Annotated in this window: 40 protein-coding genes and 2 pseudogenes; 24 read left to right on the forward strand and 18 right to left on the reverse strand. The window is 70.8% G+C overall.

Annotated features, from left to right (window positions below; all coding sequences use genetic code 11):
- A pseudogene (locus FPZ41_RS18955) lies at positions 1 to 1,184 on the forward strand (non-ribosomal peptide synthetase); the annotation flags it as partial.
- Between the two features lie 107 nt (positions 1,185 to 1,291).
- Here the strand turns inward: FPZ41_RS18955 and FPZ41_RS18960 are convergent.
- Positions 1,292 to 1,978 carry an SDR family oxidoreductase gene (locus tag FPZ41_RS18960; RefSeq protein WP_152864158.1) on the reverse strand — a complete coding sequence of 229 codons (687 nt, stop codon included), beginning with the start codon at positions 1,976 to 1,978 and terminating at the stop codon, positions 1,292 to 1,294.
- Positions 1,979 to 2,069: 91 nt separating this feature from the next.
- Here FPZ41_RS18960 and FPZ41_RS18965 point away from each other — a divergent pair, with 91 nt between their 5' ends.
- Complete coding sequence (locus tag FPZ41_RS18965; RefSeq protein WP_152864160.1) at positions 2,070 to 2,651, forward strand: TetR/AcrR family transcriptional regulator; 582 nt, start codon at positions 2,070 to 2,072, stop codon at positions 2,649 to 2,651.
- A gap of 17 nt (positions 2,652 to 2,668) precedes the next feature.
- On the opposite strand, the gene FPZ41_RS18970 is transcribed toward FPZ41_RS18965, so the two are convergent.
- Together FPZ41_RS18970 and FPZ41_RS18975 are read right to left on the reverse strand one after the other, a co-directional pair.
- Positions 2,669 to 3,364, reverse strand: coding sequence for a flavin reductase family protein (locus FPZ41_RS18970; RefSeq protein WP_152864162.1), 696 nt, complete (start codon positions 3,362 to 3,364; stop codon positions 2,669 to 2,671).
- Positions 3,365 to 3,467: 103 nt separating this feature from the next.
- Positions 3,468 to 3,956 carry a MarR family winged helix-turn-helix transcriptional regulator gene (locus FPZ41_RS18975; protein ID WP_152864164.1) on the reverse strand — a complete coding sequence of 163 codons (489 nt, stop codon included), beginning with the start codon at positions 3,954 to 3,956 and terminating at the stop codon, positions 3,468 to 3,470.
- A 260-nt stretch (positions 3,957 to 4,216) separates the two neighbouring features.
- Between FPZ41_RS18975 and FPZ41_RS18980 the strand changes: the two genes are divergently transcribed.
- The 5 genes from FPZ41_RS18980 to FPZ41_RS19000 all read left to right on the forward strand — a co-directional run bounded on the left by FPZ41_RS18980 (position 4,217) and on the right by FPZ41_RS19000 (position 9,619).
- Positions 4,217 to 5,440, forward strand: coding sequence for a cytochrome P450 (locus FPZ41_RS18980; protein WP_152864166.1), 1,224 nt, complete (start codon positions 4,217 to 4,219; stop codon positions 5,438 to 5,440).
- A gap of 28 nt (positions 5,441 to 5,468) precedes the next feature.
- Positions 5,469 to 5,669, forward strand: a complete 201-nt coding sequence (locus FPZ41_RS18985; protein ID WP_131567859.1) for a ferredoxin — start codon at positions 5,469 to 5,471, stop codon at positions 5,667 to 5,669.
- A 192-nt stretch (positions 5,670 to 5,861) separates the two neighbouring features.
- Positions 5,862 to 6,569: a GntR family transcriptional regulator gene (locus FPZ41_RS18990; RefSeq protein ID WP_322620419.1), complete on the forward strand. Its 708-nt coding sequence runs from the start codon at positions 5,862 to 5,864 to the stop codon at positions 6,567 to 6,569.
- Positions 6,570 to 6,812: 243 nt separating this feature from the next.
- Positions 6,813 to 8,258, forward strand: coding sequence for a cation:dicarboxylate symporter family transporter (locus FPZ41_RS18995; protein WP_152864168.1), 1,446 nt, complete (start codon positions 6,813 to 6,815; stop codon positions 8,256 to 8,258).
- Between the two features lie 8 nt (positions 8,259 to 8,266).
- Positions 8,267 to 9,619: a class-II fumarase/aspartase family protein gene (locus tag FPZ41_RS19000; protein ID WP_152864170.1), complete on the forward strand. Its 1,353-nt coding sequence runs from the start codon at positions 8,267 to 8,269 to the stop codon at positions 9,617 to 9,619.
- Between the two features lie 95 nt (positions 9,620 to 9,714).
- On the opposite strand, the gene FPZ41_RS19005 is transcribed toward FPZ41_RS19000, so the two are convergent.
- From FPZ41_RS19005 to FPZ41_RS19020, 4 genes are all read right to left on the reverse strand, one after another.
- Complete coding sequence (locus FPZ41_RS19005; protein ID WP_322620420.1) at positions 9,715 to 10,422, reverse strand: DUF4328 domain-containing protein; 708 nt, start codon at positions 10,420 to 10,422, stop codon at positions 9,715 to 9,717.
- A gap of 174 nt (positions 10,423 to 10,596) precedes the next feature.
- A complete protein-coding gene (locus FPZ41_RS19010) occupies positions 10,597 to 11,562 on the reverse strand; it encodes a CPBP family intramembrane glutamic endopeptidase (RefSeq protein ID WP_322620421.1) in 966 nt (321 codons plus the stop codon).
- Between the two features lie 117 nt (positions 11,563 to 11,679).
- Positions 11,680 to 12,339: a response regulator gene (locus tag FPZ41_RS19015; protein ID WP_194236141.1), complete on the reverse strand. Its 660-nt coding sequence runs from the start codon at positions 12,337 to 12,339 to the stop codon at positions 11,680 to 11,682.
- A gap of 1 nt (position 12,340) precedes the next feature.
- Entirely contained in the window at positions 12,341 to 13,546 is a 1,206-nt protein-coding gene (locus tag FPZ41_RS19020) for a sensor histidine kinase (RefSeq protein WP_228022829.1), read from the reverse strand.
- A 315-nt stretch (positions 13,547 to 13,861) separates the two neighbouring features.
- On the opposite strand from FPZ41_RS19020, the gene FPZ41_RS19025 reads away from it, so the two are divergent.
- From FPZ41_RS19025 to FPZ41_RS19035, 3 genes are read left to right on the forward strand one after another with little or no spacing between them, the layout of a single operon-like run.
- On the forward strand, positions 13,862 to 14,116 hold the full coding sequence (locus FPZ41_RS19025) for a hypothetical protein (RefSeq protein WP_152864180.1): 255 nt from the start codon (positions 13,862 to 13,864) through the stop codon (positions 14,114 to 14,116).
- Entirely contained in the window at positions 14,113 to 14,886 is a 774-nt protein-coding gene (locus tag FPZ41_RS19030) for an ABC transporter ATP-binding protein (RefSeq protein ID WP_152864182.1), read from the forward strand. The genes FPZ41_RS19025 and FPZ41_RS19030 overlap by 4 nt, the downstream gene beginning before the upstream one ends.
- A 3-nt stretch (positions 14,887 to 14,889) precedes the next feature.
- Positions 14,890 to 17,502 carry an FtsX-like permease family protein gene (locus FPZ41_RS19035; protein WP_152864184.1) on the forward strand — a complete coding sequence of 871 codons (2,613 nt, stop codon included), beginning with the start codon at positions 14,890 to 14,892 and terminating at the stop codon, positions 17,500 to 17,502.
- A 77-nt stretch (positions 17,503 to 17,579) separates the two neighbouring features.
- Here FPZ41_RS19035 and FPZ41_RS19040 read toward each other — a convergent pair whose 3' ends face one another.
- Positions 17,580 to 19,313, reverse strand: coding sequence for a lysyl oxidase family protein (locus FPZ41_RS19040; RefSeq protein ID WP_152864186.1), 1,734 nt, complete (start codon positions 19,311 to 19,313; stop codon positions 17,580 to 17,582).
- Positions 19,314 to 19,703: 390 nt separating this feature from the next.
- Between FPZ41_RS19040 and FPZ41_RS47135 the strand changes: the two genes are divergently transcribed.
- Complete coding sequence (locus FPZ41_RS47135) at positions 19,704 to 20,660, forward strand: SCO2400 family protein (RefSeq protein WP_456154444.1); 957 nt, start codon at positions 19,704 to 19,706, stop codon at positions 20,658 to 20,660.
- Between the two features lie 156 nt (positions 20,661 to 20,816).
- On the opposite strand, the gene FPZ41_RS19055 is transcribed toward FPZ41_RS47135, so the two are convergent.
- Positions 20,817 to 21,575 (reverse strand): dienelactone hydrolase family protein, encoded by a 759-nt coding sequence (locus tag FPZ41_RS19055; protein WP_152864192.1) that lies wholly within the window; start codon positions 21,573 to 21,575, stop codon positions 20,817 to 20,819.
- Between the two features lie 133 nt (positions 21,576 to 21,708).
- Positions 21,709 to 22,461, reverse strand: coding sequence for an NADPH-dependent F420 reductase (locus tag FPZ41_RS19060; RefSeq protein WP_322620422.1), 753 nt, complete (start codon positions 22,459 to 22,461; stop codon positions 21,709 to 21,711).
- A 156-nt stretch (positions 22,462 to 22,617) separates the two neighbouring features.
- Between FPZ41_RS19060 and FPZ41_RS19065 the strand changes: the two genes are divergently transcribed.
- Positions 22,618 to 23,220 carry an acyl-CoA-like ligand-binding transcription factor gene (locus FPZ41_RS19065; protein WP_322620423.1) on the forward strand — a complete coding sequence of 201 codons (603 nt, stop codon included), beginning with the start codon at positions 22,618 to 22,620 and terminating at the stop codon, positions 23,218 to 23,220.
- Between the two features lie 7 nt (positions 23,221 to 23,227).
- Here the strand turns inward: FPZ41_RS19065 and FPZ41_RS19070 are convergent, their stop codons facing one another.
- The 7 genes from FPZ41_RS19070 to FPZ41_RS19105 all read right to left on the reverse strand — a co-directional run bounded on the left by FPZ41_RS19070 (position 23,228) and on the right by FPZ41_RS19105 (position 29,758).
- Positions 23,228 to 23,590 carry a DUF952 domain-containing protein gene (locus tag FPZ41_RS19070; RefSeq protein WP_152864226.1) on the reverse strand — a complete coding sequence of 121 codons (363 nt, stop codon included), beginning with the start codon at positions 23,588 to 23,590 and terminating at the stop codon, positions 23,228 to 23,230.
- Positions 23,591 to 23,723: 133 nt separating this feature from the next.
- Complete coding sequence (locus tag FPZ41_RS19075) at positions 23,724 to 25,055, reverse strand: serine hydrolase domain-containing protein (RefSeq protein WP_152864228.1); 1,332 nt, start codon at positions 25,053 to 25,055, stop codon at positions 23,724 to 23,726.
- A 255-nt stretch (positions 25,056 to 25,310) separates the two neighbouring features.
- Positions 25,311 to 25,604 carry a hypothetical protein gene (locus FPZ41_RS19080; protein ID WP_152864194.1) on the reverse strand — a complete coding sequence of 98 codons (294 nt, stop codon included), beginning with the start codon at positions 25,602 to 25,604 and terminating at the stop codon, positions 25,311 to 25,313.
- A gap of 349 nt (positions 25,605 to 25,953) precedes the next feature.
- Positions 25,954 to 26,895, reverse strand: coding sequence for an NAD(P)-dependent oxidoreductase (locus FPZ41_RS19085; RefSeq protein ID WP_152864196.1), 942 nt, complete (start codon positions 26,893 to 26,895; stop codon positions 25,954 to 25,956).
- Positions 26,896 to 26,897: 2 nt separating this feature from the next.
- On the reverse strand, positions 26,898 to 28,391 hold the full coding sequence (locus FPZ41_RS19090) for an ATP-binding protein (protein ID WP_152864198.1): 1,494 nt from the start codon (positions 28,389 to 28,391) through the stop codon (positions 26,898 to 26,900).
- Positions 28,392 to 28,787: 396 nt separating this feature from the next.
- Positions 28,788 to 29,144, reverse strand: a complete 357-nt coding sequence (locus FPZ41_RS19100) for a hypothetical protein (protein WP_152864200.1) — start codon at positions 29,142 to 29,144, stop codon at positions 28,788 to 28,790.
- A 98-nt stretch (positions 29,145 to 29,242) separates the two neighbouring features.
- Positions 29,243 to 29,758, reverse strand: a complete 516-nt coding sequence (locus FPZ41_RS19105; protein WP_152864202.1) for an ATP-binding protein — start codon at positions 29,756 to 29,758, stop codon at positions 29,243 to 29,245.
- Between the two features lie 229 nt (positions 29,759 to 29,987).
- Here FPZ41_RS19105 and FPZ41_RS19110 point away from each other — a divergent pair, with 229 nt between their 5' ends.
- The 6 genes from FPZ41_RS19110 (at position 29,988) to dctA (ending at position 35,262) form a co-directional block, all read left to right on the forward strand.
- Positions 29,988 to 30,839: a helix-turn-helix domain-containing protein gene (locus FPZ41_RS19110; protein WP_152864204.1), complete on the forward strand. Its 852-nt coding sequence runs from the start codon at positions 29,988 to 29,990 to the stop codon at positions 30,837 to 30,839.
- Between the two features lie 10 nt (positions 30,840 to 30,849).
- Positions 30,850 to 31,041, forward strand: coding sequence for a DUF397 domain-containing protein (locus FPZ41_RS19115; RefSeq protein WP_152864206.1), 192 nt, complete (start codon positions 30,850 to 30,852; stop codon positions 31,039 to 31,041).
- Between the two features lie 58 nt (positions 31,042 to 31,099).
- On the forward strand, positions 31,100 to 31,555 hold the full coding sequence (locus FPZ41_RS19120) for a VOC family protein (RefSeq protein WP_152864208.1): 456 nt from the start codon (positions 31,100 to 31,102) through the stop codon (positions 31,553 to 31,555).
- Positions 31,556 to 31,633: 78 nt separating this feature from the next.
- Positions 31,634 to 32,512, forward strand: a complete 879-nt coding sequence (locus FPZ41_RS19125) for a LysR family transcriptional regulator (RefSeq protein WP_322620424.1) — start codon at positions 31,634 to 31,636, stop codon at positions 32,510 to 32,512.
- A 96-nt stretch (positions 32,513 to 32,608) separates the two neighbouring features.
- Positions 32,609 to 33,670, forward strand: a complete 1,062-nt coding sequence (locus FPZ41_RS19130) for a tartrate dehydrogenase (RefSeq protein ID WP_152864211.1) — start codon at positions 32,609 to 32,611, stop codon at positions 33,668 to 33,670.
- Positions 33,671 to 33,879: 209 nt separating this feature from the next.
- Positions 33,880 to 35,262: a C4-dicarboxylate transporter DctA gene (gene dctA, locus FPZ41_RS19135; RefSeq protein ID WP_152864213.1), complete on the forward strand. Its 1,383-nt coding sequence runs from the start codon at positions 33,880 to 33,882 to the stop codon at positions 35,260 to 35,262.
- A gap of 333 nt (positions 35,263 to 35,595) precedes the next feature.
- On the opposite strand, the gene FPZ41_RS49900 is transcribed toward dctA, so the two are convergent.
- The gene (locus FPZ41_RS49900; protein ID WP_322620425.1) at positions 35,596 to 36,132 is read right to left on the reverse strand and encodes a recombinase family protein; all 537 of its coding nucleotides are present in this window, start codon (positions 36,130 to 36,132) and stop codon (positions 35,596 to 35,598) included.
- Positions 36,133 to 36,691: 559 nt separating this feature from the next.
- On the opposite strand from FPZ41_RS49900, the gene FPZ41_RS19145 reads away from it, so the two are divergent.
- From FPZ41_RS19145 to FPZ41_RS19170, 6 genes and pseudogenes are all read left to right on the forward strand, one after another.
- A complete protein-coding gene (locus FPZ41_RS19145; protein WP_152864230.1) occupies positions 36,692 to 37,324 on the forward strand; it encodes a helix-turn-helix transcriptional regulator in 633 nt (210 codons plus the stop codon).
- A gap of 4 nt (positions 37,325 to 37,328) precedes the next feature.
- Positions 37,329 to 37,766: a RidA family protein gene (locus tag FPZ41_RS19150; protein WP_152864215.1), complete on the forward strand. Its 438-nt coding sequence runs from the start codon at positions 37,329 to 37,331 to the stop codon at positions 37,764 to 37,766.
- Positions 37,750 to 38,739 carry an ornithine cyclodeaminase family protein gene (locus tag FPZ41_RS19155; RefSeq protein ID WP_228022826.1) on the forward strand — a complete coding sequence of 330 codons (990 nt, stop codon included), beginning with the start codon at positions 37,750 to 37,752 and terminating at the stop codon, positions 38,737 to 38,739. Before FPZ41_RS19150 ends, FPZ41_RS19155 begins: the two co-directional genes overlap by 17 nt.
- Complete coding sequence (locus tag FPZ41_RS19160) at positions 38,736 to 39,905, forward strand: DSD1 family PLP-dependent enzyme (protein WP_322620426.1); 1,170 nt, start codon at positions 38,736 to 38,738, stop codon at positions 39,903 to 39,905. The genes FPZ41_RS19155 and FPZ41_RS19160 overlap by 4 nt, the downstream gene beginning before the upstream one ends.
- Before the next feature lie 70 nt (positions 39,906 to 39,975).
- Positions 39,976 to 40,197, forward strand: a pseudogene (locus FPZ41_RS19165) (pyridoxal-phosphate dependent enzyme); the annotation flags it as partial.
- Between the two features lie 118 nt (positions 40,198 to 40,315).
- Positions 40,316 to 41,320, forward strand: a complete 1,005-nt coding sequence (locus FPZ41_RS19170) for a LacI family DNA-binding transcriptional regulator (RefSeq protein WP_322620427.1) — start codon at positions 40,316 to 40,318, stop codon at positions 41,318 to 41,320.
- The last annotated feature ends 63 nt before the right edge of the window (positions 41,321 to 41,383 follow it).

A 41,383-nucleotide genomic window follows, 5' to 3' on the forward strand; every position in this document is an offset into this window, starting at 1 on the left:
CCCCCCACCTCGACGCAGCCCTGGTCGGCTACCTGCCCACCCCCCACCAGCTGGCCGCCTTCGCCGGACTGCCCCCGCAGGCGGCACCGGGGCGGGAACAGTTGCGCGCCCTGCTCTTCCCGGACGGCCGGGCCAGGCTGCTGGAGGCCGTCACCACGCCTCTCGGCAGATCGGGTTTCGTCTCCCTCCCGGTGTTCGCCGACGAACTGGCCCGCGGCGGCGACCTGGCCGCCCGGACCGCCCGCGGTGTCGAGCTCGCCGCGTCGCTCGGAGCCCGGTGCGTGTCGCTCGCCGGCATGATCCCGTCCCTGACCGGCTACGGCTACGACGTCCTGCGGGAGACCCCCGCGACGACGACGGCGCTCACCACCGGGCACGCGACGACCACCGTCTCCGTGGTCAAGACCGTGAACGCCGCGCTCGACGCGACCGGCCGCGAGCTGTCGGAACTCACCCTCGCCGTCGTCGGCTGCGGATCGATCGGTACCTCGTCGCTGCGGCTGCTGCTGGCCCGCGGTCCCCGTTCGCCGGCCCGGCTGGTCCTGTGCGACCTGCCCGGCAGCGGCCCGCGGCTCGGCCGACTGGCCGCGGAGCTGTCCGCCGAGCACCCCACGATGCACATACGGGTCGTCGAGTCCGGCCGGGAGCTGCCCGCCGAGGTGTACGAGGCGGACGTCGTCGTCACCGCGGTCAGCGGCCCGACGACGCTGCTGGACCCCGACCGGCTGCGGCCCGGCACGATCGTCGTCGACGACTCCTTCCCGCACTGCTTCGACACCGGACGAGCCCTCGACCGTATGAAGAACGAGCAGGACGTCCTCGTCGTCGGAGGCGGCCTGCTCGCGCTCGCCGCCACCGAGACGCACGTGCCGGAGGATCTCCGCAACCTCGCACTCGCATCCGGCACGGGCCCGGCAGCCACCGGCCGCCACCACCTCCCCGGCACCCTCGCCTCATGCCGCCTGGAGTCCCTGCTCCACGCCCACATGACCGACCCGGCCCGCCCGACGCCACCCCACGGAAACCGCACCGCGCCACCACTGATCCACGGCCTGGTCGACCTGCCCCGCGCCCTCGCCTACTGGAACGCCACGGACCTCACCGAAGTCCGCCCCGCCCCCCTGCACCTCCTCGACCACGTCATCCCCAGAAGCACCCTCGACGCCTTGCCTCCACCACGATGAGCGGCAGACACGGCGGACGGTTTCCCACGCGCCCGACGACCTTCGAGCCGTCGGGTGCGCGGGCTGCCGCGCCGACGGGGCTCACCGGCGGGGCTCACCGGCGGGGCTCAGCGCAAGGCGTGCGCCTGCGACAGGCCCTGCTTGACCTGCCGGGTGACGTCGTCGGCGAGGATCTCGGGGTTGCCCGCCTCGATCCCGTCCAGGGCCTGGGCCGCGATGTGGGCCGGGTCCGCCTTGTCTGCCGTGGGCCTGTTCGCGGTCATGTCGGTGTCCATGAAGCCGACGTGCAGCGCGGAGACCGTGATGCTGCGGGGTGCCAACTCCTCGCGGACGGCGTCGCTCATCGCCCACGCGGCGGCCTTGGACGCGGCATAGGAGCCGGCCTCGGCGGGATGCCACCAGGCGATCACGGAGAGGATGTTGAGGACGGCTCCGCCGCCGTTGCCCTCGATGACCGGGGCGAACGCACGCGTCAGGGCGAGCGGTCCGTAGTAGTTGGTGTCCATCTCAGCGCGCACCGCCTTCATGTCGCCGGCGATCAGCGGGGTGCCGAGGGAGATACCGGCATTGTTGATCAGCAGCGTCGCGTCGGACGCGACGCGGGCGGCCTCCTGGATCGTGGCGTCGTCCGTGACGTCGAGGCGGAGCGGCGTGACGCCGACCAGGTCCACGGTCTCCGGTCGGCGCGCTGCGGCGAACACCTTCGCACCGCGCTGCACGAGCTGCTCGGCCAGGTGACGCCCCAGTCCTCGGTTGGCGCCGGTCACGACGGCGGTCGCACCCTTGATGTCCATGATCACTCCCAATGGCGAAGTTAGATTATGTACGTAATCTAAATCTGACCCTACTATAGATGACGAGTGACATCCAACCGGGAGGCGGGCGATGAGCCGCGTATCGCAGGCGCAGGCGGAAGAGAACCGGCAACGTGTGGTCGAGACCGCGTCGCGGCTGTTCCGGGAGCAGGGGGCCCAGGTCAGCGTCGCCGAGCTGATGAAAGCGGCCGGACTGACCCACGGCGGCTTCTACAAGCAGTTCCCTTCCAAGGAGGCGCTCTTCGACGAAGCCACCGCCCACGCCTTCGCGGCCCTGGCCGACGGCACCCCGGGGAGCCCCTCGGCCGCGGACGCCCCTTCCGAGGCGGTGATCGACGCCTACCTGTCCACCGAGCACCGCGACGACGTGGCCGGTGGCTGCCCGGTGGCCGCCCTCGCCACCGATATCGCGCGGGGCCAGGGCGGTCCCGCGTCGCAGCACAGGTACAGCGAGGGCGTCACCGAGTTCGCACAGCGCCTTTCCACGGACCAGGACGACGGCCTCAGCCGACTGAGCACCATGGTCGGAGCACTGGTCCTCGCGCGCGCGACCAAGGGCACGCCCGTCTCCGAGAAGATCCTCGCCGCCGCCTGCGAAGCACTGGGCCAGGACGAACGCGATCGAGGTGCAGCACCGCGCTCCGGGGCCTGATCTCCGGCCGCCTGGACTCAGTTGGGCACGGTGCCGTCGAGCGCAGGCTCTGCGGCGGGCCTTTCGGAGCTGCGGGGTGTCTGGGTGCGGTAGGAATGGCCGAGTTCCGGGCCGAGGCCGAAGTAGTGGCGAAAGTTGTAGATGAGGGGGCTCCACGCGGCGGGGTCGATGTGGTCGGTGCCGGGAACGACAATGCGCGAGTCGGCGTGGACTTTGCGCACCACGGCCTCGACGATGGCGAATCCGCCGGAGACGTCCTGCCGCACCCTCTCGGCGCGGGCCTCCAGCTGGATCGGGCATTCGGCGACGCGAGGCGGCCGGACCAGGTGGGACGGTTCGCCGGTCAGTCCGGCTGCGGCGAACTTGTCCGGCTCGAAGCGGCAGCCGTTGGGCTTGGTCGACGGCACGGGGTTTCGGCCGGTCAGTGGAGCCAGCCGCTCCACCGCCGACCACTGGGCGGGGGCCGGCAAACTGATCACCAGATCGGGTCGGCTGCCAAGGTTGTACGCGGTCTGTCCCTCGCGGCCCAGTCCGATGACAACCGTCTGCCCGAGGGCCCACGCGGAGGATATCGGGGCAAGGTTGAACGAGCCGTCCTGGTTCTCTGTCGAGACGAGCACCACTGGCGTCCCGAAGTACAGGATGCTGGGCTCGATCTCCAAGTGGGTGACGGCTGCCTCCGCAGGCAGGGTGCCGGGTGATGCAGTGTTCATGGTGGGCAGCCTAGGATCCGCTTGTTTCGGCAGTGGCCGAAGCTTCACGGCGACGCCTCACCGGTCCTCGCTCCTCATCAGTCACCCGCGCTGACGCTCGCGCTCAGCGCGCCGAGCGCGGCCAAGGACGGCCGGCGAGGTGTTCGATGTCGGTGTTGAACTGCTCCAGGTCGGAGACGAAGCGGCGCAGGCGTTCGGTGGGCCAGTCCGTCAGGACCTCGGCCAGTCTGGTGACGGTTTCCTCGCGTTGGGCGGAGAGGCGCTTCGCGCCCTCCTCGGTGATGCGGAACTTGCGGGCCACCCCGCCGTCCGGGTCGAGCATCCGTTCCACGAGGCCGTCGCGCAGGAGAGGCGCGGTCTGGCGGGTGAAGGTGGACGGGGCGAGCCCGAACGCCTCGACGAAGTCGGGGATGGACATGGGCCCCTGGACTTCGAGTCTGCTGAGCAGGACGTAGGCGCTGCGGTCCAGGGCGCCGCCGTCGCGGGCTCCGGCTCCTCGGGGCACCGACAGTTCCCGGTGCCGCATAAGGATCATCAGCTCCCGCTCGATGTGCTCCCCCGCCTCCCTGGCCTCCACGCCCTTCTCCTTCATCCCCTTCACCGCCCGGTCCGCACGGCCTCACCCTACGTGGAGTTGCAGGATGCGGGAGGAGTGCAGAATGCACCAGTGTTGCATCATACACAGCGCGTGTAGTGTGCAATTCCATGAGCGCTCCCCGACGGGCACGCCCGCTACGGCACCGGCGTCGCCACAGACGTCCAGGCCTAGGCGCCCCCGTCGCCGTCGCCTGACCGCGAGGTCTCCTCCATCGCCCGCCCTCGGAACAGCGATCCCCCACAAGGAGATGTCAGATGAGCCCGAGCCCCAACGACCAGGCCATGCGTCTGCCCCTGCCCACCGACGGGCCACTGGAGGCGCCGGCCGAATGGCAGGAGTTACGCCGCAAGTGCCCGGTGGCCACCGTCGAACTCCCCAGCGGGGACAAGGCGGCGTACCTCACCCGCTACGACGACATCAAGGCCCTCCTGTCCGACCCCCGCTTCGTCCGCCCGACCGCCGCGGACGGAGCCGCCAGGATCGCCCCCGAAGGCGCGGGCGGCCCGGTCGCAAACGGCGACGCCTCGCTGGCCATCGCCGACCGGGGCGAGGCACATCTGCGGTGGCGGCGGCACATCGGCAAGTACCTCACCGCCAAGCGCGTGACCGCGCTGCGCCCCGGCATGACGGCCATCGCGGAATCCCTCGTCGACAACCTGGTCGACCAAGGACAGCCCGGCGACCTCAAGGCGACGGTGGGCTTCCCGCTGCCGGTCTACGTGATCTGCGACCTCCTGGGCGCGCCCGCCGAGGACCGGGACCGCTTCTCCCACTGGTCCGACGCGTTCCTGAACATCAGCCGCTACACGACCGAGGAGGCGCGGGAGTCGTACACCGAGTTCGCGGAGTACATGTCCGCGCTCATCGCGGCCAAGCGCGCCGAACCCGGCGACGACCTGATCGGCAACCTGATCAAGGACAGTACGGAGGACGGCGAGGGCCTGTCCGACGACCTGCTGCTGAACACCGGCATGGGGCTGCTGGTCGCCGGGCACGAGACCACCGCGAACATGATCGGCAAGATGGTCTCCATGCTGCTGGCCGACCGCACCCGCTGGGAGCGGCTGCTGGCCGACCCCTCCCTGGTGCGTACCGCGGTCGACGAGGTCCTGCGTTTTGACGCCAACTTCGGCTTCGGTGTGCGTCGTTACCTCGGGGAGGACGTGGAGGTGGGCGGTGAGCTGCTGCCGGGCGGCACCACCGTCGTCTGCAGTCTGTCCGCCGCCAACCGCGACGAGCAGGTCTTCGCCGACCCGGGGGAGATGGACCTCACCCGGGCCCCGAACCCGCACATGACCTTCGGCGCCGGACCGCACGCCTGTCTCGGCCAGTCGCTGGCCCGCACCGAGCTCCAGGTCGTCCTCGAAACCCTGCTGCGCAGGCTGCCGACCCTCCGACTGGCCGTGCCCGTCGAGGAGTTGCAGCGTGTCGAGGGCCTCCTCGTGGGCGGTCTGCGTACGGTGCCCGTGCGGTGGTGAATGAGTGAGTGAGTTGTCAGGGAGGACCATGAAGGTCAGCGTCGACGAGGCCAAGTGCTGCGGTGCCGGGCAGTGCGTACTGCTCGCACCGGAGGTGTTCGACCAGCGGGACGACGACGGCATCGTCGTCCTCCTCGCCCCCGAGCCCGCCCCGGACCAGCACTCGAACGTCCGGGAGGCGGCCGCGGTGTGCCCCGCGTCCGCCATCACGCTCCACGAAGCCCCCTAGTACTCCAGAGGAGTGTGGCGGGCTGACGGTTGATCAGGGGCGGTCGCGTGGAGGCCGCCCCTCGATCGTGCGCCGCCGACGCCGGCGGGCTCGCCGGTTGATCTAGGGTTCTGACAGTCATGCGTTCAGTCGTGCGTTCAGTCGTGCGTTGCAGAGTCCGCTGGGGGTCCTGTCGTGGGTGAGCCACGGTACGTGGTCATTGCGAACGACCTGATGGCCAAGCTGTCGGCGGGCCACTGGGCGGTGGGGACCATGCTCCCGACCGAACCGGAACTGGCGGCCACGTACAAGGTCTCGCGGGAAACGCTTCGCCGTGCTCTGCAACGGCTCGAATCGAGCGGCCTCATCTCCCGGCATCCGGGCATGGGCACCCGGGTGGAGCGGGCACGGCCCGTGCCGGCTTTCACGACGCGGCTCGGCAGCCTTCAGGAGCTCACGCAGTACGGGAAGTCCGCGGTCCGGAGCATCCTGTCCGTCGAGTCGATCGTCGTGGACAAGGAGCTGGCCGAGGTCACGGGGCTCGCGGAAGGGAGTCCCACGGTGTGCGTCACGTCCGTGCGCAGGGACCCGGAGCGTTCCGGCCAGGTGGTGTCCTGGGCCAGGGTCTATCTGGAGCCCGCGGATGCGAAGGCCATCGCCGCTTCCCTGGATGACAGTCCGCGCTTGATCTCCGACCTCGTCGAGTCGCACGTGGGCCGGTCCGTGGACCGTGTGGTGCAGCGGGTGCAGGCGGTGGGTGTGCCGGCGGAGGCAGCGGCCCATCTGGGGGTCGCACCGGGAAGTCCCGGCATCGAATTCGTACGCCGCTACTTCGACGCCGACGGGCGGCTTTTCGAGGTCAGCGTGAGCACCCACGCCCAGGGCACCTTCGTCTACGAGACGACGCTCCAGCGCGGCTGACCGATCGAGTGTCCAGCAACGAGCAAGGCGCCGCCGCGCGTAAGGCGTCGGCACCGTTCAGCGCCATACAGCGCCGCCGCACAGCTCCGCATACCCGGCCTAAACCGCCGTCGGTGATCCCGCCGCCCCCGCCCCGGATGCCGGGATGCGCGGCCCCGAGTCCCGTGAACACCTCTTGACAACCGCGTTTCCACGAGCATCCTTGTCTAGACACAGCTCATGTCTAGACAAGGATGTGCTCGCATGAGGTCACCGGAGCAGCTGATCACCACCGATCCCGCACCCACGCCGGCCCGTCGCTGGTACCGCGGGATCGGGGCCCAGATCGCCGTCGCCATGGCGCTGGGCGTCGCCGTCGGGTTCCTGTTCCCCGGCTTCGCCGTCGATCTGAAGATCGTCGGGGATCTCTTCCTCGCCCTGGTCAAAGCGGGCGTCGCCCCGCTCGTGTTCTTCACCGTCGTCATGGGCATCGCGTCGGCGGGCGACCTGAGGAAGGCGAGCCGCATCGGCTTCCTGGCGCTGGTGTACTTCGAGATCGTCTCGACCCTCGCGCTCGTCATCGGCCTGGTCGCGGCGAACGTCCTGGACGTCGGCAAGGGTGTGGGCTCCACCGCCGCGGTCACCGGCGACGCGCCCCCGGTCCAGGAGGGCGAGCACGGCTTCACCGCCTTCCTCAAGGGCATCGTCCCCGACAATTTCGTCGGCGCGTTCTCCTCCGGCCAACTGCTTCAGGTCGTGGTCCTGGCCGTCCTGTTCGGCATCGGCCTGCTGAGCCTGAAGCGCTCTCTGCAGGTCCAGGTCAACAAGGGCCTGGAAGTCATCTCCGAGGCGTTCTTCGCCTTCGTCAACATCGTCATGAAGCTCGCCCCGGTCGGCGCCTTCGGCGCCATCGCCTACTCCGTCGGCGCGAACGGCAGCAGCATGCTCCTGGCCCTGGCCGAACTGGTCCTTCAGTACTGGGCAGTCGTGGCCCTGTTCATCGGCGCCGTCCTCGGCCTGGTCTGCCTGCTGGCCGGCTTCAACATCTGGCGCATCCTGCAGTACGTGCGCGTCGAGATGGTCCTGGTCCTCGGCACGGCGTCCTCCGAGTCCGCGCTGCCCGGCCTCCTCAAGAAGCTCACCAGGATCGGCTGTTCGCAGCAGACCGTCGGTCTCGTCGTGCCGACCGGCTATGCCTTCAACCTCGACGGCACCTCGCTCTACATGGCCATCTGCACCATGTTCGTCGCCAATGCCTACGGCATCGACATGAGCATCCCCCAGCAGTTGGGACTGCTGCTCATCATGCTGCTCACCTCGAAGGGAGCGGCCACCGTCTCCGGCGGCACCTTCGTCGTCTTCGCCTCCACCGTCGCCGCCACCGGCTACCTCCCGGTCGAAGGCGTGGCCATCCTCTTCGGCGTCTACCGCCTGATGTCCATGGCCACGGCCTTCTGCAACACCTTCGGCAACGTCGTCGCCACCTTCGTGATCGCCAAATGGTCCAAGGAGATGGACACCGACAAGGTCAACCGCGCTCTCGCCGACCCCAAGGCCTTCCTCGCCCAGTCGGAACAGGACGGCATCCCGGATGGCATCCCGGCCGAGGACCGGACCACCACTCCCGTAACCGAGGACCGGACCACCGCCCCCGTAACCGAAGACCGGACCACCACCCCCGTAACCGCCGCCACCCCCACGCAGAAGTGAGACCCACCATGAGCACGACCGTCTTCGACTCCCTGCTCTTCCGCGACATGTTCGGCACCCCTGCCATGCGCGAGGTGTTCAGCGACACCGCCTACATCCAGCGCATCATCGACACCGAGACCGCACTCGCCCGCGCCCAGTCCAAGGTCGGCGTCATCCCCGCCGCGGCGGCCGGGGACATCACCCTCAAGGCCCGTTTCGAGGGCCTGGACCTGGACCGGCTGCGTGCGGAGACCGAGATCGTCGGCTACCCGGTGCTGCCCATCGTCAAGCAGGTCGCCGACCAGTGCGGCGAAGCCGGCCGCTACCTCCACTGGGGCGCCACCACCCAGGACATCATGGACACCGCCGTGATGCTCCAGTGCAAGCAGGGCATCGCTCTGCTCCAGACGCAGCTGGACCAGGTCCGCCACACGCTCCGGGCCCTGGCCGCGGAGCACGTGGACACCGTCACCGCCGGCCGCACCCACCTCCAGCACGCCCTGCCCGTCACCTTCGGCTACCGCTGCGCCGTCTGGCTCTCGGCCCTCGACCGCCATGCCGAACGCCTCGAACAGGCCCGCCGACGCGCGCTGATGGTCCAGTTCGGGGGCGCCGCCGGCACGCTCGCCTCCCTGGGTGAAGGACCGGAGGGACTGGCCACCCGGGCCGCGCTCGCCGAGGAGCTCGGCCTGCGCGACCCCGCCATCACCTGGCACGTGGCCCGCGACGGACTCGTCGAACTGGTCGGCCTGTTCGCCTCCGTCGGCGGCTCCCTCGGCAAGATCGCCTGGGACGTGATGATGATGTGCTCCTCCGAGTTCGGAGAACTGGCCGAGCCCTTCGTACCCGGCCGCGGCGCGAGCTCCACGATGCCGCAGAAGCGCAACCCCATCTCCAGTGAGCTCATGTTCGCGGCCGCCAAGCTGCTCCGGGACAGGTCCTCGACCATGCTGGACGCGACGATGCAGGACTTCGAACGCGCCACCGGCCCCTGGCACCTGGAGTGGGCCACCGTGCCGGAGGCCTTCCTGCTCATCGCCGGCTCACTGCACCAGGCCGAGTTCATGCTCTCCGGCCTGGAGGTCAAGGCCGACAGGATGCGGCAGAACACCCACCTCACCGGCGGCCTCATCGTCGCCGAGGCCGTGATGATGGACGTCGCCCCCGTCCTGGGACGGAACCAGGCCCACGAGATCGTCTACGACGCCTGCCGTGCGGCCATCGAGACGGGCACCACGCTGGAGGCCGAGCTGCTCGCACACTCCGACCTCGTCCACCATCTCGGCCCTGACCGGATCAAGGAACTCTGCGACCCCGCCCGCTACCTCGGCAGCGCCAAGGCCATGACCCTCAACGTCATCCGGCCCGCGACGCACTAGCCCTGGGTGTGCCCTGTGGCCCCGTGGCCCTGTGGCCTTGCGGCCCTCGCCTCGCGCCACAGGGTCACAGGGTCACAGGGCACACCCACGCCGGTTCATCCCCGTGCCGCGACGTCCGCGGACTCGGAGGCCCCCGCGGACTCGTCCCGTGCCGTCCGGTCCAGGCGGTCCTGCTGCACCTTCGTGAGGGTGCGGACGACGAGCGCGCAGGCCACGGCCGCGCCGATGACGGCCGCGTCGGCCGCCAGCAGCAGCCCTACGTCGGTGTAGGCGCGCCCGATGACGTCGTCCGTGTCGTCGGCGTAGATCAGGCCCGCCCCGCCGAGCATCCCGGCCAGCCACAGCCCCCACCACCAGTTCACGACGCCCGGCAGCCGCTCGCCCGGGGCGCTCGCCCGGTGGATGTCCACGACGAGGCCGCGCGGCACCCACAGGTTCATGATGGGCACGATCCAGCCCAGGTACATCCAGGGCCAGATGTAGCGCGGGCGTTCCCCCGAGAAGGCGCGGGCGTTGTCCCGGACGCGCCACAGCCAGTTCAGGAACATGGCCGCGCAGAGCACCGTGACGGCGTCCCCCAGAGAACTGACGATGTGGTACCCGTCCTCCAGCGCGGTCGGCGGGCGGTGCTGTCCGCCGCCCTGGTCCATCGGCCCGGCCGCCGGCATGCCCGCCACGGCGAGCCGTGTGTGCCATACGGCTCGGGCCGCCCAGGCGACGGCCGCCAGGGCGAGGGCCACGACGGCGACGCGGGCGGTACCGCGGACCGGGCGCAGGGGCGGGTGTGTCGTGTGGCCGTTCACCGGGTCATCCTTGTCCGTGTCATGTCCTCGTAGACGTTGAATCTGTTCCTCCGGATGCAGCGTCAGCCACATTCATGCATCCGCACGTCCGCCGCACATGCGACGCACATGCGACGAGGGCGGTCGGCCACGGTGGCCGACTGCCCTCGTCGGTGCGTCGAGCGGGTCGCCTGCTCAGGCCGCCCTGCCCGGCAGCGCACCGTCGCCCGACGCCGACCCGGCCCCGAGCCGCCCCCGGGTGGCGACGAGCACGATGAGGGCCCCCACCAGGGAGCCGAGCAGGAAGGCGCTGCTCGCGTCCTGGCGGGTCATCCCCGGGAACATGTCCATCGCGGCGATGGAGAAGAAGTTGTTGACTCCGCAGTGCAGCAGCATGACCAGCGGCATGCTCCCGCTGGAGCGGTTGAACACCCAGGTCATCACAAAGCTGAAGGCGATCGCGGTGATGACGAACTTCAGCACGTCGACCCAGGTCACGTCCGGGTAGCCGCCCCACTCGGTCAGGAACAGCGGCAGGTGCCAGACGCCCCACAGCGGGCCGACGATGGCAGTGGCGGCCAGCGGGCCGTAGCGCTCCTGCAACCGGGGCATGGCGAACTCGCGCCAGCCGGGCTCCTCGGCGAGACCAGTGGTGACCATCTGCCCGATCAGGCCGGGCAGGAACGCGGCCAGCACCATGGCGGTCGGCATCGCGGGGCCGCTGTCGGACACCACGGCCGAGGTGATGGTCAGCGCCGCGGGCACCGAGAGGAGAACCACGGCGTACCAGCGCCAGTTGACCCGGAACTTGGTCATCCGGCCGCGCCAGGCCCGCAGTCCGGCGCGGCCCTCGGTGAGCCCGGTCAGCAGGAGGGCCGACACGATCGGGCCGAGGTAGCCGCCGGGCAGGATGCCGAGGAGCTGGGGGGCGGCGCCGGTTCCGGGGAAGGCGAAGTCCCAGACCCCCAGGCCGTTCTGGGACAGCACGTACGGTGTCCAGGCGGCCCAGCTCAGCACATAGGCCAGCACGAAGAACCAGGTCACGGGGCGGCGGTGGATGCTGCCCCGCAGGCCGGTGGCGCGTTCCTCACGGGCCTTGGCGGCCTTGGCGGCCTCAACGGCCGGTCCGGTCTCGGTGCTGACGGGTGTTCGGGGGCTCACCGTGATGTCCCTTCGGAGGGGGCTGGCTTGACGTGTTAAGCACATCAGCCCCAGGTCCGGGGGTCATTGCCGTGCGCGCCCCAGGCGGAGGTACAGCAGGCTGTACCTCCGGGGTCGTCACGCCCGGCGCCGCGCGTCCTCCAGGTACTGCAGGACGGCGGCCACCCGCCGGTCCACCTGGTCGGCGGGCGACAGGTCGAGCTTGGCGAAGATGCTGCGGATGTGCTTGTGCACGGCGCCGTCCGTCACGACGAGCCGCTCCGCGATCGCGCTGTTGCCCAGCCCCTCGGCCATCAGGGCGAGGACGTCCCGCTCGCGGGGGCTGAGCCGCTCCAGGCGGGTGTCCTGGTGGGAGCGGGTGAAGAGCTGGGCGACGACCTCGGGGTCGATGGCGGTGCCGCCGGACGCCACCCGGTCCAGTGCGTCGAGGAACTCCTCCACCCGCCCGACCCGTTCCTTGAGCAGATAACCGAGGCCGTTCACCCCGCCGGTGAGCAGTTCGGTGGCGAAGGACTGCTCGACGTACGCGGACAGTACGAGGACGGCCAGGTCGGGGCGGCGGCGCCGGGCCTCGACGGCCGCGCGGACGCCTTCGTCGGTGTGCGTGGGCGGCATCCGTACGTCGAGGATGGCGACGTCCGGCTTGTGCGCGTCGATGGCGTCCAGGATCCCGTCGGCATCGCCCGCCGTGGCCACCACATCGAGCCCCTCGGCCCGCAGCAGCAGGGCGAGCCCCTCGCGCAGCAACGGGTCGTCCTCGGCTATCACGATGCGCAGGTCACGATCCACAGGGAAGATCCACTTCAAGGGTTGTCGGGCCGCCGGGCGGGCTGGTCACGCGGAGCGTACCGTCGTGCGCGGCAACGCGACGGCGGATTCCCGTGAGCCCGGAGCCGCCGTCCTCGTCCGCGCCGCCCCGGCCGTCGTCCTCGATACGGAGGTTCAGCCGGCTGCCGCGGGCACGGACCGTCACCGCGGCCTGTCCGGCGCCGCTGTGCTTGGCGATGTTCGTCAGTGCCTCGGCGACGACGAAGTAGGCGGTCGCCTCCACGGAGGCGGCGCACCGCTCGGGTGCCTCGACATCGGTACGGCAGGGCACCGCGCTCTCGGCGGCCAGCCCGGACAGCGCGCCGGCCAGTCCCCGGTCGGCGAGGACCGGGGGCAGGATGCTCCGCGAGACGGTGCGCAGTTCGGCCAGCGCCTGTTCGGCGGCGGACTGGGCGCGTTCGAGGAGTTCGTCCGCCCCGGCCGGGTCGCGGGCCACCTGGCGGCGGGCGGCCCCGAGCAGGACGGTGACCGTGACGAGCCGGTTCTGGGTGCCGTCGTGCAGCGAACGCTCGATACGGCGCAGCTCGGTGGCGTGGGCGTCCAGGGCGGCGGCGCGGGTGGCGGTCAACTCCGCGATACGCAGAGAGAGATCGGTGTCGGGGCCGGCCGCGAGGAGCAGCCGTCCCGGCTGCGCCTGGAGCCGCGCCATACCGGGCGAGAGGCCGAGGATGATGGCGATCCAGCCCACACCGAGCAGGGTCACGGCGAAGGCTTCCGGCCAGGATTCCGCGGTGCCGAAGCCGATGGACGTGGCGGTCGCGCCGTCGGGCATGAGCTTCCACATCAGCGGGAAGGCCGTGTCGCGCACGGCGACGAGCGGCAGCAGCGCACCGAGCACGCCGAGCAGCAGCCCCAGGGTGGCGTGCCGGACCAGCCAGCGCAGCTCCCGCCGGGTGGTGGGGTCGACGAGAGCGAGCCGCAGCTGGGTGGGCGGAGGCTCCGGGGCGACGACCTCGGGGCCGTAACGGGCGAGCCGGGCGCGTTCCCGGCCGGCCAGGGCGTGCAGCGCGCCCAGCACGCCGGGCACCATCAGCAGCCCCACCCCGACGACGCTCAGCACGGCGGTGACGGCCAGCCAGACCAGCACGAGCAACGCGGTCACAGCCGTACCGATCCCGGAGGCGAGCTGTCCGATCGCGCCGCCCGCGTCACTCATGGCCCGCAGGGCAACGTCCTTGAAGCCCGCACCCCCCTCCGGGCCCTGCTCGACGTCCCGTTCCCCACCCTGCTCGGGTTCCCGCCGCGCACCCCGCTCGCCGGCCGCGGTGTCCTGTATGGCCATACGCCCTCACCCTCCCTCGGTCGCGAACGACCCTATGCAGCGGGCGAGTTGGCCGTCAGTCCGGGAGCCGGAAGGTACAGCCTGCTGTACCTCGGACCGGGCGGGCTGCGGGATCGGCCGGGAGGGGCCCCGATCCGTAGCGTCGGTGACGACAGCCGACGAGGAACGAACCGAGCAGAGGAAGCCCCCATGGCCGGCACCCACACGGACGCGGACCCCTACCGCCTCACCGCCGCCGACAGCACTCCCGGCACGGCGTCGCCCGCCGTCTCCCGCGGGGACGTCGCCCGGACGCTGCTGTGGATACTCCTGGTGATCAGCGTGGTCGCCAACACGGTCGCCTCGATCGGCGGTGCCGACCTCTGGGTGCACCTGGCCTGCGGTGTCGTCACCGCCCTCTGCGCGGGCACCCTCGCCGTGCGCGGTCTGCGGGGACGTCGATGAACAACGCCACCACCCGGCCCGGCCACTTCGGACCCGCGGCGGGCCACGCCCCCGCGCCCGCCATCGCGCTGGCCAACCTGAGCAAGACGTACCCGGGGGACGTCCGCGCCCTCGACGACGTGTCGCTGACCGTGGAGCACGGCACGTTCCTCGCCGTGATGGGGCCCTCCGGCTCCGGCAAGAGCACGCTGATGCACTGCGCCGCCGGGCTCGACTCCCCCACCTCCGGCAGCATCCGCATCGACGGCCACGAGATCGCCGGCCTGAACGAGACCCGCCGTACCGAACTGCGCCGGGAACGCATCGGGTTCGTGTTCCAGGCGTACAACCTCATCCCCTCCCTCTCCATCGAGGACAACATCACGCTGCCCCTGCGCCTGGCCGGCGGGCGTCCGGACCGGGACTGGGTGAGCACGCTAGTCGAGCGGGTCGGGCTGACCGGCCGGCTCGACCACCGCCCGGCGGAGCTCTCCGGCGGCCAACAGCAACGGGCAGCGGTGGTACGGGCGTTGGCGGCGAGGCCGGCCGTCGTGTTCGCGGACGAGCCGACCGGCGCGCTGGATCTGCACAGCGCCCACCAGGTCCTCGACCTGCTGCGCGACCTCGTGGACGAGCTGCGCCAGACCGTGGTGATGGTCACCCACGACCCGGCCGCCGCGGCGCGGGCACACCGGGCGCTGGTGATGGCCGACGGCCGCGTCGTCGAGGCCCTCGACGCCCCGACCGCCCCCCAACTGGCCGACCGTCTCGTTGCGTTGGGGGAGCGCTAGACCATGCTGCATCTCGCCCTGCGCATGGCCGCGCACCGGATCACGGCACTGCTCGCCGTGGCCTGCGCGGTCCTCGGCGGCGCACTGATGATCACCGCCACCGGGGTCCTCGCCGAGTCCGGGCTGCGCTCCCAGCTGCCGCCCGGCCGGCTCGCCGGCGCGGACGTCGTCGTCGCGGCCGACCAGGAGTACCACCCGGACGCGGACCTGCCGATCGCGCTCCCCGAGCGCGCCCCGGTCCCCGCCGGGCTCGTGGACCGGCTGGCCGGGCTGCCGGGCGTCACGGACGCGGTCGGCGACATCGGCTTCCCCGTCGCGCTCGTCGACGCGCGGGGCCGGGTCGTCCCGGTGGCGAACGATGATCCGCGGACGGCCGGGCACGGCTGGTCCTCGACGAAGCTGCTGGACGGCCCCCGGGTCGACGGCCGCGAGCCGTCCGGTTCCCGCGAGGTCGCCGTGGACGCCGCGACGGCCGCCGCGGCCGGGATCGGCACGGGCGACCGCGTCGAGGTCGTCGCGGGCGGCCGTCCCGCCGCCGCCTACCGCGTCTCCGCGGTGGTCGACGCACCGGACGCGGGCGTGTACTTCGCGGACGCGACCGCCGTACGGCTCTCGGGCCCAGAAGGCCCCGAAGGCCGTGACCGCCCCGAAAGCCGTGACCGCACCGACGGCGCGGCATCGCGCGCCGGAACCGTCGACCTGATCGGCCTGCGCACCGAGCCCGGCACCGAGGACCGGGTCGCCTCGGCGGTCCGTGAGCAGGTCGAGGGCACCGGGCTGAAGGTCCTCACGGGCGCGGAGCGCGGCGAGGCCGTGGCACCCGGCGTCGGCTCGTCCCGCTCGCTGCTCGTCCTCCTCGCTGGTTCGCTCGGCGGGATCGTCCTGCTGATCACCGGGTTCGTCACGGCGGGCGCGCTGGGTGTGGCGGTCGCCGGGCAGCGCCGGGATCTCGCGCTGATGCGTGCCGTCGGGGCGACCCCGAAGCAGATCCGCCGGCTCGCCGCCGCCCAGTCGATGGTCGTCGCGGCCGTGGCCGTGGTGCCGGGTGTGGCCCTGGGCTATCTGCTGGCCGGGCAGTTCCGGGGCCAACTCGCGGACCGCGGCATCCTCCCCGCCGAACTCCCCCTGACCGTCAGCCCGTTGCCCGCGCTCGCCACGCTCCTCCTCATGGCGGCGGCCGTGCAGGTCTCGGCCCGGTCCGCTGCCTGGCGCACCTCCCGGATGCCGGCCACCGAGGCGGTCGCCGAGTCGCGCAGCGAGCCCCGCGAGCCGTCGCGGATCCGGACCCGCACCGGTCTGCTGCTGATCGTCGCCGCGACCGCCCTGTCGGCCGCGCCACTGCTGAGCCGCACCGTCCTCGGCGCCTCCACCACCTCCATCGCGGGCATCGTCGCCGCGATCGGCCTGGCCCTGGCGGGCCCGGCCCTGGTCAAGGGCGCGGGCGAAGCAGCCGTACGACGCCTGCGGCCCGACACTCCGGCCCCCACCTGGCTGGCGCTGGCCAACGTCCGCGCCTACGCCCTGCGCATCTCCGGTGTCGTCAGCCCGCTGGCCATGGCGGTCGTGTTCGTGCTGACGTACACGCTCACGCAGACCACCGTGCTGGCCGCCACCGCGGACGACACCCGCACCGGCACCCTCGCCCAGCACCAGGTGAGCGCCCCGGGCCTGGGCGGACTGCCGTCGGGCACGCTGTCCGCCGTACGGGACGTGCCGGGCGTACGGGCCGCGGCGCCCGTCGGCACGACCACCGTGGTGTGGCCGTACCAGCTGTTCGGCGAGACGGAGACCGAGGAGAGCTCCGCGATGATCCTGACCCCGGCCGCGGCGGACGTCCTCGACCTCGGGGTGCGGGACGGCGATCCGGCCCGTCTCACCGGTGCCACGGTCGCCGTGAGCAGCGAGGTCGCCCGCTCTCGCGGGGCGGAGACGGGACAACGGGTACGGCTGGTCCTCGGCGACGGCGCGCAGGTCGACGCCCGGGTCGTCGCCGTGTACGACCGCGGCCTCGGCTTCGGCCCGGTGGTCCTCTCCCACGACCTGGCCAAGGGGCACACCACGACGGACCTCGACCAGAGCGTCCTCGTCCGCACCGACGGCACGGCCGCCGCCGAGCGCGCCCTCACCGAACTGACCGCCGCCAGGCCCGGCCTGCTCCTGGAGGACACCGCCTCCGACTCCGACACCGCCTCCGACTCCGGTACGGGCGGCACCGACACCCCGCCCGAGGTGTGGATCAACCTGGCCGTCATCGTCGTCCTGCTCGGCTATCTGCTGCTCAGCATCGCCAACAAGCTCGTCGCCGCCACCGCCCAGCGCCGGGCCGAGATCGCCGCCCTGCGCCTGGTCGGCACGACACCCCGTCAGATCCGGGTCATGATGCGGCGGGAGGCCGCGGTGATCGCCGCCGCCGCGCTCACCACGGGCCTGCTGCTGTCCGCCGTCCCGCTCGCGCTGCTCGGCCAGGGCTTCCTCGGCCGCCCCTGGCCCCAGGGCCCCGCCTGGCTCCTGCCGGCCATCGCGGTCACGGTCGTCGTGACGGCCTTCCTCACCATCGACCTGCCCACCCGGCAGGCACTGCGCACACCACCGGCGGACGCCCTCCGCGCGCCGTGACCGCGCCCGCTCCCGCGCCCGTTCAAGGCGAAACCCCCAGGTCGCCGACCTGGGGGTTTCTGCTGCACGACGGTTGGCTACGGGGCGTCGATCAGGTCGTGCGGCGGGACCTGCACGGTCCGGGCGCCCGGCTCACCGCCCAGAACGACCTTGCGGAGCGCGACGTTGTTGTCCAGGTTGGTCTCCTGGAGCCGCTTCTCCGGGTTGGCTATCACCTGGATGTAGTAGGTGCCGTTCGGCAGGTCGGTGATGTCGAAGGACTGACCGGGACGGTACTGGGTGTACGTGTCACCGGAGCCGACGTCCAGGACCTCGCGCACCGAGATCGAGTTCTCCTGACCGCAGGCGGTCGACAGGTCGGTGTTGTACGGGTGCCAGTTGGCGTTCTCCACCGTGTAGTCGATGGCGTCGGTGTTGGCCAGGCAGAACGCCTCCTTGCCGCTGCGCACCTCCTTCGTCTGATCCTCGCTCAGCAGCCGGTAGCTGGCGAAGTCCGTGAAGTGCCAGTGCTCGTGGCCGGATCGCGGGTCCCACTCCATGGTGCCGCTGGGCGTGTACCCGACCTGCTTGCCGTCGGCGTCGTAGAAGTACTGGTACGAGTCCATCAGGTCCTTGCCGGGGCTGCGGAAGCCGTCCACGACGAGGGGCGCGGGGCCCGCGTTCCAGACGTTGGCGCTGAAGGCGAGGTAGTCCTTGCCCGGTACGTCGCCGTCCTCACCGTCGGTGATGGCGATGTCCCAGGCCGGCAGGGAACGCAGGTCCGGCTTGGGCACGTCCGCCGGGACGCCGGCCCGGCCGGTGGGCCGCTTGGCGTTGGGCCTGAGCGCGGGCGCGATGCGCGAGCCGTCGGTGTGGCCGCGCCCGTCACCCAGGTGGGTCGCCGTGCCGCGGTCCTCCAACGCGTGCGACAGGGCACCCGGGGTGGGGGCGTCGGCGCCGCGGGGACCGTAGTGGTGGGCGGCGCTGCCGGCGGACTTGGCGGAGGGGGCGCCCTGAGCGGCTCCGTGGCCGGCTCCGTGGCCGCCGCCGTGTTGGGCGGAGGACCGGGAGGAGGAGGCCCGGCCCACGCCACCATCCTCGTTCTCCCGCACCGTCACCTTGATGGTCGGCCGGTCGTCGGGGATGCCGAACAGTTCGCGGTACTTCTCGGCCACGGACACCTTGGCCGTGTACTCGCCCGCCGGCAGGTCCACCGGCTTGTCGTAGTCGACCGTGCTGGTGTTCGACGCCCAGCCCTGCTGGACGCCCCACACCGAGCCCAGCGTCCACGGGTTGGTGGAGCAGCTCTCCGGGTAGTGCGCGGTCGCCGGGGCGTCCGGACGGATCCGGCCGGCGGCGTTGTTCGGGCAGTAGGTGCCGTCGGTCTTCACCACCACCTCACCGGCCGCGTTCTCGATCGACACGTCGAGGAAGCCGGACAGACCGGAGAAGTCGGTCACCATCCCCTCGGGCAGCTCCCGCGTCTTCGTGTTCGCGCCGTCGCGGAGGATCTGCTGGGCGACGACGGGGTCCTTGTACGACTCCCGGGTCACCCTGAACTCGAACGGGGCGTCGTCGACCGTGAGATACGTGCCGAGGTCCAGGTAGACCCCGTCGTTCCACTCGTACCGGTCGAGCGTCACGGAGTTCGACGCGGCTATCAGCTTGAGCCGGGGCTCCCCGGGTGCGCCCGCCGGGTCCGCCCCGGCTCCGGGAGCGGCCCCGGCGCCGGCGACGACGACGGTGAGTGCGGCTCCGGTGGCGAACGCCGTACGCCGTAAGCGACTGCGGTGTTCCTGTTTGGTCATCGGTTCCTCGTCTGCGAGTGCCATGGTCAGTGGCATCGGACTGGACAGCCCACAGCCGACCCAGGCAGGGCACACGCACCTCGCGCGCCCTCGCGCCGAATCTGTGAGCGATCTGTGAGAGGGGCGAAAAGAGGGACGGGGTTGCCTGGTGAGGCGAAAAAGCAGGGGTGGACGGGAGCGCACCCACCGGCAAAAAATCCTGGAAGTCCCGTTCATCCACCATCCGACGAACGGCACATGGCCGAAAGTCGCGCGACGGGCGGGAGAATCCGTGCAGGAGTGTCACACAGCCTGCACACACACTTTCGAATGCCTCGTTAGTGTGGTGGGCCGCTCGTTACCACGTGCGACCGTGACCAGGCCACAGCCCGGCTGGGTCGACGGGCCTGTCAACCCGGGAAGACAAGACCACAGATGGACTACTGCTCCTCGTGTCGTCGACATCTCAATAGCGCCCTGGTGTGCCCCGGGTGCGGTGCCTACGCCCCGGACATCGCTCCGGTCACCGGCGGCGGTCGTACCGTGTCCGCCCTGCCCGCCGCGGCGTCGGCGGACGACGCGGCGACCGCGGTGCCGTCGTGGGAGCGCACGGAATCGGACACGTGGCACGACGGCCGTCCGCGCGACGCCCGTCCGCACGGCGGGGCAGCGCTCGGGGCGGGCCTGGACGGGGCCCCGGTGAACGACCCGTCCGACGACTTCGAGGGCGCCGGCGAAGGCGGACCTCTCGCACCGCAGGGGCGGGCGGCGCGGCGGCGCGAGCGGGCCGCCTGGAAGAAGAACAAGCGCCGCGCCGTGGTCGCGACCACCGTCGCCCTCATCGGAGGCGGCCTGACCCTCTCGACGATGGAGCGGAACTCGGGCGACCGGGCACAGGCGGCCACCGCGCCGGAACTCCCGCGCACGGACATCGGCGCGGAGGAACCGACGGCGGAGCGCACCGACCCGAAGTCACAGGGCAGCGACAAGCGCCGTTCCTCGCCCACCCCTTCGCAGACGCCGGCGACCAACGCCCCGCACGAGCAGTCCGCCGCCGCCCCGCCCTACGTCGCCCCGCAGAAGGTCCAGTCGAACACCGTCACCGCGCCTCGCACGACGCTCCCGCTGGTCCCGAAGCCGAAGCCCAGCTCCCCGTCCTCCGGTGGATCGGACTCCGGCCAGAGCAGCCAGAGCCAGAGCGGTACGGGTACGGAGGCGCAGACGCCCACGCCCACTCCCTCCGACAACGCGGACTCCGGCTCGAACTCGGGCTCGGGGTCGAACTCGAACTCCGGCTCTGGCTCGAACTCGGGCACCGCACCGGCGAGCCCCGCACCGGAGGCGACGTCACCGCCGAAGCTCTGCCTGCTCGTGATCTGCCTGGGCGGCTGACGGGCTGCTGACCGGGGTACTGACTGACAAGACTCTGACAAGGGACAAGGGCCTGCCGACTGACCAGGCCCTTGTCCCTTGTCGACTGTCTCTTGTCGACTGTCTCTTGTCCCTTGTCGACGTCCTGTTGTCGAATGTCCTGTCAGATGTCCCTTGTCAAAGGGCCCGGTTCAGGAGGTCCAGCAGGGCCGTCCAGTGGCGTTCGGTGGCCTCGGCGTCGTGCATGGCGGTGTCGGCCTGGGTGAAGCCGTGGTGGGCGCCGGCGTAGACCTCGGTGCGATGGCGGACGCCCGCAGCGGTGAGGGCCTTGTCGAGCCGGTCGATCTGCTCGGCGGGGTTGGTCGCGTCCTGGTCGGCGTGGCCGAAGTAGAGCTCGGCGGTGACCCGGTCGACAAGCAGGTGGGGGCTGTCCGGTGCGTCGGTCGCGAGGTACGCCCCGTGGAACCCGGCCGCCGCGGCGACCCGGTCCGGGTGGGTACCGGCAGTCCGCAGGGCCAGTCCAGCGCCCATGCAGTAGCCCGTGACGCCCGCCGGGCCGTCGGTGGTCAGCGGTGAGGCGGCCAGCCAGTCGAGGTAGGCGGCGGCGTCCCGCATGGCCGCCTCGGGGGTGAGCGTCACCATGAACGGGCGGATGTTCTGGATGATCTCCGGACGCTCGGCCGGGTTGATGAACTCGGGCAGCTCCACCAGGGGCGCCCGGCCGTGGCGGTACATGACGTTGGGCACCAGGACGGTGTAACCGGCGGCGGCGAGACGGTCCGCCATCTTCTTCAGGTGCGGGCGCAGACCGAAGGCGTCCATGTACATCAGGACGGCGGGGTGCGGGGCGTCGCCGTCGGGGACGGCCAGGTAGGCGTCGGCGGTTCCGTTCGGGGTCGGAACGTCGACGGTCGATCCGTGCACGGCTGCGCTCATGGGGGTGGGGTCCCTCTTTCTCGTAGTACCAGGGTCTCGTAGTACCTGGGTGGCAAGGGGCGGGGTGGTCGGGGGTCGGACCCAGCCGCCGGACCCAGCCGCCGGACCCAGCCGCCGGGCTCAGTCGCCGGGCTCAGTCGCCGGAGAGGGCCGCGCGGGAGCCGCCCGCCGGGCCTCGGACGGCCGTCGCGGTCAGTTCCTCGACCCGCGCGGCGGGTACGGGGACGCCCGGGGTCTCGAAGAACCAGCGCCGTCCCTCCTCCTCACCCATCCCCTCGGGCCGCCGCGCCATGTACGGCGTGACGTACACGGGTGTGCCGGGTTCGCTGCGCCAGCTGCCGGCGAGGGTGCCGATGTCCACCGCGTCGTAGCCGAGGAGGTCGAGGAGCCGGGCCGCGTCCGCCTTGGCGGCCGGGTCGTCGCCCGCGACGGGCAGGGCGCTGCGGTCGGGGGCGCCGGCAGGCCGGGCGGAGGTGAACAGGCGGCGGAAGTCGATGTTGTTGAACGCCTTCACCACGCGGGCCCCGGCCAGGTGCCGCTGGACCAGGGCACTGGAGGTGAGCTCGCTCGCGTCCAGCTCGGAGACGCGGCCGTCGCGCTCCGGGTAGTAGTTCATCGTGTCGATCACGGTCCGGCCCGCGAGTTCGGCGGCGGGCAACTGGTCGTAGGCGTGCAGGGGAACGGTGGCCACGACCAGGTCACCGTCCCGTGCGGCCTCGGCGGGCGTGGCCGCACGGGCGTGCGCGCCGAGTTCGGCGACGAGGTCGGCGAGGGTCTCCGGGCCGCGGGAGTTGCTCAGCACGACGTCCAGGCCGGCGCCGACGGCGAGCCGGGCCAGCGCGCCACCGATCATGCCGCTGCCGATGAGTGAGAGGGTCCTGATCACTGGGGCGCATCTCCATTCGGCCGACGTTCCGGACCAGCACACGATGGAGGCGCGAGCCAGATCCAGATCCAGATCCAGAAATGAAACTGAGTGTCACACTAGTAACCGAGTATCGACTGTGCAATCAGGGATCGATGAGGAAGCTACGATCGCAGGGTGACCGGAAGAGAACGAAGAGAGCGTACGAACACACGAGACATCGCCCGGGCGGCCGTGCGGGCCCAACTGGCGCAGGTGGCCTTCGAGTTGTTCTGTCGCGAGGGCTTCGACAAGGTCACGCTCGACGACCTGGCGGCAGCCGCCGGGGTCTCGCGCAGCACATTCCTGCGCTACTTCGGCACCAAGGAGGACGCCGTCCTCGGCGCCTTCGACGGTCACGACCGGCGGGTCGCCGACGCCCTGCGCGCCCGTCCCGCCGACGAGGACGAGTGGACGGCACTGCGGCACGCCCTGGACACCGTCATCGAGCGCTACCACCAGGACCCGGCCGCCGCTCTCGCAACGACCCGGCTCGTCCGGGAGACACCCGCCCTGTGCGCCCGGCACCTGGAGAAACAGCACCGCTGGCGCCCCGCCCTGGCCGAGGCCCTCGCGGAACGCTCCGGCTCCGCCGAGGCCCCGACACTCGGCCAGTCGGTACGGGCCGCCGCGGCCCTGGACTGCCTGTACGTCGCCCTCGACCACTGGCTGGCCTCCGAGGGCCGCCTGGACCTGGTCGGCCTCCTCGACGATGCGTTCGCCGCACTCGCACCCCGGTGAACGCCGCTCAGTTCAGCTGCTTCAGTCCCGTCGCCCGCCCCTCCTCGTCCCACCGGACCTCCAGGATCCGCTCAACGGCGTCGCGGTTGACGGGACCGAACACATGGGGGAACCGGACGCCCCCGGAGACCCCGGGCGGCGGGACGGGCACCGGCTCCTCCCACTCCACCGTGGCGGCCAGCCGGTCCTCGTCGAGGAGCAGCGCCAGCAGCGGCCTCGGCGCTGTCCGGTAGAAGGCGTTGACGACGGCCAGCGTGGTCGCCTCGTCGGGCGAGCAGTGGACGAACCCGTCCTCCGCGAGGGAAGCGGGCGCGTACGGACGGCCGGGGTCGGCGTTCCAGTCACCGAGCGGTACGACGTGATAGATCATGGCGCGGTTATACGTCGCCCCGGCGAGTTGTTCCACTCGGGCGTGGACGTCCGCGAAGGGGCGGCCGGGCGCTGAACCGCGCACCGACCACCCCCCTTCCTTCCGCGCCTGCGGCTACCGCTGCCGCTGCCGCTCAGCGTCGTGCGACCCAGTTCCCGGAAGAGAGATCCACGCCGGGCAGCCCCTCAGGAAGCAGCCGACGGGCTTCGCCGTCCGCCGACCGGGACTCCGACTCGGACTCCGGCTCGGACTCCGACACGGGCTCGGTGGCCGGGCAGAGCGCACGGCCGATGTGCTCGTTGAGGGCGTCGTCGATCGGGCTCGGCTCCAGCCCGGTGCCGTCCTCATTGAGGCGCTGGTACTTCATGAGGTTCCAGCCCAGGGCGAGTTGGCGCTCGCCATCGGGGCTGGACAGCGCGATCGTGCCGGCGCCGAAGACCGCGCCGTCATGGCCCCAGAAGCGGCCGCAACCGGGCAGTTCGAGGGCGTAGATCCCCAGTCCGTAGTCGATACCGCCCGCGGGGACCGTGGTCAGCATCTCGCCGAGGGCCGCCCGGCCGATCAGCCCGCCGCCCAGCAGGGTGCGGTAGAAACGGTTCAGGTCGTCGGTGGTCGACACGATCGCGCCGGCCGTGCTCGCCCAGGACTGGTCGTAGACGCTGTAGTCGCGGGGCGGGTCGATCAGGCCGTAGAACGACTCGTACATCCTGGCGTGCGGGCCCTTGATGTACGGGGTGCGCGGGTACGTGGTGTCGCGCAGCCCGGCGCGGTCGATGACGTTGCGGGTGATGTACCTCCCGGCGTCCTGGCCTGTGACCTTCTCCAGGATCAGCCCGGCGATCACGTAGTTGGTGTTGGAGTACGACCACCGCTCGCCGGGCCGTCCCGTGGAGGGCGCCTCCAGGCCGAGGCGCACCAGTTCGCCGGGCGCGATGGAGCGGAAGCGATTCTCGTCGAGGCTCGCCGTGGAGTTCTGGGCGAGGGAGGGGAAGGCGCCGAGGATGTAGTCGCCGATCCCGCTGGTGTGGTTGAGGAGCATCCGTACGGTGACGTCCTGGCCCAGCTGCCCCGGGACCAGGTCCGGGACGTACTCGCCGATCGGCGCGTCGAGCCGGATCTTGCCGCGCTCCACCTGCTGGAGCAGGGCCACGGCGGTGAACGTCTTGCTGATGCTGCCCACACGGTGCCGCATGTCGGAGGTGACCGGACGCCCCGTGTCCACGTCGGCGAGTCCGGCCGCGCCGGTCCACCGGTCACGGTCCTCGCGGACGGACGAGTAGACGCCGTACATGCCCGCCTCGTGCACGGCACGCAGCGTGCTGCGCAGGGCGGCGCGGTCCAGCGACTCGTCCGTGGACGGGGCGGTTCTGGTGCCGGCGGAGGCGGAGGCAGTGGCGGAGGCCGCCGGTAACGCGCTGGTCAGCAGGAGCGTGGTGCCCAAGACGGTTCCGATGAGCCGGGTCATGCGAGTGATGCGCAAGGCCGTTCCCTTCCCTGGTTGCGGGCATGCCAGGGGTAATTGTCATGGGCGAGCCATGCGCCTTACATCCTTCCCACGGATGATCAGGGCCTCGTTCGGCCTACCGACATCTCGTCATCTCCCTTGAGCTATCCGGCGGTTGACACAGGCTGGGCGGCGCCGACACAAGGTGAGCGGGTGAGCGTCGCACGTGGCGGTCCGCTGCCCCAGGAAGTCATGTCCCGCCAGGGACGGGACCTGTTACGACGGCGAAGCAGGCTCTGTCTCCGCCTCGGGACGCCGCGAGGAGGCTCGTCGGCGCGCCACCAGGGTGGTACCGATCACCACCAGGCCGACCGCGACGATCTTCGCGGCCTGATAGATCAAGGGGACGCTCGAGCCCGACCGGCCCAGGAAGCCCCACAGAAGGAGACAAAGCCCCGAGACAATCAGGAGAACACCCCCGACGAGGCCGCCGAGGCCCGCCCACCAGGGCTCGGGCGGCGCACCTAACGCAGGCTCCACGCCCGGTTCTTCACGTTGATCAGCCGTCATTCCTCGCACATTAACAAGGCGCCGGTCAATGGTCGTGCCGGCCCTGGACCGCCAAGGGGAAGCCGACGCCGGTGGTCGCCAAGGACGGGCTTCCTCCTCGTGCGCCCCGCAGGACCGGTACTTCCCTCGATGCCGAGAGCCTCACCAACGCGGTATTGATCCGCCCTCGCCCCCGGCCCCAGCGGCTCCGACCACAGCGGCCCGGCCTCGGCCCCAGCGGCTCCGACCACAGCGGCCCGGCCTCGGCCCCAGCGGCTCCGACCACAGCGGCCCGGCCTCGGCCCCAGCGGTTCCGACGACAACACCATGCTCGTGTCGATCCGCCCGTAATGCTTCGGGCGGCGTCGTCTCACGGCTTCTCGTCGAAGCTCGCGAAATACGCGGCGGCCATGTCCTCCTCCCCGTGCCCCTGCTCGGCGGCCCGCGCCAGGCGTTCGGCGCTCGCGGCGGCCACGTCGAGGCGTACGCCGCTCTGCTCCCCCGCGGCGACGATCAGCCGGGCGTCCTTGGCGGCGGTGGTCACGGCGAAGGATGCGGGTGAAAGCTGACCCCCCAGGATCAGCGCGGCCTTGGCCCGCAGATACCCCATGTCCAGCGGGCCACCGGCGATGGCGTCGAAGAAGCCCTGCGGGTCCACACCGAGGGCCTGCGCCAGGGCCAGGACCTCACCGGTCGCGCTGGTGGCCGCGAGCACCCAGCTGTTGGCCACCAGCTTCAGCCGGGTGGCGCTGCCGGCCGCGCCGTCCTCGCCGGTCCACACCGTACGGGCGCCGACCGCATCGAAGACCGGCGACACCACCTCCCGGCCCTCGACGGGCCCCGCCGCGAGCACGGTCAGCTGTCCGGCCTCCGCGGGCTGCTTGGTCCCGAGGACCGGCGCGTCGTAGAAGACCAGCCGGTGCTCGCGGGCGAACCCGGCCAGCTCGCCGATGGCCTCAATGCCCGCAGTCGTGGACTGCACCCAGACGGCACCCGGCCGCAGGGCCTCGGCCGCCTGCTCCATCACATCCAGCGCGGCCGGACCGTCGTACAGCATGGTCAGGACGACATCGGCGCCCTGCACCGCCTCGGCCGGCGTGTCCGCGACGTACACGCCCTCGGCGGCCAGCGGCTCGGCCTTGTCGCGACTACGGTTCCACGCACGCACGCCGAGTCCGGCGCGGGCGAGGTTACGGGCCATCGGGGCGCCCATGATGCCGGTGCCCAGGACTGTCACGGTGAGGTTGTCGGTCATGACGTCAACTTCCTGATCTGTGTTCGCTCTGATCTGCGTTCGCTGCCGTCGGAGCATGCTCAGGACATGCTCCCGGTCCCGTACAAGTCCCGCATCCCCACCACGAGCCCACGCCCGCCCTGCGCCGCCTCCCTCAACTCGGGCGCGGGCTCGTTTCGCACGTAGAGCGTGAGAACAGCCTCGTCCGCGTCCCACCCCTGCGCACACAGCAGATCCCGGATGTGCTCAAGGCGCCTCAGGTCGGCTGCTGTTCGCGGCTTGTTGGTCGCCTTGGCCTCGCCGAGGAGGGTGATACGGGCGCTCTTGTCCCGCGCACGGGACGTGCGGCCGAGGGCGACGACATCGACCTCGTGTCCCCTGTGCTCGCGGCAGGCCACGGTCGTTGTGCCGACCTGTCCGATGTCGTCCAGACCCTGCTCGCGCCCGTACCGGAGTGTCCACTGGCGCGCCAGATCCTCGAAATGCGGGCCGAGGACCTTGGAGGAGAAGGTCTCCCTCGACCGCTCCCATGCGGCCCGCCCCTCCCTCATCTCGAAGTCGACGAGGTTCGGACGCACGATCAGGTCATGGACGCGGACGATGGGGTCGGCCACGGTGATCAGGGGCTTGCGCTGGAGCAGCAGATCCTGTTCGTACCGGATGAAGGCCGCCGCCTTCATGATGTTGAGGTGGTACGTCAGCGACTTCGCGTCCATGCCGACAAGCCCACCGATCTGCGTGGGCGTCGCGGCGCCGGACGACACCGCCTCCCAGATGGCGTGGTACGTGGCGCGATCACTGATGCGCGGATCCTCGGCCAGCAGGTACTCGGGTTCGGTGAACAGGATGTGGGACGGGTTGAACACGCTGCGCGCGAGCCACGCATAGAACCCCTCGACTCCAGGCTCCGGCGGATCCCCCACCACATCCCGGTACCCCGCCGCTCCCCCGAGCACGGCGTCCACGAGGAACGCCGTCTCCGGGTCGCTGACCCTCCAGTACTCCGCCGCGTCCCGGAACCCGAAGGGCCCGATCCGCATGTCGATCACGGCCCTCCCGCGCAGCGCCTGGTCACCGGCGAGCAGGGTCGACATGGTCGAGATCGCGGAACCGCAGAGGATGATCCGCAGGGCCGGCTTCCCTGAGGACGGGCCACGTTGGTCGTAGAGCGCCTGCAGGACGGAGGGCAGTTCCGGGGAGTGCGTGACCAGGTACGGGAACTCGTCGAGGACGAGGAGTGGGGGTGCGGTGCGGTCGCTGCGGCTGGTGAGCACGTCGGCGGCTGTGTCAAGGGCCTCGACCCATGAGGTGAACCGCCCGATCCGGAAGCCGATCGCTTGGGCCAGACTGTCGGAGAACCGGTCGAGGGCCATGGCCCGGCTCTGCTGGAGGGCGAGGGTGTAGACGCCGTCGACAGCCCGGCACAGGTGCTCCAGTAGAAAGGACTTGCCGTGCCGCCTCCGCCCCCGAACGACGCCGATGCGCAGGCCCGGCGCCCGGTCCGTACAGAAACGGGTGAGCTCGTCCCACTCATGGGTACGGTCGAAGACAGCGGCGGGTTTGGGGATGGACATGGGCTGGACCTCCTGACCGGCGCGCGTGGTCCTTAGCCGGAATTCATTTAGCCTAAACACAACCCGGCTAGCTACAGGAAAGTAATCATCCCGCTACCCGTCGTCATTTGAACTTGCAGTGTCCACTCGGGGACAGGGGTGCGCCAGTCACAGGAAGGTGACCTGCATGATGTACAGCCGTTCGTGCCGGGGGACGATCAGGTAGTCGGACAGGCCGCCGGGCACATGGGCGAAGCCTCCTTTCGGGCCTTCTCCCTGGTAGGTGGTGCCGTCGAGGTAGAAGGCTTCGTCAGCCCGAACCAGTTCGTCGGCCCTTCTTCTCGACCTCGGCGAGGAATGCCGGAGGAGCGCCCCCTGCGACGTGCAGTTCGTCCGGGTCGTACTCCCACTGCCACGTCACACGGTCACCGCCCGCTGGGCCTCCGCTTCGACGGCGGTCAGTTCGTTCATGCCGGACCGGAATACGGGGTCACCCTTACTGCCTGTGCCGTTCACCGCGGCAAGCGCGGTGCGGTGGCGAGCGGACAAGTCGGGGCGGCGTTCGATCTCGACCTGTGCATGCCAGTACGTGAGCCAGTGCTGGAGGTGACCGATCTTGCCGTCTGCGATAGCGGCTGCGAGCACTTGCTCCTTGTGCCGTTCCATCTCGCCCAGCCGATGGGGAGCGATGCGCGCGAGGGCGACACGGACGGCGTCGGGGGTTCGCTCCGGCCGGGGGATCAGCTCCTGCCCGTGATCAGGCTGAGTGGTCACGCGAGGCTCCTTCGGTCTGTGCTCCTTGCCCACCACGGTAGCGGCGACAGCGGACAACAGCGCCGGGCTCACCGCTCGGCCTTCGCCGAGGGCGGGCATCACGCGACCTCGCGTTGACACCGGGCTCCCGCCCCACCCACCTCGAACCACATCAGCTTCCCCGCGCTCCGCCCGAACCGGTCACCTCCGAGCGGCCACCCGCCCCACGCGTCCGCACACTGCCGTACGAGCAGCAGCCCACGCCCGTGAGTGGCGTCGACCGGGGGCGGGGCGGCGGGTGGCGGCGCACCCTTGGCCGGGGGTTCGTCGAAGGGTGGCGGGATGTACGGATCGGTGTCCCACACGAACACCCTGAGCCGCCCCTCTCCGAGCGCGCGGAGGCGCAGGGACGCCGGGCCCTTGGCGTGCCGGTACGCGTTGGTGACCAGCTCCGACGTCAACAGCTCGGTGACGTCGAGGAGTTCCTTCAAGCCGTGGCTCGTGAGTGCGGCGCGTACGGTCATGCGGGCGACGCGGGCCGAGTGGAGGTCGTTGGGCAGGCGGAGGACGTAGCACCAGTTCTCGGACGAGGAGATTTCGGGCAACGCACAGTCGGACGGAGATACGGTGACCATGAACACCTCTGGGGAGGAAGGGGACTTGGATCACTCAACGGCGGGCGCCGAACGGTGGCAGTGCCTGGGGTGGTGCGCTTCCGGCTTACGGGCAAAGGCTGTTGAGCAGCTTGCGCAACACAACGTAGCGGCAAATTTGTAAGGTCTTCCAATGGAACGGTGAATATCTACCAACTCCCACTCATGTGAGTGACGCCTCCGGCTCGCATCACGGAAGGAAGCACACACCATGCCGCCCAGCCCGACCGTGACCCTGCGCCAGCAGCGCCTCGGCGCCGAGCTGCGGAAACTCCGCGAACGCGCGGGGCTCACGTCAACCGCAGCAGCCGCACTTCTCGGCGGGCCTCAAGCCCGGATCAGCAACATCGAGGCCGGACGGTACGCCGTGAGCGCCGACCGCGTACGCACACTGGCCCGCAACTACTGCTGCCTGGACGAGGCGTACGTCGACGCCCTCGCCGCCATGACGGGTGGCCGCAAACGCGGCTGGTGGGAGGAGTACCGCGACACACTCCCGACCGGCTTGCTGGACCTGGCCGAACTGGAGCACCACGCCACCGCACTCCGGGTGGCTGTCACCGTCCACATGCCCGGCCTCCTCCAGACGACGGAGCACGCCCGCGCCACCATGCGCGAGGCCGTACCGCCGCTGCGGTCGTACGAGATCGAGCACCGCGTCTCGTACCGAGCGAAGCGCCAAGCGATCCTCTTCGAAGGAACCCCGACCCCGCACTCGGCGATCGTCCACGAGGCGGCCCTGCGCATGGGCTTCGGCGGTCCGGACATCGCGCGGGCGCAACTGCACCATCTGCTGGAGATGAGCGAACAGCCCACCATCACCATCCAGGTAATCCCCTTCGGAGAAGCGGGCTTCCCGGCGTCGGGCCAGCCCATCACCTGGACGGCAGGCCCGGTTCCACAGCTGGACACCGTCATCCTGGACACCGACCACGGTTGCGAATTCCTGGACGCGGAGGCCCAGTTGGACCGCTACCGCTCCGTACTGGACCGCATGGAGTCCCGAGCCCTCCCCGAGGAGAAGTCCCGAGACCTCATCCAGCACATCGCCCGCAGCCTCTGAGGAGCCCCTGATGCACGAACTCGCCTGGCAGAAGTCCACCTACAGCGCCGAAGCGGCCAACTGCCTCTACGTCGCCGCCGCCCCCACAGGAGCCGTCCACCTCCGCGAGAGCGACGAACCCGACACCATCCTCACCACGACCCCGGCCCCCCTCCACTCCCTCATACGCACCCTGAAGACGCTCCCGCCAGAACGTGCCTGAGTGTGCTCAGCTCCGCGGCGTGGCCGCTGTTGTCAGACCTGCCTGGCATCCTCCGGGTATGGAGATGACGCTGCAGCTGGGCATCGACTGTGCTGACCCGCAGAGGCTGGCGAGCTTCTGGGCCGAGGCTCTGGGGTACGTTCCAGAGCCTCCGCCGGGCGGGCACTCCACGTGGCGGGAGTATTGGGCGGCCATGGGGGTGCCCGAGGAGGAGTTGCCCGCCGGTGCCGGGGAGGCGCCGGAGTCGATCATCGATCCTGCCGGACAGGGGCCGCGGGTGTGGTTCCAGCAGGTCCCCGAGCCGAAGGTCACCAAGAACCGGGTACACCTCGACTTGAAAGTGGGCGGAGGGCGTGAGGTCCCGTTGGCGGTCCGCGCTCAGCGGGTCACCGCCAAGGTGGAACGGCTCACCGAGGCCGGTGCCACCGTGCTGCGGATCATGGATGAGCCGGACATGGAGCACTACGCCGTCGTTCTGCAGGACCCCGAGGGCAACGAATTCTGCGTCGTTTAGAACCCCGATAGAACCCCGAGGCTGCGCACGCGTGGTGGCGGCCCAGGTAGTCGCCTGCTGTGGAGGGTGAGGAGGAGCGTGGACATCCGGCAGTTGGAATACTTTCTGGCGGTCGTCGACAAGGGCGGGTTCACCCGGGCCGCCTCGGCGCTGTACGTGTCGCAGCCGTCCCTGTCGCAGGCCGTGCGGGCGCTGGAGCGTGATCTGGGCACGGAGCTGTTCCACCGGATCGGGCGTCGTGCGGTGCTGACGGAGGCGGGCCGGGCGTTGATCGACCCGGCCCGTGAGGCCGTGCGAAGTCTGGAGACCGCCCGGGCGAGCGTGGCCGCGGTGCACGAACTGCGCGAGGGACGGCTGGATGTCGCGGCGATGCCGTCCCAGGCGGTTGAGCCCCTGACGACGCTGATCCGGTCCTTCGCCGAGCGGTATCCCGGCGTGGCGGTGTCGGTCAAGGCGGCCTTCACCGCACGCGACGTCATCGACGCGGTGCGGACCGGAGCCGTGGAGCTGGGCCTGCTGGCTTCCACCGGCGCCGTGCCGGACAAGGAGGTCCGCTCGCATGTGCTGGGCGAGCAGCGATTCGTGCTGGTGGTTCCGCCCGGATCGTTCACCGGTCGGCAGGCCGTGCGGTGTGAGGAGCTGGCGGGTCAGCGGCTGATCGTGGGGCAGCCCGGGACCGGGATGCGGGCATACGTCGACTCCCTGCGCGAACAGGGCATCGACTTCACCGTGGCAGCCGAGACCGAGCACCGCGTTGCTCTGCTGCCTCTGGTGCTGGCCGGGGTCGGGCTTGCGGTGGTGACGGAGTCCTGGCGGGAGATCGCCCGGCAGACGGGGGCCGGCGTCCTGGACATCGAACCCACGACCGCGCTGCAGATCTCGCTCGTCAGCCGCCGTGGCGTCCTGTCCCCGGCCGCCGCGGCGTTCTGGGCAACGGCCGTGGGCGCCGGCCACTGACAGACAGGCAGCGGTTATACAGATAGGCAGCGGTTATAAGGCAGATCCGGATTGCGTCTTGGACGCCTCACCAGGCGCCTTGCTGCAATCGACGGCATGACGACGAACCACCGCATCGCTCTCATCCCCGGTGACGGCATCGGCGCCGAGGTGCTGCCCCCCGCACAGCAGGTCCTCGATGTCCTGGGCCGCCGCCACGGCTTCACCCTGTCCTACACGTCGTACGACGACTGGTCGTGCGAGCGGTATCTGCGCGAGGGAGCGATGATGCCCGCCGACGGCATCGACCAGCTCCGCGACAAGGACGCGATCCTGCTGGGCGCGGTGGGATACCCGGGAGTCCCCGACCATGTCTCGCTGTGGGGCCTGCTCATCCCGATCCGGCGCAGCTTCCGCCAGTACGTCAACCTCCGGCCCATCCGTGTCTTCGAAGGCATCGACAGCCCGGTGCACGGCGCGCGGCCGGGCGAGGTCGACTTCGTCGTCGTGCGGGAGAACGTGGAGGGCGAGTACAGCGAGGTCGGCGGCCGGCTCAACAGCGGCTTCCCGGACGAGATCGCCGTACAGGAGGCCGTGTTCACGAGGGCCGGTGTGACGCGCGTGCTGGACTACGCCTTCAAGCTCGCCTCGGAGCGTGGCGGCCGACTGACTTCCGCGACGAAGTCGAACGGCATCGTGCACACCATGCCCTTCTGGGACCAGCTCGTCGCCGAGCGCGGCACCTCGTTCCCGCAGGTCGAGTGGGACCAGGAGCACATCGACGCACTCGCGGCCAAGTTCGTCCTCGAACCGGCCCGATTCGACGTGGTCGTCGCCTCCAACCTCTTCGGCGACATCCTCAGCGACCTCGCGGCCGCGGTCGCCGGGTCCATCGGCATCGCCCCGGCCGCCAACCTCAACCCGGAGCGCGAGTTCCCCTCCATGTTCGAGCCGGTCCACGGCTCCGCCCCCGACATCGCCGGACAGGGCATCGCCAACCCGCTGGGCGCGATCTGGTCGGCGGCCATGATGCTCGACCACCTCGGCCACCCCGCCGCCGCCAAGGACATCACCGAAGCGATCGGCTCCGTTCTGGCCAAGACCGACATCCGCACCCGCGACCTGGGCGGCACCGCCACAACCGCCGAGTTCACCGACAAGCTGATCGAGCTCCTCTGAGCCTGAGCCCTCTCCCTGCGTCTGAGCCTTCTCCCCTCTGTGGGCGACGTGGACGACGCCGCCCACAGCTCACCCCAGGCACTCCCGCGCCTTCCCCTCTTTCCCCTCTTTCCCCTCTTTCCCGAGCCGCGCTCCCCCACCGGTCCTCCCCTCTCCGAGGACCGTTCCGCGTCCCGGTTGCGCCCCGTTCCTCAACGAGGAGAAACGCCATGGCAGCACCCGCGTCCCCGGCACCCGCTTCCCCAGCCGCCCCCGCCCAGGCCGAAACCGCCAAGCGGCCCTGGTACAGGCAGCTCTACTTCTGGGTCCTGACCGCCATCGTCACCGGCATTCTCACCGGCTGGCTGTGGCCCTCGATCGGCACCGCGATGGAACCGGTCGGCACGACCTTCGTCGCCGCCATCAAAATGCTCATCACCCCGATCGTGTTCCTGACCATCGTGGGAGGCATCGGCAGCGTCGACAGCCTCGGCCGCGTCGGCCGCGTGGGGCTGAAATCCCTGCTCTACTTCCAGGCGGGCACGCTCGCCGCCCTGCTCGTGGGCCTGATCGCCGTCAACGTCTTCCAGCCCGGTGCCGGTGTGCACGCACAGCCCGGAGACCTCCACCTCGCGGGCGACGCCGGACAGTACGTGAAGGACGGGGAGAACCAGGACTGGTGGCACTTCCTGACCGACCTCGTGCCCACCAGCGCCGTCGGTGCCTTCGCGGAGGGCAACGTCCTCCAGGTCATCTTCTTCTCCGTGCTCTTCGGCATCGCGCTGAAGGCGGTCGGGCCACTCGGCGAGCCTCTCGTCGACGGCGTCCACCGCCTCACCGCCGTCGTCTTCAAGATCCTGCACTACGTCATGCTGGCTGCCCCCGTCGGTGCGTTCGGCGCCATGGCCTTCACCATCGGCAAGTACGGCATCTCCACCCTCACCAGCCTCGGTCAGCTGATCGGGCTCTTCTACGGCACGTCGGCGTTCTTCGTGATCGTCATCCTCGGCGCCGTCACCGCGGCCCTCAAGGTCAACATCTTCCGGCTGCTGCGGTACCTGCGGGAGGAGTTCGTCCTCGTCCTGGGCACCTCCTCCTCCGAAAGCGCCCTGCCCCGGCTGATGATGAAGCTCGAAGGACTCGGCATCCGTCGCGACATCGTCGGACTGACCGTCCCCACCGGCTACTCCTTCAACCTTGACGGCAGCTCCATCTATCTCTCCCTGGCCGCCGTCTACATCGCCCAGGCCACCGACACACCCCTGAGCATCGGCCAGCAACTCGGCCTGCTCGCCGTCATGATCCTGACCTCAAAGGGTTCCGGCGGCGTCACCGGCGCCGGCTTCATCGCCCTCGCCGCCACACTCACCACCGTCGGCACCGTCCCGGCCGCCGGCATCATGCTCATCTTCGGCATCGACAAGTTCATGTCCGAGTGCCGCGCCCTGACCAACCTCGCCGGCAACAGCGTGGCCACCCTCGTCGTCGCCCGCTGGGAAAACGCCCTCGACACCGCCCACGTCAACACGGTCCTGCACACCCGCACACCACTGCCTCAACCCCAGCAGGGCCAGGAAGCCGGCCTCCCTGCTCAGCTGCCGACGAAAGCCTGACCAGCCCCCTGCACGCCCCGGGCCCTTCATCGCGCCAGGCCCGGGCAAGGCGTACGCCAGACGCGTACGCCAACTCGGTGCCCGGCCGTCCGAGGCCGGGCACCGAGCCTTGGCAGGCAATGGGCGACGCGTGGTTCAGCGAAGAGGAACCAATCAATTGGCAGATCTGGGCCACCCGGCCACTCCACGAAGTCCGAGTTCCCGGGTCACGTGCCGCTGACCCGTGGCCCAAAACTGCCAATCGACGCGCGCCCGACCGAGGGCCGAGCAGGCACAGAGCAGAGGACCGGCGCGGCTGCCGAAAATTCTGACGGCCGTCCGTACCCCGCGCCTCTACGTAGCTGCTGCGGTTGTCTGTTCGTCGTGTTCGCGCAGCATCCGCATGACGGTCGCGGGCGAGGGGTGCTGTCCCTTCTTCTTGCCCGCGGTGATGACGAGGCGCTGGGCGATGTCGCGCAGGCTCATCTCCTGCTCGCGCAGGTGGAGGGCCATGGACAGCATGTCGTCGTCGGTGACGCCCGCGCCGCCGATGGTCCTGCCGCGCTTGCGGGCGGACTCGTGGCCTTCCAGGGTGCGGTCGCGGATGTACTCGCGTTCCATACCGGACAAGGCGGCCGGCACGGTGAACACGACTCCGGAGGGGTCGTGCGAGCCCTGGAGCTCACCGGTGAGGAACTCCAGGCCGACGTCGCTCGCCTTCAGTTCCTCGGCCAGGGTCGCCAGTTCGATGCCGCGGCCGAGCCGCTTGTGCTCGTGGACGACGAGCGTGACGCGCACCCCGACGCCTGCGACGAGCAGGAGGGGTTGCCGTGGCGCACGCGCCAACGGGACGGCACCCCTGGAGTCGCCGATGACGACGCCCGTCTGCACCGAGGCGCAGGAGCGGGAAGCCGGTCGCCGTTGGGATCGGTTGCCGGGCGGTGGGGACTGCCGGTCCTGAAGGGGCCGGGCTTGCTTCCGTGCTGCATGCAGACCGGGGGCGGCAGCACGGACGTCTCCGCGAGCGAAGCGGTATCGGTCTGCCTCCGCCCCGGTCGGCCGGTATCGGTCTGCCTCCGCCCTGGTCGGCCGGCACCGGTCTGCCTCCGCCCCGGTCGGCCGGCACCGGTCTGCCTCCGCCCCGGTCGGCCGACACCGGTCAGCCCTGGCGCTGGACGGGAACTCTAGAGATAGATAGATTGTCTGTATAGCGTTAGACGAAAAATCCGAGAACATTGGATGCCGGTCCCTGCGCACGGCCGCAGGCCTGGCGAGAGCGAACTCCTGCGGCGCGTGAGTGACGGCACAGATCACCGGGCGGAAGCGGGATCAGGAGATGAGCGGCAGTGACACCACTACGGAGGGCCGGGCTATGACCTCGGAAGACAACCGCCACGCGAGCGGCCAGGACGGCACGCAGCTACGGGACGGGCGGCTCCCCGGGCCGGCGATGTCCGGGGCGCCGGAGGACGAGCACCTCCTGGCCGAGGCCGAGAAGATCGCCCAGGCGCTGGGCCGCATGTTCCCCGGCATCTGCGAGGTCGTGCTGCACGACCTGCGCGATCCGGACCACGCCATCCGGTTCATCGAGAACAACCTGTCGGGACGCCAGGTGGGAGAGTCCGCGACGGAACTGGGGCTCGCCCGTATCCGGGACCCGCACTACCCCGGCGTCATCCAGAACTACGCCAACCAGTTCCCCGACGGACGCCCCGCGAAGAGCACCTCGATCGGGATCAAGAACGCCGCCGGGCAGTACATCGCCGCCCTCTGCCTGAACCTGGACATCTCGACGCTCTCGCCCATCACGCTGACGCTGTCGAATCTGGTCGCGACCGATCCCGAGAACCGGGACGTCCAGCTCGAGAGGCTGAGCGACCGGAGCCGCCGGGAACTGCGCGAAGTCATCGAGACAGCGGCCGCCGAGCGCTCCACGACCCCGCGGGCGCTGCCCCGGGAAGCGAAGAAGGACCTTGTGCGACGCCTGTACGAGGACGGCTACTTCGACACCCGCAACGCCGCCCAGACCATCGCCGACCTCCTCGGCATCTCCCGAGCCAGCGTTTACTCCTACACGAAGTGAGACGATGACCACCAGCGAGATCACCACGGGGAGTGACCGCCCCCACTCGGGCGGCACCCCCTCGATCGACACGTTCGACAGCCCGCAGCTGGCACCGCCGGCAGGCCACTACTCGCACATCGCCACCCACCGCGGCGTGGCCTACATCTCCGGCCGACTCCCCGTGACACCCGACGGCTCCCCCCTGGCCGGCGAGCCGTTCGAGGCCCAGGCGTGCCAAGCGCTCAGCAACCTCGATGCATGCCTGGCCACGGCCGGCACCAGCCGCGAGAGGCTGATCTCGGTCACCGTCCACGTGACCGAGATCAGTGACTGGCCGGCCTTCGACCAGGTGCACAAGGAGTGGCTCGGTGCGAGCAGGCCCGCGCGGGCCGTCGCCGGCGCCAGGGAGCTGCACTACGGGTCCGCGGTGGAGGTGCACGCAGTTGCAGCCCTCGACTGACCGCCACCCTGTGCCGAGCGCGGACCGGCTGCCGGGACCGTCCGGCCTGCTGTACGTCACTGAGCAGCAGACCGCCGCGCTGGTGGATGAGGTCCTCGCGTTCGACGCGGCCCGCGCCGCGTTCGCCGCCACCGTGGACGCTGCCGTCCTGCCCAGCCTTGTCGTGCATGGATCCGACCCGCGTAATCGGTTCAGCCTCAAGCCGTCCGCCTCGGCGACCCATGCGGGGGTGAAGATCGGTACCTTCTGGCCGGACAATCCCGCGCAGGGGCTGCCGCGGCACCACTCCACCCTGCTGCTGTTCGACCAGACCATCGGCAGGATCGCTGCCGTCCTGGAGGTCGGCACCGCCAACGCCTACCGGACCGCCGCCGCCGACGCCCTGGCCGTGGACCTTCTCGCCCGCACCGACGCCGCGACCCTGGCCGTTTTCGGCACCGGGCACCAGGCCGCCTACGAGGTCCGGGCCGTCAGCCGCGTACGACCCATCAGCACGGTGCTGGTCGTGGGACGGGACAAGGACCGCGCCGGCCGGCTGGCCGCACAGCTGACCGCAGAAGGCCACGGCGCGCAGACCAGCAGCGCCGAGGAAGCCTGCGTACGGGCCGACGTCATCGTCACCGCCACCACCGCCCAGGCCGGCACTCCGCCCCTGTTCGAGGCCGACTGGGTCCGCCCCGGCACCCACATCTCCTGCATGGGCGCCGACGCCCCCGGCAAGCGGGAACTCCCGCCCGAACTGTTCGCCCGCGCCCGCGTCTTCTGCGATCTTCCCGAGCAGGCCCGGCGCATGGGCGAGAGCCAGCACGCCCCACAGGGCACGGTGCTCACCGCGCTCGGCGCCGTCCTCACCGGGCGCGCCCCGGGGCGGGGCGGCAACGACGACATCACGGTCTTCGACAGCTCCGGGATCGGTCTGCAGGACCTCTGCCTGGGCCTGGCCCTCCTCAAGAAGATGGACATAACCCTGTGAACACCACCCCGCCCCCGGCCTCCGCGACGACGCTGGCCGACCCCGACACCCCGTTCGCCGTCGTCGACGTGCACAAGGCCCTGCGCAACATCGAACGACTGGCGACGCGAGCCGACCGGCTCGGGGTCACCCTGCGGCCGCACGTGAAGACGGCCAAGAGCCCCGACATCGCCGCCCTGATGCACGGCGGCACCCCGTGTCCGGTCACCGTCTCCACCCTCGCCGAGGCCGAGGCGTTCGCCGACGGCGGCTACACCGACATCACGTACGCCGTCGGCATCGACGCGCACAAGCTTCCCCGCGTCATCGCTCTCCTGCGCCGCGGCGTCACCCTGCGTGTCCTGCTGGACAGCCGCGAACAGGCCGCCTTCGTCGCCGACGCCTCCCGTGAAGCCGGTCTCGCCGTCCCGGCGCAGATCGAGATCGACTGCGACGGCCACCGCGGCGGCCTCAAGGCCGATGCCCCCGGACTCGTCGACATCGGCCGCATCCTGCACGAGGCCGGATGCCTCGACGGCGTTCTGACCCACGCGGGCGAGTCCTACTTCGCCTACACCCCGGAAGACCAGCGGCTGGCAGCCAAGAACGAACGCGACTCCGCGGTCGCGGCAGCGGAGCGGCTGCGCGCCGCCGGTCTGCCCGTCAGCACGGTCAGCGTCGGCTCCACACCGACCGCGCACGCGGCCGAGGACCTCACCGGCGTCACCGAACTGCGCGCCGGCAACTACGTCTTCTTCGACCTCGTCATGGCCGGTCTGGGCGTCTGCCGCATGGAGGACCTCGCCCTGTCGGTGGTCGTGACCGTCATCGGCCACCGCCCCGAGTACGGCTGGATCGTCACCGACGGCGGCTGGATGGCCATGTCCCGGGACCGCGGCACCGCCGGCCAGGCCCAGGACCAGGGCTACGGCCTCGTCCTCGACCTGGCCGGAAACCCGATCCCGAACCTGGTCATGAGCGCCGCGAGCCAGGAGCACGGCACCCTCACCTGCCGCGACGGCGCCGACCTGCCCAACCTGCCCGTCGGCACCCGGCTGCGCATCCTGCCCAACCACGCGTGCGCCACCGCCGCCCAGCACCGCGGCTATCACGTCATCGACAGCACCCGGCCCACGGACCCCGCGCCCGCCATCCAGGCCCACTGGGAGCGCATCACCGGCTGGTGACCAGCAACAGGACCGCCCTCACCCTGCCGCCCGACTCGCCCTCCCTCCCGGGCCTGCTCAAGGACACCCCATGGCCACTGCCTTGCCCGTGACCTTCGACGACGTCCACGATGCCGCCGCCCGCCTCAACGGCATCGCCCACCGCACCCCCGTGCTGACCTCCCGGACTCTCAACTCCATGCTCGGCGCGGAGGTGTTCATCAAGTGCGAGAACTTCCAGCGCATCGGCGCTTTCAAGTTCCGCGGCGCCTACAACGCCGCCGCGCAGCTGCCCCCTGAGCAGCTGACGAAAAGGCCGAGTTAAAGCGTTTTAAGTACTGCTACCATCAACCCGGTTTCACGAGCGTGTCACGGTGCCGCGCAAGAAGAACCCGGCAGCAGGAGTCCCGCAGGAGGGAGCGGTAGGACCCGTGTCCGAGAAAGCAGCCCGCCCCCGCCTGGAAGACGTCGCCGCCCGCGTGGGCCTGTCCACCGCATCCGTCTCCCTGGTGCTGCGCGGCGTGCCCGGCCCCAGCGAGCGCACTCGGCAGCGGGTGCTGAAGGCGGCCGCGGAACTCGGGTACCAGCCCGACCGCAACGCCAGCATGCTGGCCCGCCGGCGGAGCCGTCTGCTCGGCGTGATGGTCGACATCCACAGCCCGTTCCACGCCGAGCTGGTCGAGCACCTCCACACGGCCGCCGAGCAGGTCGGCTACGACCTCGTCCTGAGCACCCAGACCCGTACGCGCGACGAGGCCACCGCCGTGGAGACCCTCCTCGCCTTCCGCAGCGAGGCGCTGATCCTGCTCGGCCCGGTCGCCCCGGCCGCCACGCTCGTGGCCCTCCACCAGAAGGCGCCGGTCGTCTCGGTGGGCCGCCGCATCCCCGACGCCGAGCTGGACGTCGTACGCACGGCGGACGACGACGGGGTCGGCCAGATCGTCGACCACCTGACCGGGCTCGGCCACCGGTCGATCGCGTACGTGGACGGCGGCAAGGGCGTCATCGCCACCGACCGGCGCCGCGGCTACCGCGAGGCCATGCGCCGCCACGGCCTGGACGACCACATCCGCGTCCTGCACGGCGACCACACGGAAGAGGCGGGCGAACGGGCCACCCGCCAGCTCCTGAGCGGCACCCGACTGCCCACCGCCGTCGTCGCGTTCAACGACCAGTGCGCCATCGGCGTCCTCACCGCCCTCGGCCGGGCGGGAGTCCCCGTCCCCGGCGCGGTGTCCGTCGCCGGATACGACGACGACGCGCTCTCCCGCCTCAGCTGCTTCAACCTGACAACGGTCAGCCAGAGCGCCGAGGAACAGGCCCACCACGCGGTCACAGCCGCACTGGAACGCCTCGACGAGGACCGCACGGAACCCCGAGAGATCATCCTCCCGCCCCGGCTGGTGGTACGCGGCACGACGGCGCCGGTCGCCTGATCCGTAGGGCACACCCGGATCACCGCCGCGAGAGATCGAGAGATAGGGGGAGAGGGGGAGAGG

This window comes from Streptomyces acidicola, assembly GCF_009377235.1.
GTDB classification, from domain to species: domain Bacteria; phylum Actinomycetota; class Actinomycetes; order Streptomycetales; family Streptomycetaceae; genus Streptomyces; species Streptomyces acidicola.

What these genes read in the sequence shown, in the direction of transcription:
- FPZ41_RS19075 (WP_152864228.1), bottom strand. Translation starts at nt 25,055, where the DNA reads ATGACCCGGCTCATCGGAACCGTCTTGGGCACCACGCTCCTGCTGACC.
- FPZ41_RS18985 (WP_131567859.1), top strand. Translation starts at nt 5,469, where the DNA reads ATGAAGGTCAGCGTCGACGAGGCCAAGTGCTGCGGTGCCGGGCAGTGC.
- FPZ41_RS19130 (WP_152864211.1), top strand. Translation starts at nt 32,609, where the DNA reads ATGACGACGAACCACCGCATCGCTCTCATCCCCGGTGACGGCATCGGC.
- FPZ41_RS19110 (WP_152864204.1), top strand. Translation starts at nt 29,988, where the DNA reads ATGCCGCCCAGCCCGACCGTGACCCTGCGCCAGCAGCGCCTCGGCGCC.
- FPZ41_RS19030 (WP_152864182.1), top strand. Translation starts at nt 14,113, where the DNA reads ATGAACAACGCCACCACCCGGCCCGGCCACTTCGGACCCGCGGCGGGC.
- FPZ41_RS19000 (WP_152864170.1), top strand. Translation starts at nt 8,267, where the DNA reads ATGAGCACGACCGTCTTCGACTCCCTGCTCTTCCGCGACATGTTCGGC.
- FPZ41_RS19085 (WP_152864196.1), bottom strand. Translation starts at nt 26,895, where the DNA reads ATGCTCCGACGGCAGCGAACGCAGATCAGAGCGAACACAGATCAGGAA.
- FPZ41_RS19090 (WP_152864198.1), bottom strand. Translation starts at nt 28,391, where the DNA reads ATGTCCATCCCCAAACCCGCCGCTGTCTTCGACCGTACCCATGAGTGG.
- FPZ41_RS18965 (WP_152864160.1), top strand. Translation starts at nt 2,070, where the DNA reads ATGAGCCGCGTATCGCAGGCGCAGGCGGAAGAGAACCGGCAACGTGTG.
- FPZ41_RS18980 (WP_152864166.1), top strand. Translation starts at nt 4,217, where the DNA reads ATGAGCCCGAGCCCCAACGACCAGGCCATGCGTCTGCCCCTGCCCACC.
- FPZ41_RS19025 (WP_152864180.1), top strand. Translation starts at nt 13,862, where the DNA reads ATGGCCGGCACCCACACGGACGCGGACCCCTACCGCCTCACCGCCGCC.
- FPZ41_RS19150 (WP_152864215.1), top strand. Translation starts at nt 37,329, where the DNA reads ATGACCACCAGCGAGATCACCACGGGGAGTGACCGCCCCCACTCGGGC.
- FPZ41_RS47135 (WP_456154444.1), top strand. Translation starts at nt 19,704, where the DNA reads ATGGACTACTGCTCCTCGTGTCGTCGACATCTCAATAGCGCCCTGGTG.
- FPZ41_RS18970 (WP_152864162.1), bottom strand. Translation starts at nt 3,364, where the DNA reads ATGAACACTGCATCACCCGGCACCCTGCCTGCGGAGGCAGCCGTCACC.
- FPZ41_RS18995 (WP_152864168.1), top strand. Translation starts at nt 6,813, where the DNA reads ATGAGGTCACCGGAGCAGCTGATCACCACCGATCCCGCACCCACGCCG.
- FPZ41_RS19040 (WP_152864186.1), bottom strand. Translation starts at nt 19,313, where the DNA reads ATGGCACTCGCAGACGAGGAACCGATGACCAAACAGGAACACCGCAGT.
- FPZ41_RS19020 (WP_228022829.1), bottom strand. Translation starts at nt 13,546, where the DNA reads ATGAGTGACGCGGGCGGCGCGATCGGACAGCTCGCCTCCGGGATCGGT.
- FPZ41_RS19120 (WP_152864208.1), top strand. Translation starts at nt 31,100, where the DNA reads ATGGAGATGACGCTGCAGCTGGGCATCGACTGTGCTGACCCGCAGAGG.
- FPZ41_RS18975 (WP_152864164.1), bottom strand. Translation starts at nt 3,956, where the DNA reads ATGAAGGAGAAGGGCGTGGAGGCCAGGGAGGCGGGGGAGCACATCGAG.
- FPZ41_RS19115 (WP_152864206.1), top strand. Translation starts at nt 30,850, where the DNA reads ATGCACGAACTCGCCTGGCAGAAGTCCACCTACAGCGCCGAAGCGGCC.
- FPZ41_RS19070 (WP_152864226.1), bottom strand. Translation starts at nt 23,590, where the DNA reads ATGATCTATCACGTCGTACCGCTCGGTGACTGGAACGCCGACCCCGGC.
- FPZ41_RS19055 (WP_152864192.1), bottom strand. Translation starts at nt 21,575, where the DNA reads ATGAGCGCAGCCGTGCACGGATCGACCGTCGACGTTCCGACCCCGAAC.
- FPZ41_RS19145 (WP_152864230.1), top strand. Translation starts at nt 36,692, where the DNA reads ATGTCCGGGGCGCCGGAGGACGAGCACCTCCTGGCCGAGGCCGAGAAG.
- FPZ41_RS19035 (WP_152864184.1), top strand. Translation starts at nt 14,890, where the DNA reads ATGCTGCATCTCGCCCTGCGCATGGCCGCGCACCGGATCACGGCACTG.
- dctA (WP_152864213.1), top strand. Translation starts at nt 33,880, where the DNA reads ATGGCAGCACCCGCGTCCCCGGCACCCGCTTCCCCAGCCGCCCCCGCC.
- FPZ41_RS19080 (WP_152864194.1), bottom strand. Translation starts at nt 25,604, where the DNA reads ATGACGGCTGATCAACGTGAAGAACCGGGCGTGGAGCCTGCGTTAGGT.
- FPZ41_RS18960 (WP_152864158.1), bottom strand. Translation starts at nt 1,978, where the DNA reads ATGGACATCAAGGGTGCGACCGCCGTCGTGACCGGCGCCAACCGAGGA.
- FPZ41_RS19105 (WP_152864202.1), bottom strand. Translation starts at nt 29,758, where the DNA reads ATGGTCACCGTATCTCCGTCCGACTGTGCGTTGCCCGAAATCTCCTCG.